At 75.6% G+C, this 56,500-nt stretch carries 62 protein-coding genes; 34 read left to right on the top strand and 28 right to left on the bottom strand.

The window, feature by feature from the left end; translation table 11 throughout:
- Positions 1–109 precede the first annotated feature (109 nt).
- The 5 genes from BM414_RS25065 to BM414_RS25045 all read right to left on the bottom strand — a co-directional run bounded on the left by BM414_RS25065 (position 110) and on the right by BM414_RS25045 (position 6,473).
- Positions 110–385, bottom strand: a complete 276-nt coding sequence (locus BM414_RS25065) for a hypothetical protein (RefSeq protein WP_217644923.1) — start codon at positions 383–385, stop codon at positions 110–112.
- A 394-nt stretch (positions 386–779) separates the two neighbouring features.
- The gene (locus BM414_RS25060; RefSeq protein ID WP_093584068.1) at positions 780–3,500 is read right to left on the bottom strand and encodes a putative bifunctional diguanylate cyclase/phosphodiesterase; all 2,721 of its coding nucleotides are present in this window, start codon (positions 3,498–3,500) and stop codon (positions 780–782) included.
- Between the two features lie 86 nt (positions 3,501–3,586).
- A complete protein-coding gene (locus tag BM414_RS25055) occupies positions 3,587–5,137 on the bottom strand; it encodes an acetolactate synthase large subunit (RefSeq protein ID WP_093584066.1) in 1,551 nt (516 codons plus the stop codon).
- Complete coding sequence (locus tag BM414_RS25050) at positions 5,134–5,454, bottom strand: EthD family reductase (protein WP_093584064.1); 321 nt, start codon at positions 5,452–5,454, stop codon at positions 5,134–5,136. The genes BM414_RS25055 and BM414_RS25050 overlap by 4 nt, the downstream gene beginning before the upstream one ends.
- Before the next feature lie 83 nt (positions 5,455–5,537).
- Complete coding sequence (locus tag BM414_RS25045) at positions 5,538–6,473, bottom strand: NADP-dependent oxidoreductase (protein ID WP_093584062.1); 936 nt, start codon at positions 6,471–6,473, stop codon at positions 5,538–5,540.
- A 348-nt stretch (positions 6,474–6,821) separates the two neighbouring features.
- Between BM414_RS25045 and BM414_RS25040 the strand changes: the two genes are divergently transcribed.
- The 4 genes from BM414_RS25040 to BM414_RS25025 all read left to right on the top strand — a co-directional run bounded on the left by BM414_RS25040 (position 6,822) and on the right by BM414_RS25025 (position 9,955).
- Entirely contained in the window at positions 6,822–7,334 is a 513-nt protein-coding gene (locus tag BM414_RS25040; RefSeq protein ID WP_093584060.1) for a hypothetical protein, read from the top strand.
- A gap of 88 nt (positions 7,335–7,422) precedes the next feature.
- Positions 7,423–8,214 (top strand): DUF4097 family beta strand repeat-containing protein, encoded by a 792-nt coding sequence (locus BM414_RS25035; RefSeq protein ID WP_093584058.1) that lies wholly within the window; start codon positions 7,423–7,425, stop codon positions 8,212–8,214.
- A 2-nt stretch (positions 8,215–8,216) separates the two neighbouring features.
- Positions 8,217–9,170 (top strand): ATP-binding cassette domain-containing protein, encoded by a 954-nt coding sequence (locus BM414_RS25030; RefSeq protein WP_093584056.1) that lies wholly within the window; start codon positions 8,217–8,219, stop codon positions 9,168–9,170.
- Positions 9,167–9,955, top strand: a complete 789-nt coding sequence (locus BM414_RS25025; protein WP_217644922.1) for an ABC transporter permease — start codon at positions 9,167–9,169, stop codon at positions 9,953–9,955. Before BM414_RS25030 ends, BM414_RS25025 begins: the two co-directional genes overlap by 4 nt.
- Before the next feature lie 103 nt (positions 9,956–10,058).
- On the opposite strand, the gene BM414_RS25020 is transcribed toward BM414_RS25025, so the two are convergent.
- The 4 genes from BM414_RS25020 to BM414_RS25005 form a co-directional block, all read right to left on the bottom strand.
- Entirely contained in the window at positions 10,059–11,255 is a 1,197-nt protein-coding gene (locus BM414_RS25020; RefSeq protein ID WP_093584054.1) for an acyl-CoA dehydrogenase family protein, read from the bottom strand.
- A gap of 169 nt (positions 11,256–11,424) precedes the next feature.
- Positions 11,425–12,378 carry an HpcH/HpaI aldolase/citrate lyase family protein gene (locus BM414_RS25015; protein WP_093584052.1) on the bottom strand — a complete coding sequence of 318 codons (954 nt, stop codon included), beginning with the start codon at positions 12,376–12,378 and terminating at the stop codon, positions 11,425–11,427.
- 64 nt (positions 12,379–12,442) lie between these two features.
- Positions 12,443–13,372 carry a DMT family transporter gene (locus BM414_RS25010; RefSeq protein WP_245784976.1) on the bottom strand — a complete coding sequence of 310 codons (930 nt, stop codon included), beginning with the start codon at positions 13,370–13,372 and terminating at the stop codon, positions 12,443–12,445.
- Entirely contained in the window at positions 13,369–14,232 is an 864-nt protein-coding gene (locus BM414_RS25005; protein ID WP_093584050.1) for a PhzF family phenazine biosynthesis protein, read from the bottom strand. The genes BM414_RS25010 and BM414_RS25005 overlap by 4 nt, the downstream gene beginning before the upstream one ends.
- Positions 14,233–14,256: 24 nt before the next feature.
- On the opposite strand from BM414_RS25005, the gene BM414_RS25000 reads away from it, so the two are divergent.
- Both BM414_RS25000 and BM414_RS24995 read left to right on the top strand, forming a co-directional pair.
- Positions 14,257–15,495 carry a magnesium transporter MgtE N-terminal domain-containing protein gene (locus tag BM414_RS25000; RefSeq protein ID WP_093584048.1) on the top strand — a complete coding sequence of 413 codons (1,239 nt, stop codon included), beginning with the start codon at positions 14,257–14,259 and terminating at the stop codon, positions 15,493–15,495.
- The gene (locus BM414_RS24995) at positions 15,488–16,051 is read left to right on the top strand and encodes a DUF1003 domain-containing protein (protein ID WP_093584046.1); all 564 of its coding nucleotides are present in this window, start codon (positions 15,488–15,490) and stop codon (positions 16,049–16,051) included. The genes BM414_RS25000 and BM414_RS24995 overlap by 8 nt, the downstream gene beginning before the upstream one ends.
- A 3-nt stretch (positions 16,052–16,054) precedes the next feature.
- Here the strand turns inward: BM414_RS24995 and BM414_RS24990 are convergent, their stop codons facing one another.
- Genes BM414_RS24990 through BM414_RS24975 form a run of 4 tightly spaced genes read right to left on the bottom strand, consistent with a single transcriptional unit; the run spans position 16,055 to position 18,377 of the window.
- Entirely contained in the window at positions 16,055–16,690 is a 636-nt protein-coding gene (locus BM414_RS24990; protein ID WP_093584044.1) for a hypothetical protein, read from the bottom strand.
- Positions 16,632–17,375: a GNAT family N-acetyltransferase gene (locus BM414_RS30410; protein WP_217644921.1), complete on the bottom strand. Its 744-nt coding sequence runs from the start codon at positions 17,373–17,375 to the stop codon at positions 16,632–16,634. Before BM414_RS30410 ends, BM414_RS24990 begins: the two co-directional genes overlap by 59 nt.
- Before the next feature lies 1 nt (position 17,376).
- Positions 17,377–17,694: an AzlD domain-containing protein gene (locus BM414_RS24980; RefSeq protein ID WP_093584040.1), complete on the bottom strand. Its 318-nt coding sequence runs from the start codon at positions 17,692–17,694 to the stop codon at positions 17,377–17,379.
- Complete coding sequence (locus tag BM414_RS24975) at positions 17,691–18,377, bottom strand: AzlC family ABC transporter permease (RefSeq protein ID WP_093584039.1); 687 nt, start codon at positions 18,375–18,377, stop codon at positions 17,691–17,693. The genes BM414_RS24980 and BM414_RS24975 overlap by 4 nt, the downstream gene beginning before the upstream one ends.
- A gap of 410 nt (positions 18,378–18,787) precedes the next feature.
- Between BM414_RS24975 and BM414_RS24970 the strand changes: the two genes are divergently transcribed.
- Complete coding sequence (locus BM414_RS24970) at positions 18,788–19,948, top strand: Mrp/NBP35 family ATP-binding protein (RefSeq protein ID WP_093584037.1); 1,161 nt, start codon at positions 18,788–18,790, stop codon at positions 19,946–19,948.
- A 51-nt stretch (positions 19,949–19,999) separates the two neighbouring features.
- On the opposite strand, the gene BM414_RS24965 is transcribed toward BM414_RS24970, so the two are convergent.
- The 5 genes from BM414_RS24965 to sigE all read right to left on the bottom strand — a co-directional run bounded on the left by BM414_RS24965 (position 20,000) and on the right by sigE (position 23,943).
- Positions 20,000–20,599, bottom strand: a complete 600-nt coding sequence (locus BM414_RS24965; RefSeq protein ID WP_093584035.1) for a mycothiol-dependent nitroreductase Rv2466c family protein — start codon at positions 20,597–20,599, stop codon at positions 20,000–20,002.
- A gap of 50 nt (positions 20,600–20,649) precedes the next feature.
- The gene (locus BM414_RS24960; RefSeq protein ID WP_093584033.1) at positions 20,650–21,039 is read right to left on the bottom strand and encodes a twin-arginine translocase TatA/TatE family subunit; all 390 of its coding nucleotides are present in this window, start codon (positions 21,037–21,039) and stop codon (positions 20,650–20,652) included.
- A gap of 13 nt (positions 21,040–21,052) precedes the next feature.
- On the bottom strand, positions 21,053–22,672 hold the full coding sequence (locus BM414_RS24955) for a S1C family serine protease (RefSeq protein ID WP_245784975.1): 1,620 nt from the start codon (positions 22,670–22,672) through the stop codon (positions 21,053–21,055).
- A 102-nt stretch (positions 22,673–22,774) separates the two neighbouring features.
- Entirely contained in the window at positions 22,775–23,347 is a 573-nt protein-coding gene (locus tag BM414_RS24950; RefSeq protein ID WP_093584031.1) for a zf-HC2 domain-containing protein, read from the bottom strand.
- Positions 23,344–23,943 carry an RNA polymerase sigma factor SigE gene (gene sigE / locus BM414_RS24945; protein WP_245784974.1) on the bottom strand — a complete coding sequence of 200 codons (600 nt, stop codon included), beginning with the start codon at positions 23,941–23,943 and terminating at the stop codon, positions 23,344–23,346. Before sigE ends, BM414_RS24950 begins: the two co-directional genes overlap by 4 nt.
- A 192-nt stretch (positions 23,944–24,135) precedes the next feature.
- Here sigE and BM414_RS24940 point away from each other — a divergent pair, with 192 nt between their 5' ends.
- A complete protein-coding gene (locus BM414_RS24940) occupies positions 24,136–24,789 on the top strand; it encodes an O-methyltransferase (protein ID WP_093584029.1) in 654 nt (217 codons plus the stop codon).
- Here the strand turns inward: BM414_RS24940 and BM414_RS24935 are convergent.
- Positions 24,786–25,298, bottom strand: coding sequence for a 2'-5' RNA ligase family protein (locus BM414_RS24935; RefSeq protein ID WP_093584027.1), 513 nt, complete (start codon positions 25,296–25,298; stop codon positions 24,786–24,788). The genes BM414_RS24940 and BM414_RS24935 overlap by 4 nt on opposite strands.
- Entirely contained in the window at positions 25,295–26,515 is a 1,221-nt protein-coding gene (gene glgC / locus BM414_RS24930) for a glucose-1-phosphate adenylyltransferase (protein WP_093584025.1), read from the bottom strand. The genes BM414_RS24935 and glgC overlap by 4 nt, the downstream gene beginning before the upstream one ends.
- Before the next feature lie 73 nt (positions 26,516–26,588).
- Here glgC and glgA point away from each other — a divergent pair, with 73 nt between their 5' ends.
- From glgA to BM414_RS24835, 21 genes are all read left to right on the top strand, one after another.
- Positions 26,589–27,761: a glycogen synthase gene (gene glgA, locus BM414_RS24925; protein WP_093584078.1), complete on the top strand. Its 1,173-nt coding sequence runs from the start codon at positions 26,589–26,591 to the stop codon at positions 27,759–27,761.
- Between the two features lie 46 nt (positions 27,762–27,807).
- A complete protein-coding gene (locus tag BM414_RS24920; protein ID WP_245784973.1) occupies positions 27,808–29,016 on the top strand; it encodes a PP2C family protein-serine/threonine phosphatase in 1,209 nt (402 codons plus the stop codon).
- The gene (locus BM414_RS24915) at positions 29,013–30,104 is read left to right on the top strand and encodes a hypothetical protein (RefSeq protein WP_093584021.1); all 1,092 of its coding nucleotides are present in this window, start codon (positions 29,013–29,015) and stop codon (positions 30,102–30,104) included. Before BM414_RS24920 ends, BM414_RS24915 begins: the two co-directional genes overlap by 4 nt.
- Positions 30,105–30,144: 40 nt before the next feature.
- A complete protein-coding gene (locus BM414_RS24910) occupies positions 30,145–30,879 on the top strand; it encodes a GAF domain-containing protein (RefSeq protein ID WP_139246043.1) in 735 nt (244 codons plus the stop codon).
- Positions 30,880–30,958: 79 nt separating this feature from the next.
- A complete protein-coding gene (locus tag BM414_RS24905) occupies positions 30,959–31,333 on the top strand; it encodes a spore photoproduct lyase family protein (protein ID WP_245784972.1) in 375 nt (124 codons plus the stop codon).
- 45 nt (positions 31,334–31,378) lie between these two features.
- Complete coding sequence (locus tag BM414_RS24900) at positions 31,379–32,812, top strand: recombinase family protein (RefSeq protein WP_093584019.1); 1,434 nt, start codon at positions 31,379–31,381, stop codon at positions 32,810–32,812.
- A 158-nt stretch (positions 32,813–32,970) separates the two neighbouring features.
- Positions 32,971–33,147 (top strand): hypothetical protein, encoded by a 177-nt coding sequence (locus tag BM414_RS29725; protein ID WP_175551794.1) that lies wholly within the window; start codon positions 32,971–32,973, stop codon positions 33,145–33,147.
- Positions 33,144–33,302: a hypothetical protein gene (locus tag BM414_RS29720; protein WP_175551793.1), complete on the top strand. Its 159-nt coding sequence runs from the start codon at positions 33,144–33,146 to the stop codon at positions 33,300–33,302. Before BM414_RS29725 ends, BM414_RS29720 begins: the two co-directional genes overlap by 4 nt.
- A complete protein-coding gene (locus BM414_RS24895) occupies positions 33,299–33,505 on the top strand; it encodes a hypothetical protein (protein ID WP_093584017.1) in 207 nt (68 codons plus the stop codon). The genes BM414_RS29720 and BM414_RS24895 overlap by 4 nt, the downstream gene beginning before the upstream one ends.
- Positions 33,506–33,548: 43 nt before the next feature.
- Positions 33,549–34,217, top strand: coding sequence for a helix-turn-helix domain-containing protein (locus BM414_RS31950; RefSeq protein ID WP_093584015.1), 669 nt, complete (start codon positions 33,549–33,551; stop codon positions 34,215–34,217).
- Positions 34,214–34,375, top strand: coding sequence for a hypothetical protein (locus BM414_RS29715; protein WP_175551792.1), 162 nt, complete (start codon positions 34,214–34,216; stop codon positions 34,373–34,375). Before BM414_RS31950 ends, BM414_RS29715 begins: the two co-directional genes overlap by 4 nt.
- Positions 34,368–34,616 (top strand): hypothetical protein, encoded by a 249-nt coding sequence (locus BM414_RS24885; RefSeq protein ID WP_093584013.1) that lies wholly within the window; start codon positions 34,368–34,370, stop codon positions 34,614–34,616. The genes BM414_RS29715 and BM414_RS24885 overlap by 8 nt, the downstream gene beginning before the upstream one ends.
- Positions 34,613–34,960, top strand: coding sequence for a hypothetical protein (locus BM414_RS24880; RefSeq protein ID WP_093584011.1), 348 nt, complete (start codon positions 34,613–34,615; stop codon positions 34,958–34,960). Before BM414_RS24885 ends, BM414_RS24880 begins: the two co-directional genes overlap by 4 nt.
- 1,410 nt (positions 34,961–36,370) lie before the next feature.
- A complete protein-coding gene (locus BM414_RS24870; protein WP_093584007.1) occupies positions 36,371–36,724 on the top strand; it encodes a hypothetical protein in 354 nt (117 codons plus the stop codon).
- Between the two features lie 38 nt (positions 36,725–36,762).
- On the top strand, positions 36,763–37,011 hold the full coding sequence (locus BM414_RS24865; RefSeq protein WP_093584005.1) for a hypothetical protein: 249 nt from the start codon (positions 36,763–36,765) through the stop codon (positions 37,009–37,011).
- Positions 37,008–37,304, top strand: coding sequence for a hypothetical protein (locus BM414_RS24860; protein WP_093584003.1), 297 nt, complete (start codon positions 37,008–37,010; stop codon positions 37,302–37,304). The genes BM414_RS24865 and BM414_RS24860 overlap by 4 nt, the downstream gene beginning before the upstream one ends.
- Positions 37,297–37,521, top strand: a complete 225-nt coding sequence (locus tag BM414_RS24855; protein ID WP_093584001.1) for a hypothetical protein — start codon at positions 37,297–37,299, stop codon at positions 37,519–37,521. The genes BM414_RS24860 and BM414_RS24855 overlap by 8 nt, the downstream gene beginning before the upstream one ends.
- A gap of 203 nt (positions 37,522–37,724) precedes the next feature.
- The gene (locus BM414_RS24850) at positions 37,725–39,107 is read left to right on the top strand and encodes a phage major capsid protein (protein WP_093583999.1); all 1,383 of its coding nucleotides are present in this window, start codon (positions 37,725–37,727) and stop codon (positions 39,105–39,107) included.
- A 10-nt stretch (positions 39,108–39,117) separates the two neighbouring features.
- Positions 39,118–39,387 carry a hypothetical protein gene (locus tag BM414_RS24845; protein WP_093583997.1) on the top strand — a complete coding sequence of 90 codons (270 nt, stop codon included), beginning with the start codon at positions 39,118–39,120 and terminating at the stop codon, positions 39,385–39,387.
- 369 nt (positions 39,388–39,756) lie between these two features.
- Complete coding sequence (locus tag BM414_RS24840; RefSeq protein ID WP_093583995.1) at positions 39,757–40,281, top strand: hypothetical protein; 525 nt, start codon at positions 39,757–39,759, stop codon at positions 40,279–40,281.
- A 64-nt stretch (positions 40,282–40,345) separates the two neighbouring features.
- Positions 40,346–40,849, top strand: coding sequence for a hypothetical protein (locus BM414_RS24835; RefSeq protein WP_139246042.1), 504 nt, complete (start codon positions 40,346–40,348; stop codon positions 40,847–40,849).
- 110 nt (positions 40,850–40,959) lie between these two features.
- On the opposite strand, the gene BM414_RS24830 is transcribed toward BM414_RS24835, so the two are convergent.
- Positions 40,960–42,024 (bottom strand): hypothetical protein, encoded by a 1,065-nt coding sequence (locus tag BM414_RS24830; RefSeq protein ID WP_093583992.1) that lies wholly within the window; start codon positions 42,022–42,024, stop codon positions 40,960–40,962.
- Positions 42,025–42,218: 194 nt separating this feature from the next.
- Between BM414_RS24830 and BM414_RS24825 the strand changes: the two genes are divergently transcribed.
- The 4 genes from BM414_RS24825 (at position 42,219) to BM414_RS24810 (ending at position 49,590) form a co-directional block, all read left to right on the top strand.
- Positions 42,219–42,995: a spore photoproduct lyase family protein gene (locus tag BM414_RS24825; RefSeq protein WP_245784971.1), complete on the top strand. Its 777-nt coding sequence runs from the start codon at positions 42,219–42,221 to the stop codon at positions 42,993–42,995.
- Positions 42,996–43,147: 152 nt separating this feature from the next.
- Positions 43,148–44,815, top strand: a complete 1,668-nt coding sequence (locus BM414_RS24820) for a SpoIIE family protein phosphatase (RefSeq protein ID WP_093583990.1) — start codon at positions 43,148–43,150, stop codon at positions 44,813–44,815.
- A gap of 33 nt (positions 44,816–44,848) precedes the next feature.
- Positions 44,849–46,351, top strand: coding sequence for a phytoene desaturase family protein (locus BM414_RS24815; RefSeq protein WP_093583989.1), 1,503 nt, complete (start codon positions 44,849–44,851; stop codon positions 46,349–46,351).
- Between the two features lie 41 nt (positions 46,352–46,392).
- Positions 46,393–49,590, top strand: a complete 3,198-nt coding sequence (locus tag BM414_RS24810; RefSeq protein ID WP_175551791.1) for an ATP-binding protein — start codon at positions 46,393–46,395, stop codon at positions 49,588–49,590.
- Between the two features lie 45 nt (positions 49,591–49,635).
- Here BM414_RS24810 and BM414_RS24805 read toward each other — a convergent pair whose 3' ends face one another.
- Both BM414_RS24805 and BM414_RS24800 read right to left on the bottom strand, forming a co-directional pair.
- A complete protein-coding gene (locus BM414_RS24805; RefSeq protein WP_093583985.1) occupies positions 49,636–50,457 on the bottom strand; it encodes an ABC transporter permease in 822 nt (273 codons plus the stop codon).
- Entirely contained in the window at positions 50,454–51,419 is a 966-nt protein-coding gene (locus BM414_RS24800) for an ATP-binding cassette domain-containing protein (protein WP_093583983.1), read from the bottom strand. The genes BM414_RS24805 and BM414_RS24800 overlap by 4 nt, the downstream gene beginning before the upstream one ends.
- Before the next feature lie 114 nt (positions 51,420–51,533).
- On the opposite strand from BM414_RS24800, the gene BM414_RS24795 reads away from it, so the two are divergent.
- Positions 51,534–52,043 (top strand): DinB family protein, encoded by a 510-nt coding sequence (locus BM414_RS24795; RefSeq protein WP_217644919.1) that lies wholly within the window; start codon positions 51,534–51,536, stop codon positions 52,041–52,043.
- A 10-nt stretch (positions 52,044–52,053) separates the two neighbouring features.
- On the opposite strand, the gene BM414_RS24790 is transcribed toward BM414_RS24795, so the two are convergent.
- The 5 genes from BM414_RS24790 to BM414_RS24770 all read right to left on the bottom strand — a co-directional run.
- Positions 52,054–53,517, bottom strand: coding sequence for a hypothetical protein (locus BM414_RS24790; RefSeq protein ID WP_093583979.1), 1,464 nt, complete (start codon positions 53,515–53,517; stop codon positions 52,054–52,056).
- Between the two features lie 10 nt (positions 53,518–53,527).
- Entirely contained in the window at positions 53,528–55,054 is a 1,527-nt protein-coding gene (locus BM414_RS24785) for a leucyl aminopeptidase family protein (RefSeq protein ID WP_093583977.1), read from the bottom strand.
- Between the two features lie 89 nt (positions 55,055–55,143).
- Entirely contained in the window at positions 55,144–55,311 is a 168-nt protein-coding gene (locus BM414_RS24780; protein WP_012947303.1) for a DUF3117 domain-containing protein, read from the bottom strand.
- A 74-nt stretch (positions 55,312–55,385) separates the two neighbouring features.
- The gene (locus BM414_RS24775; RefSeq protein ID WP_245784970.1) at positions 55,386–55,997 is read right to left on the bottom strand and encodes a DNA-3-methyladenine glycosylase I; all 612 of its coding nucleotides are present in this window, start codon (positions 55,995–55,997) and stop codon (positions 55,386–55,388) included.
- 44 nt (positions 55,998–56,041) lie between these two features.
- On the bottom strand, positions 56,042–56,500 hold a 459-nt coding region (locus tag BM414_RS24770), incomplete at its 5' end, for an HNH endonuclease signature motif containing protein (protein ID WP_139246041.1).

Raw genomic sequence — 56,500 nt, 5'->3', positions numbered from 1 at the left:
CACGCCGAGTGGCGAGCGGGGCGTGGGAACGGCGGGATCGAACCGCCGGGAGAGCCGTGACCCTCCGTCTCCAGACTCCCCTGAGGTGACCGGATCGCCCCGGCCGTACTCAGCGCTTGCGGAAGATGAGGTAGCCGATCCCGAGGATCACGTCAACGGCGACCCAGAGGAAGATCACGACCATGACGCCGATGCCGGCGCCGATCGCCGTGCCCGCCTGACAGGCGTCGAGGGCCTGACCGACCTGACCGTCGCAGTTGTCCGCCGCACTCGAGGTGCCGCTGATGATCCAGATCAGGAAGATGGCCTGGATCGCCAGGAACACCCAGCGGAACACGTGACGCTTCTTGCGCGTCGTGGTGGGGGCGGTTGCGGTCTGGGACATGGACTTCTCCGTTCAGGGCGTCTCGGTCGAGACAGGAACACCGGCCCGGGGTGGGCACGAGGGCTGGTCACCCGCCGTCTCGGCGAGCGCACGAACGGTATGGCGAATGGCCTGCTGCACACGGGAAATCCGGAACGACGTCGTCTCGCCCTCCCCAGCGGTGACCTCGAGTAGCACGAACCCCGCGCGTGACAGGCCAGATCCGGGCACGCACCCGCTCGCGATCCCGGCGGCCCCCGGACGATGTGCGCTGACGCGGCGTTCCGCGGACCAGGAGGCGGCTTCAGCGCACACGCTGGCCGGACAGCAGATGCCCCTGCGCACGGTCGTGCTCTGCCCACAGGTGTGGGCAGAGCACGAGCGCGCGCGGAACACCGAAGGGCGGCCAGCGCCCTCACGCGGGGCGGGTCAGCGCCCGGGGCGCGGAGCGCAGCGGCACGATGGCCGGCACCCCGGCGCGGGCCGCGGCCTCCTCGAGCAGCAGCGCCTCGGCGTCGCAGGCCTCCAGCGGCCGGGCGAAGAGGTAGCCCTGCGCGGTGTCGCACCGGCCCTCGGCCAGCAGCCGCGCCTGGTGCTCGTGCTCGACGCCCTCGGCGAGGACCTCCAGGCCCAGCGTGCGGCCCAGGTCGATGGTGCCGCGCACGATCGCCGGCAGCGGCTCGCCCTCGGCCATCGAGCTGACGAACGACCGGTCGATCTTGAGCACGTCCACGGTGAACTGCCGCAGGTGCGCCAGCGAGGAGTAGCCGGTGCCGAAGTCGTCCAGCGCCAGCCGCACGCCCAGCGCCCGCAGCGCCGACAGGCACGCGGCCGCCCGCCCGGGGTCGCCCACCAGCGCCGTCTCGGTCACCTCGAGCACCAGCGCACCGGCCGGCAGCCCGCTCTCGGCCAGCGCGTGGGCGATCGAGCCGACCAGGTCCGGCGAGGTCAGCTGGGTGGCCGACACGTTCACCGCCATCGTGAACGGCCCGGCACCCGGGTGCCGGTGCCGCCAGACCGCCGCGGTGGTGCACGCCTCGCGCAGCACCCACGCGCCGATCTCGTCCATCAGGCCCGCGGCCTCGGCCACCGGCACGAACCGGTCGGGGGTCACCGGGCCCAGCCGCGGGTTGTCCCAGCGCAGCAGCGCCTCGAAGCCGGTCACCCGGCGGTCGGCCAGGCCGATCACCGGCTGGTACGCCAGCCGGAACTCCCCACGGTCCACCGCGCCGCGCAGCTCCTGCTCCAGCTCGCGGGCGGCCAGCGCCGCCGCGCGCATGCCCGGCTCGAAGCGCTGCACGCGGTTGCGGCCGTCGAGCTTGGCCGCGTACAGCGCCAGGTCGGCGTCGCCGATGAGCGATTCCCCCGCCACGCCCCCGCGGCCGACGGCCACGCCGACGCTGGCGGACACGGTCACCGGGCCGCCGGGCAGCGGCACCGGCCGCGCCAGCACCTCGAGCGCGCGGGCAGCGGCCAGCAGGGCCTCGTCGTCGCCCTCGCCGGTCTGCTCGACCAGCACGGCGAACTCGTCGCCGCCGAGGCGGGCCACGGTGTCGTCGGCGCGGACCGCGGCGCGCAGCCGCGTCGCCACCTCGCGCAGCAGCGCGTCGCCGGCGGCGTGGCCGAGGGAGTCGTTGACGGCCTTGAAGCCGTCGAGGTCGAGGGACAGCACCGCCACCGAGCCGCCGCCGCGCACCGTCCGGCGCAGCGCCTGGCCCACGCGGTCGGTGAACAGCGCGCGGTTGGCCAGGCCGGTCAGCCCGTCGTGCAGCACGGAGTGGGCGAGCGCCTCCTCGGCACGGCGGCGGCCGGTCACGTCGGTGACGTGGACGACGACGCCGCCGACGTCGGGGTCCCTGCTGAGGTCGACCAGCCGCACGCCGACCCAGCGGTCCTCGCCGCGGTGCCGGGTGGGCAGCTCGGCGTCGACGACCCTGCCCCGAGCGGCCACGGCGCGGGCGAACAGCGCATCGGCGAGGTCAGTGTCCACGCCGGCCAGGCGGAGGGCGTCCGCGGTGGTGCTCAGGCCCGACGGCGTGGCGCCGAGCAGCGTGGCCAGGGGCGTGGGGTCGCTGAGCAGCCGGCCGTCGCGGGAGAGGACCAGGACGGCGTCGGAGGAGTGCGCGGTGAGCTTGGCGGCGAACCGCTCCCGCGAGCGCACGAGCGCCCGGGCAGCCGCCTCGCCGCGCACGAGCAGCGCCGCACGGACGAACACGAGGACGGTCAGCGTGACCATGGCGGTGAACACCGCACCGGCGGCGTCCTCGCCGCCGGTCCAGTCGATGACCAGCTCCGTCGTCGGGGGCACCAGCAGCGCGCCCAGGCAGACGGCCAGGCGGGCCAGGCCCGACACCGCGTGCCCGGCGTCGTCCCCGGCCGCGGGACGGGAGGCGGCGGGCCAGGCGGCGACGGCGAGCAGCACGCTGCCGAGCAGCCAGCCGGCGTCGAGCAGCGAGCCGAGGTCGTCGGCGTCGACGTCGAGCAGGTAGACGACGTCGGAGAAGAGCCAGCAGGCACAGGCGACGGCCACGGCCAGCGAGGCCCGCTCCCCGTGCCGGCGGGTGGCCAGCAGCCGCACGACCAGGCCGATCAGGGCCGCGTCGAGGGCCGGGTAGAGCGAGAGGACGACGCGGTCGAGGCCCCCGAGCGTCGGGTCCTGGACCGTGGTGGCGATCGACAGCTCCCAGACCACCAGCAGCGCGGCGACGAACACGACGAGGGCGTCGATCCAGCCGGACACCTGCTGGTCGCGGTCGGCGTGGCAGGTCCGGGCCATGAGCGCCAGCGCGGCGCCCAGGGCGACGTAGCTGCCCAGGTACAGGACGTCGGCGACACCGAGGTCCGCGCCGGAGCCGGTCAGCGACGTCTGGACCTGCCAGACCACGTCACCGGCGCCGGTCAGGGTGACGCCGAGGGCGACGAGGACGGCGGGGAGCTGCCGCCCCCCGCGGGAGACGCCTGCCCAGGCGGCGACGACCGCCAGCCCCAGCACCGTGAAGTACAGCGCCGTGCCGGTCGCCGTCCCGTACGCCGCGCCCTCGGCAGCGAGCAGGACGACGACGAGGGCGACCACCAGCGCGGGCGCACGCCGCTGGGCCGGCCGGCTCCTGGCGGCCGTCCAGCTGGGTCCATCCATGGTCCACGACACGGAACGGGGATCGGCGTGGAACGGATCGGTCTGGAACGGATCCGGCCGTGTTCCCCCCAGGGGGTGAGACGCGGTCAGCCGGCCGGCCGCAGTACCGCCTGCACCAGGTGCGGACCGGGCTCGCGCAGCGCGGTGCCCAGCTGCTCGGCCAGCTCCTCGGCGGTCTCGGCGCGGGTGGCCGGCACGCCCATCCCGGTGGCCAGCGCGACGAAGTCCAGCGTCGGCCCGCCCAGGTCGAGCAGCTGCCCGGCCTTCTCGCCCGCGCCGGTGGCGCCCACTCGGGAGAGCTCGCCCTGGAGGATCGCGTACGACGCGTTGTCGTAGAGGACGACGGTGACGTCGAGCTGCTCGCGCGCCATCGTCCACAGCGCCTGGACGGTGTACATCGCGCTGCCGTCGGCCTGCAGGACGAGCACCGGCCGGTCGGGACAGGCGACCGCCGCGCCGACCGCCATCGGCAGGCCGTCACCGATCGCCCCACCCGTCAGCGCCAGCCAGTCGTGCCGCGGCGCCCCCGAGGTCAGCTCGGCGATCCCGACGCCGGAGGTGATCGCCTCGTCCACCACCACCGCCCGCTCGGGCAGCAGCGCGCCGACCACCGCCGACACCGCGCGTGGCGTCAGGCGCCCGGTCGGCAGCTCCGGGCGGGAGGCCTCCAGCAGCTCCGGCTCGGCGTCCGCGGCCACCTGCGCGGCGAGCGCCTCGAGCGCCGCGACGCCGTCCTCCCCCGGGGCCGAGAGCACGTGCACCGTGCAGTCCTCCGGCACCGGCGTGCCCGGCACGCCGGGATAGGCGAAGAAGTGCACCGGCGACGTCGCCCCGGCCAGCACCAGGTGCCGCGTGCCGGCCAGCGCCTTGATCGCGACCTCGGGCGGATAGGGCAGCTTGCCGACGTCGGGCAGTCCCGCGCCGCGCACCATCCGCGCCGGGAACGTCTCGGCGAGCAGCCGGGCACCGGTGCCGGCGGCCACCCGCGCCGCGGCCACCAGGCCCGCCTCGGAGGCGACGACGTCCCCGCCGAGCAGCAGCACGGTGGCCTCGCCGCCCTGCACCGCCGCGGCGACGTCCTCGAGGGCCGACGGCGCCACCTGCGGCCGCGGCCGCGGCGGCACCGGGTCGGCCACGACGCCCCCGTCGGACCACGAGACGTCGGCCGGCAGCACCAGCGTGGCGATCTGGCCGCGCGCGGCGGCGGCGACGGCGTCCGCGGCGTCGGCGGCGACGTCCTCCGGTGCCAGCGACCGGCGCACCCAGCCCGACACGGTGCCGGCGACGGCGTCGATGTCGGACTCCAGCGGCGCGTCCAGCCGCTTGTGCGAGCGGCCGTGGTCGCCGACGACGTTGACCATCGGCGTCCGGCCGCGGCGGGCGTTGTGCAGGTTGGCCAGGCCGTTGCCCATGCCCGGCCCGAGGTGCAGCAGCGTGGCGGCGGGCCGGCCGGTCATGCGCGCCCAGCCGTCGGCGGCGCCGGTGGCCACCCCCTCGAACAGGGTGAGGACGCCGCGCATCTCGGGGACGTCGTCCAGCGCCGCGACGAAGTGCATCTCCGACGTGCCGGGGTTGGCGAAGCAGACGTCGACGCCGGCGTCGACGAGCGTGCGGATGAGGGCCTGTGCGCCGTTCACCGGGAGACGTGCACCTCGTTCACCTCGTAGTGGGTCATGACCGCGCCGCCGCTGGCGAACTTCGGCACGTCCTTCGCCGTCGCCTTGCCCTCGTCGGAGGCGAAGGCCGCGCCCATCGCCTGCTCGGAGTCGAAGTCGAGCTGGGCGACGAGGTAGGGGGCGGGGTGCGAGGGGTCCATGGACTGCGGCCGCCCGGTGGTGAGCCGGACCAGCCCGGGCATCTGCACCGCGAGCGGGGTGTGCGTGTCGCGGTAGTAGGCGTCGAACGCCGCCGGGTCGTCGGGCTGTCCGTAGCTGACCACCAGCCTGTGCACCATCTACCGCACCTCCGCGCTCGCGCCCGGGCACCGGTGCCCGGGGGTCCCCCCACCCTGGCAGGGACCGGACGGTCCCCGCGACCTCAGAAGGTGATCACCAGGCGGCCGCGGACCCCGCCGGCGGCCAGCACGCGGTGCGCCTCGGGCGCCTCCTCCGGCGCGAACGTGCGGGCCACCCGCAGCGTCGCCGCGCCGGACTCGACCTGCTCGCGCAGCCGGTCGAGCGCGGCGGCGTTCTCGGCGTAGCGGCGCACCAGCGTCGGGAGCACCTCGACGCGGTCGGACCCGTCGCCGCGGTAGCCGCGGACGGTGGCCACCTTCCCGCCGTCGCGGACCGCGGGCAGCACCAGCGCGTCCTGCACCGCCCCGTCGGCCAGCCCGTCGACGCCGTCGGGGAACTCCGCGCGGATCCGCTCGGCCACGTCGTCGCCGCGCCGCACCACGACGTCGGCGCCGAGGTCGCGGACGAGCTGCTCGTCGGCCTGGGAGGCGTCGGCGACGACGGTGTGCCCGTCGGCCTTCGCCAGCTGGACGACGTAGCCGCCGAAGGCACCCGCCGCGCCGGTCACCGCGACCACCGACCCGGCCGGCAGCGCCATCTGGTCGAGCGCGAGCCGGGCGGTGAGCGCGTTCATCGGCAGCGTGCAGGCGGCGACGGCGTCGGCCCCGGCGGGCACGCGGGCCACCGAGCCGGCCGGCAGCACGAGGTCCTCGCGGTAGCCGCCGTGCGCGCCGGAGGGGACGACGATCGCCATGACCGCGTCGCCCACGGCCACGCGGTCGACCCCCTCGGCCACCTCGACGACCTCGCCGGCGGCGTCCATGCCGGGCACCCAGGGCGGCGTCTTCACCGGGTCGCGCCCGGCGTAGGCGCCGCTGCGCAGGTGGGTGTCGGTCGGGCTCACCGCTGCGGCCCGCACCCGCAGCCGCACCTGGCCGGGCCCCAGGGGCTCGTCGGGCACGTCGACGACGGTGAGGGCCTCGGGCCCGCCGAACTCGGTCACTCCCACGGCTCGCACGGGCCCGACCCTAGGGCGGCACCGGGTGGCGCACCCGGCGGGCAGGTCAGCGGAGCCGGCGGGTGGTCGTCCGCTCCACGACGCGCCACTCGTCCCCGTCCCGGCACGTCGGCGGGGCGGCCGAGGGCGACGAGGGCGCAGGCGGCTCCCTGCCGGCGCAGCGACTGGGCCGCGGTGGCGAGTCGGGCCGGTGCCGCGGCGTCGCTCGCCCCCGCTGGAGCCCGCCCTGCTCCTGGCCGCCCTGCTCCTGCTGCATGCCGGCACCCGCACGCACCGCTCGGACGCTCCGACACCACGTTGACGTCACGACAGCTGCGGATGACGTCATGATGGTGTCATCCTGACACCATGGACCTCGCGCCCTTCGTCGAGCAGCTCCGCCGGGACCTCCTCCTCGCCGCCGCACCCGGCGGTGAGGAGGCCCGCGAGCTGGCCGAGCGCCTCACCGCGCCGCTGGAGGCGTCGGTCCGGCTGGCCCTGCTCAGCGCGCTGTCGGCCGCGGCCGAGGAGCTGACCAGCCAGCTCGCGCCGGGCGCCGTCGACGTGCGGCTGCGCGGCAGCGACATCGGCTTCGTCGTCACCCCGCCCCCGGCGCCCGCCGAGGCGGCGCACGAGCCCCCGGCGCCCGAGCCGGGGATCCCCGACGCCGACGACGGCACCACCATCCGCATCACCCTCCGGCTGCCCGAGCAGCTCAAGGTCCGCGTCGAGGAGGCCGCCGCCCGCCTGGGCTCGTCGGTCAACACGTGGCTGGTCCGGGCCGTCACCGACGCGGTCGCCCGCGCCGACCGGCCGCCGGCCACGGACGGACGCCGCTCCCGGTGGTCGGGCGGCTCCCAGTACACGGGCTGGGCGCGCTAGCGGCGTCCCGCCCGCCACAGGAACACGCACCGCGACCCCGGCCGACCGGTCCGGGGGCGATCTCCCCTGCCCCGAGGAGGGCGCAGCCATGCCCACGTTCGACACACCGGACCCCGTCTCCGCACGCATCGAGGTCGCCGCGGGCAGCGTCCGCGTCCGCGCCTCCGACCGGCGCGACACCGTGGTCACCGTCCGGCCGCGCAACGAGCGCAACCCCGCCGACGTCACCGCCGCGGAGCGCTGCGTGGTCGAGCACACCGCCGGCGAGCTCCTGGTCCGCTCGGCCGGCCGCCCCCGGCTGCTGTTCCTCGGCTCCGGCGGCGAGGTCGACGTCGAGGTCGCCCTCCCCGAGGGGTCCTCGGTCGAGGTGCACACGTCGGCCGGGGACGTCTCCTGCTCCGGCCGGCTGGGCACCGCCGTGCTCGACAGCCGCTACGGCGACATCCGGCTGGACTCGGCCGAGCGGCTCCGGGCGAGCACCAGCAGCGGCGGCATCACCGCCGGCGCCGTCGACGGGAACACCGTCATGCGGACCTCCTACGGCGACGTGCGGCTGGGCCGCACCGACGGCGACGCGCGCCTGGAGACCGCCTGCGGCGACGTCACCGTCGACCGCACCCACGGCTCGCTGCGGGGCAGCACGAAGTACGGGAAGGTGCGGGTCGGTGAGGCGGTGCGCGGGTCGCTGGTGCTCGAGACCGCCTACGGCGAGGTCGAGGCCGGCATCGCGGCCGGCACCGCGGCCTGGCTGGACCTGCAGTCGGGATCGGGCAGCATCCGCAGCGAGCTGACCACCGCCGAGGGACCCGACGACGCGACCGACACCGTCGAGGTCCAGGCACGCACCGGCTACGGCGACATCCTCGTCAGGCGGGCCTGAGCATGGCTCCGCAGAGGGACACCGCCGTCTCCGTCACCGGCCTGCGCAAGGCCTTCGGGTCGACCGTCGTCCTCGACGGCCTGGACCTCGCCGTCGCCGAGGGCTCGGTCTACGCCCTGCTCGGCCCCAACGGCGCCGGGAAGACGACCACCGTCGACATCCTGTCCACGCTCACCCCGGCCGCCGCCGGGCAGGTGACCGTGGCCGGGCACGACCTCGCCCGCGATCCCGGCGGGGTCCGCTCCGCCATCGCGGTGACCGGGCAGTTCTCCGCCGTCGACAGCCTGCTCACCGGGCGGGAGAACCTCCGGCTGATGGCCGACCTGAACCACCTCGGCCGCCGGGAGGGCCGCCGCCGCGCCACGGACCTGCTCGAGCGCTTCGACCTCGTCGACGCCGCCGACCGGCTGCCGTCCACCTACTCCGGCGGCATGCGCCGCCGGCTGGACCTGGCGATGGGGCTGCTGGGCGACCCGCGCGTCGTCTTCCTCGACGAGCCCACCACCGGCCTGGACCCGCGCAGCCGCCGGGCCATGTGGGACGTCGTCCGCGGGCTGGTCGCCGAGGGCGTGACGATCCTGCTCACCACGCAGTACCTCGAGGAGGCCGACCAGCTCGCCGACCGCATCGGCCTGCTCGACGGCGGCCGGCTGGTCGCCGAGGGGACCTCCGACGAGCTCAAGCGGCTGGTCCCCGGCGGCGCGGTGCGGCTGTCCTTCGACGACGCCACCGCCCTCGAGGCGGCCGCGGGGGCGCTCGGTGTCCCGCCCGGCGACCCCGCCGCGCTCGTGCTCGAGGTGCCCTCCGACGGCAGCGTCCCCGCGCTGCGGGCCCTGCTCGCCCGCCTCGACGACGCCCGCGTCGACGTCGCCGGGCTCACCGTCACCACACCCGGCCTCGACGACGTCTTCCTGGCGCTGACCGGCCGCCCGACCTCCGAGGAGGTGCCCGCGTGAGCGTTCCCGCCACCCTGGCCGACAGCCGGACGATGCTGCGGCGGAACCTGCAGCACGCCGTCCGCTACCCGTCGCTGACCCTGATCGTCGCCGCGGTGCCGATCGTCTTCCTGCTGCTGTTCGTCTACGTCCTCGGCGGCACGCTCGGCGCGGGCCTGGGCGGACCTGGGGGCGGGCGCACCGAGTACGTCACCTACGTGGTGCCCGGCGTGCTGCTCCTGGCCGTCGCCGGCGCCCCGCAGGGCACCGCCATCGCGGTGGCCATGGACATGACCGAGGGCATCATCTCCCGCTTCCGGACCATGTCGATCGCCCGGGCGTCGGTGCTGACCGGGCACGTCGTCGGCTCGGTCGTCCAGACGCTGGTGGGCCTGGCCGTGGTCCTCGCCGTCGCGCTGCTGGTGGGCTTCCGGCCCGACGCGGGTCCGGTGGAGTGGCTGGCCGCGACCGGCCTGCTGGCCCTGGCGTCCTTCGCGCTGGCCTGGCCGGCGGTCGCGATGGGCCTGGCCTCCCCCACCGTGGAGGCGGCGAGCAACCTGCCGATGCCGCTGTCGCTGCTGCCGTTCCTCGGCAGCGGGTTCGTGCCGGTGGACTCGATGCCCGCGGGCCTGCGCTGGTTCGCCGAGTACCAGCCGTTCACGCCGATGATCGAGACACTGCGCGGGCTGCTCACCGGCACCGCCATCGGGTCCAGCGCGTGGGTGGCGGGCGCCTGGTGCGCCGGCATCGCGCTCGTCGGCTACCTCTGGGCGCGGCGGGGCTACGAGCGCCGCCCGGCCCGCTGAACGCGAGCGGCCCAGGACCGGCGTGGTCCTGGGCCGCCGGCCGTCGGCCCCCTGCAGGGTCCCGCCGCGAGCTTGCGAGTGGCGGGGAGCAGGGGGTCCTCACTCAGCGCTCGAGGCCGTACTCCTTGAGCAGGCCGCGGCTGATGATCGTCTTCTGGATCTCGCTGGTGCCCTCGCCGATGAGCAGGAACGGCGCCTCGCGCATCAGCCGCTCGATCTCGTACTCCTTGGAGTAGCCATAGCCGCCGTGGATGCGGAAGGACTGCGTGGTCACCTCGGCGCAGTATTCGCTGGCGATGAGCTTGGCCATCCCTGCCTCGACGTCGTTGCGCTGACCGGCGTCCTTGAGGCGGGCGGCGTTGACCATCATGAGGTGGGCGGCCTCGACCTTGGTGGCCATCTCGGCGAGCTGGAAGGCGATCGCCTGGTGCTGGACGATCGGCTTGCCGAAGGTCTCCCGCTGCTGGGCGTACTCGACGGCGAGCTCGAACGCGCGGATGGAGATGCCGCAGGCGCGGGCGGCGACGTTCACGCGGCCGACCTCGACGCCGTCCATCATCTGCGCGAAGCCGCGGCCGGGGGTCCCGCCGAGGATCATGTCGGCGCCGATGCGGTAGCCGTCGAACACCAGCTCGGTGGTGTCGACGCCCTTGTAGCCCATCTTGTCGATCTTGCCGGGGATGGTCAGGCCCGGGGCGACGGTGCCGAAGCCGGCCGGCTTCTCCACCAGGAACGTCGTCAGGTTCTGGTACGCCTTGTCCGCGCCGAGGTCGGTGCGCACCAGCGTGGCCACCAGCGTCGAGGAGCCGCCGTTGGTCAGCCACATCTTCTGGCCGTCGATGACGTAGGAGTCCCCGTCGGGGACGGCCTTGGTGCGGATGCCCGCGACGTCGGAGCCGAGACCCGGCTCGGACATGGAGAACGCGCCGCGGACCTCGCCGGTGGCCATGCGCGGGAGGAAGTGCTCCTTCTGCTCCGGCGTGCCGTGCTGACGGAGCATGTACGCGACGATGAAGTGGGTGTTGATGACGCCCGAGACGCTCATCCAGCCGCGGGCGATCTCCTCGACCACCAGCGCGTAGGTCAGCAGCGACTCGCCGAGGCCGCCGTACTCCTCGGGGATCATCAGCCCGAAGATGCCGAGCTCCTTGAGCCCGTCGACGATCTCGGTCGGGTACTCGTCGGCGTGCTCGAGCGCCTGCGCGTGCGGGATGATCTCCTTGTCCACGAAGCTGCGGACCGTCGACAGGATCTCCTGCTGGATGTCGGTCAGGTCGGCGGTCTGCGCCAGTCGGGCCACGTCTGCTCCTCCGGGACTCCGGTGTCCGTTTGCTACCGGCGAGTATGGGCGAGACGCCCGGACCCGTCGCCGTGTCCCCGGTCACCTGCGGGACCCCGAGGCATAGGAAGCTCTCCCCACGTCCGACGGCCCGGGACGTGGGGAGAGCTTCCACTGCCTCGCGCGGGGCTCAGCTCTCCGGCGGGGTGAAGCTCGACGAGCGGCTCATGCCGGCGGCGCGGCCCTTGCCGGCGATGACCAGCGCCATCTTCCGGCTGGCCTCGTCGATCATCTCGTCGCCGAGCATCGCCGAGCCCTTCTTGCCGCCGGCCTCCGACGTCGCCCAGTCGTAGGCGTCGAGGATCAGCTCGGCGTGGTCGTAGTCCTCCTGCGACGGCGCGTAGATCTCGTTGGCGGCGTCGATCTGGCCCGGGTGCAGCACCCACTTGCCGTCGAAGCCGAGCATCGCCGAGCGCCTGGCGACCTCCTCGAACGCGGGCACGTCGCGCACCTGCAGGAACGGACCGTCGATCGCCTGCACGCCGCGGGCGCGGGCGGCCATGAGGATCTGCATGAGGATGTAGTGGAACGGGTCGCCCGGGTAGTCGGGGTGCAGGGCGCCCACCACCAGCGACTTCATGTTGATGCTGGCCATGAAGTCGGCCGGGCCGAAGATGATCGTCTCGATCCGGTCGCTGGCGAAGGCGATGTCGTTGACGTTGATCAGGCCCTGCGCGGTCTCGATCTGCGCCTCGATGCCGATCCGCCCGACCTCCAGGCCGTTGGCCTTCTCGATCTGGGTGAGCAGCAGGTCCAGCGCCTTCACCTGGGCGGCGTCCTGGACCTTGGGCAGCATGATGCAGTCGAGCTCGGCGCCGGCCCCGCCGACGACCTCGAGCACGTCCTGGAAGGTCCACTCCGTCGTCCAGTCGTTGACCCGGACCGTGCGGATCTTGTCGCCCCAGCCGCCCTCGTTGAGCGCCGCGACGATGTTCTTCCGGGCACCCGGCTTGGCCAGCGGCGCGCAGGCGTCCTCGAGGTCGAGGAACACCTGGTCGGCGGGCAGGCCCTTGGCCTTCTCCAGGAAGCGCGGGTTGCTCCCCGGCACGGCGAGGTTGGAACGGCGGGATCGGAGCTCGGCCACGGTGCCTCCGCTGGTGGGTCGATGATCGGCTACCGGAGGGTAACGACGGCGCCCGCGTGCCCCGTCAGGTGACCGGCTCGACCGGCGTCGGCGGCCGGCTCGCCCGGATCACCAGCGCCACCCCGGCGACGACGGCGACCATCCCCGGCAGCGCCAGCAGCGGCGGGGTCTGCCCGAGCAGCACGAGCGCCACCAGCAGCGCGCCGGGCACCTCCAGCAGCACCGCGAGCCCGACCACGGTCGGCCCGACGGTGGACAGCACCAGGTTGAGCAGCGTGTGCCCGAGGATCTGCGCGCACACGGTGATCGCCGCGATCAGCCACCAGTCGCGGGCGCTGAACCCGGCGAGCGGCGTGGTGGTGACCAGCGCCGCGACGGCGAGCACGGCCGCGCAGGTGGAGTAGCAGACGACGGAGTACGCCGACGTCGCCAGCCGGGTGCGGGCGCGCGCCCCCGCGAGCATGTAGCCGCCCGCGCAGATCGCGCCGAGCAGCGCCAGCCCGTCACCGGCGAGTGCCTCCAGGCTCACCGCGACGTCGACCCCGGCGATCAGCGCGGCGCCGACGACGGCCAGCCCGAGGCCGACCCACACCTGCCCGGGCAGCCGCACGCCGGAGACCCGCGCGGCCAGCGCCGTCCAGATCGGGGTGGTGGTGACCAGCGCCGTCGACGCGGCGACCGTGGTCATCGACAGGCTGGGCAGCCAGGCGGCGAAGTGCGCGGCGAGGAACAGCCCGGCGACCACCGAGCTGCCCAGGTCCCGCGGCCGCAGCCCGGTCAGCGTCGCGCGCTCCCGGCCGAGGAGCACCGGGACCAGCAGCGCGGCGCCGGCCGCGTTGCGCCAGAAGGCGATGGCGAGGAAGGAGGTGGTGACCAGCGCGGTCAGCGGACCGGAGAACGACACCCCGACGACGGCGACCGCCATCAGCCCGACGTCGCGGGCGCCCGGGCGGTGGACCGCCCACGGGGACGGTGCGGTCGTCGCCTGGCTCACGGGACGCGGATGCGGCCGGCGGCCACCGGCACCACCGCGCCGGCCACCGTGGCCGCCGTCGCCCGGCCGGCCTCGGCGGTGACGGTGCAGGACAGCACCGACGGCCGCCCCATCGCCTCGCCCTGCCGCACGGTGTAGGACGACGTCCCCTCCGGCGCCGCCAGCCCGGAGGCGACCAGCCAGACGCCGGTGCCCAGCGCCGCGGAGCCGGTGGCCGGGTCCTCGCCCCAGCGCAGGTCGTTCGCGAACACGCGGGCGGAGGCGGTCGAGCCGTCCCAGGACAGCACCGAGACGCCCTCCCCCACGCCGAAGGCGCCGAGCGCGGCGGGGTCCGGGACGGCGCGGTCGACGACGCCCGGGTGGACGGCGAGGAAGGCGAACGGCAGGCCGCAGCCGGCGACGGACGCGGGCAGCCCCACGGCGTCGGCCGCCGACAGCCCCAGCGCCTGCGCCAGCGCCGCCGGCTCGGGACCGTCCTCGAGCGTCGGCCGACCGCCGGACAGGGTGGCGCCGGCCTCGTCGACGACGACGTCGAGCACCCCGGCACCGCACTCCTGGCGCAGCGTCCCGGCGGGCAGCCGGCCGGTGCGCACCAGCGTGTGCGCGGCGCCGACGCTCGGGTGACCGGCGAAGGGCAGTTCGGCGTAGGGCGTGAAGATGCGCACCCGGTAGTCGGCTCCGGGCTCGGTGGGCGCGCAGAGGAACGACGTCTCCGACAGCGCGAACTCGTTCGCCAGGGCCTGGCACTGCCCGGTGGTCAGGTCGTCGGCGTCGAACACGACGGCCAGGGGGTTTCCCGCGAACGCCCGCGGCGCGAACACGTCGACGACCTCGTACTCGACGGACCCGGGGGCTGCCACGCGCCGACGGTAACCTCACGAACCGTGAGCACGGTGACCAGGGCATACGTCTCCCGGCTCGCCGGACTCCCCGTCTTCGACCCCAACGGGGACCGGGTCGGGCGCCTGCGCGACGTCGTCGTGGCGCTGCGCGTGGGCAGCGCCTCCCCGCGGGCGCTGGGGCTGGTCGTGGAGGTCGTGGCGCGCCGGCGCATCTTCGTGCCGATGGGCAAGGTGACAAGCATCGACCCCGGCGCGGTGGTGCTCGGCTCGGGCACGCTGAACCTCAAGCGCTTCGAGCAGCGGGCCGGCGAGACGCTGGTGCTGGGCGAACTGCTCGACCGCACGGTCACCATCCGCGAGTCCGCCCGGCGGGCGACCGTGGTCGACGCCGCCATGGAGCAGACCCGCACCGGCGACTGGCTGATCACCCGCCTGGCCGTCCAGGAGCCCGGCCGCATCGGCCGCCGCGGGCAGCTGCACCAGCTCGCCTGGGACGAGGTGGACGGGCTCGCGCTGCCGGAGACCGGCCAGGGCGCGGAGACGCTGATCGCCACGTACCGCGAGCTCAACGCCGCCGACCTCGCGCACGCGCTGCAGGACCTGCCGATCAAGCGGCGGCACGAGGTCGCCGAGGCCCTCGACGACGAGCGGCTGGCCGACGTGCTCGGGGAGCTGCCCGAGGCCGAGCAGGCCCTCATCCTCGGCACGCTGGAGGAGCGCCGGGCCGCCGACGTCCTCGAGGAGATGGACCCCGACGACGCCGCCGACCTGCTCGCCGAGCTGTCCAACGTCGACCGCGACCGGCTGCTGGAGCTCATGGAGCCCGACGAGGCCGAGCCGGTGCGCCAGCTGCTCAAGTACTCCGAGGACACCGCCGGCGGGATGATGACCAGCGAGCCGGTGATCCTCTCTCCCGACGCGACGATCGCCGAGGCGCTGGCCCGGGTCCGCGAGCCCGAGCTCACGCCGTCGCTGGCCAGCCAGGTCTACGTCTGCCGCCCGCCGTCGGCCACCCCCACCGGGCGCTACCTGGGCCTGGCGCACATCCAGCGGCTGCTGCGCGAGCCACCCTCGACGCTGGTCAGCGGCGCCCTCGACGACCTCGAGCCGCTGCGCCCCGAGGCGCCGCTGGCCGAGGTCACCCGCTACTTCGCCACCTACAACCTGGTCGCCGCGCCGGTCGTCGACGAGCAGGGCCGGCTGGTGGGCGCGGTGAGCGTCGACGACGTCCTCGACCACCTGCTGCCCGAGGACTGGCGCGAGCGGGCCCGTCGTGGCTGAGTCCGGGCGCCGCCTCGACGTCCCCCGCGGCTCGCCGCGCAGCCTCTCCAGCTTCCTGCGGCTGGACCCCGACGCCGTCGGCCGGTTCGCCGAGGGCATCGCCCGCTTCCTCGGCACCGGCCGGTTCCTCGCCGTCCAGACGCTGATCGTGATCGTCTGGATCACCCTCAACGTGGTCGCCGTGGGGCTGCGGTGGGACCCCTATCCCTTCATCCTGCTGAACCTGGCCTTCTCCACCCAGGCCGCCTACGCCGCGCCGCTGATCCTGCTGGCGCAGAACCGGCAGGCCGACCGCGACCGCGTGCAGGCCGAGGAGGACCGTGCCCGCGCCGCCTCGACCCGCGCCGACACCGAGTACCTCGCCCGCGAGCTGGCCGCGCTGCGCGTGGCCGTCGGCGAGCTGGCCACCCGCGACTTCATCCGCGGCGAGCTCAACCGCATGGCCGGAGACGAGGGCGACGACGCGGAGAAGCGGGAGAAGAAGCGCCGCAAGCACGCCGAGCGGGGCGAGCGCGAGAAGCGGGCCGAGCGGGAGCGCCGCGAGTCGGTCGGCTGAGGCTCAGCCCAGCAGCGCCTGCAGACGTCGAGGCCGCGGGCGGCGAGCCAGGTGGCCGACGCGAGCAGCACGACTCGCCCACAGCCGGGTGCGCGCCCGCCGGGGCAGGACGGCGACCAGCGCCCCGGCGACGAGCACGTCGGCCGCCGCCTGCACCGGGTGCGCGGCCGCGTCGCCGAGCACCGCTCCCCCGCCCGGCACGATGCCCGCGGCGCCCGCGAGCAGCGCACCGGGCACCGGCCCGTCCTGCCGGGTCGCCCGGTGCACCGCGACGGCGACGGCCGGGACGGCGGTGGCCGAGAGCGCCAGCCAGGCGCCGAGCAGCCGGTTCCAGCCGAAGCCGAGGACCAGCGCCGCCCACGCGTAGTAGGCGAGGCTCATCAGGGCGAAGGAGACGCACGCACGCACCGCCGCCGCGCGGGCCGACGGCGCCCAGCGGCCCAGCGCGGCCACGGCGAGGACCCACGCGGCCGGGTAGCTGCCCAGGTCCGCCGCCCACGCCTGGCCCGACTCGTCGGCCGCCTTGGCCGCGATCCCCGCCAGGACCCCGGCCGGCGCGGCGGCGAGCAGCCCGCGCGGCTCAGCCGGGGAGGTCCTTGGCGAGGTGGACGAGCTCGAGGCCGGCGCTGACCCGTTCACGGCGTTCCTCCCGGTAGCCCGCCCGCCGGTACAGGCGGAGGTTGCCGGCGCTGCGGGCGCCGGTGAACAGGACCGCCCGGCGGGCTCCCGGCGTCCGTTCCACGGCGGCGAGCAGGGCCGTGCCGACGCCCCGGCCCCGGCGGTCGGGCGCCACGACCAGGCGGCCCACCGACAGCACCCCGCCGGCGAGCTCGCCGCGCACCGCACCCACCACCCGCGGACCCACCGTGGCGGTGAGGACGGTGCCGGCGGCGACGGCCGCGGCGACCTCCTCGAGGGTCTCGGTGAGCGGCGGGATGCCCGGGTCGCCGTACAGCTGGGCCTCGGTCACGTAGGCGGCGCGCTGGAGGGTGAGCACCTCCCCCGCGCTGCCCGGGGCGGCCGGCCCGACGACGACGCCGTCGGCCACCGCCGCCGTCGCGAGCTCCAGGTCGACGAAGGCGGCGATCATGGCGCGGTACACCCGCTCGACCGCCTCCGGGCTCGCGCCGTGCGCCGTCGCGCGCTCCCGCGCCCGGGCGACGACCTGCTCGACCCGGCCGGGCGCCCGCACGGCGGCGCCGTCGGCCTTCAGCCGGCCGGCCGCCCGCACCAGCTCCTCGCGGCGGGCGAGCAGCGCGACGACGTCGTCGTCGAGGCGGTCGATCGCGGCGCGGACGGAGGCGAGGTCCGCGGGGCCGGTCACCTCAGCCCACCAGGACGTGCACGAGCGCCCCGGTGGCACCGGCCAGCACGAGGACGACGATGAACGGCGCGCGCAGCGCCAGCGCCACCGCGGCGACCGCCAGCCCGGCCAGCCGGCCGTCGACGACGAGGTCCTGCCCGGAGCTCAGCGCCTGCACGGCCACGAGCGCGGCCAGCAGCGCCGCCGGCACGAAGGTGACCAGCCGGGTCACCCACGGCCGCTCGACCCACGCGGCGGGCACCGACAGCCCGGCCAGCTTGAGCAGGTAGCAGCCCAGCGACCCGACGAGCACCGCCGTCCACAGCGCGCCGCTGCTCACGCCGCCTCCCGCGGCCGGCCGGCGAGCACCACCGCGACGACGGCGGCCACCACCTGCACGCCCGGCGGCACGAACGGCGTCAGCGCCAGCGCGACGACCGCGCCGCCGAGCGCCACCCGCCGGGCGACGGCCGGCTCGTCGGCGCCGGCGCGCAGCCGCGGCCACAGCAGGGCGAGGAACGCGGCCGGGACGACGGCGTCCAGCGCCGCCTGCGCCGTCTCCCCCAGTGCCCCGGCGCCGAGCGCACCGACCAGCGTGGTGGCGTTCCAGACGGCGTAGATGGTGGCGCCGCCGGCGAGGAAGCCCAGCCGGGCCAGGCCGCGGTCGGGAGCGGCCACGGCCAGCGCCGTCGTCTCGTCGATCACCCAGTGCGCCAGGCCCAGCCGGCGCAGCAGCCCGCGCGGCGCGAGCAGCGGCGCCAGGCGGACGCCGTAGACGGTGTTACGGGTGCCCAGCAGCAGCGCGCTGCCGACAGCAGCCGCCGCGCCTCCCCCGGCGCCGAGGACACCGACCAGCGCGAACTGCGAGGCGCCGGTGAACATCAGCAGCGACATGGCCAGCGCCTGCCAGGGGTCCAGGCCCGCGGCGTCGGCGGCCGCGCCGAAGGCGACGCCGTAGAGGCCGACGGCGACGCCCAGCCCGATCGCGTCGCGCAGGACGGCGGTACGGGCGGGACCGGGCACGCCGTCGGACTCTAGAGCCCGCCCGCCCCTCCTCCACCCGAGTCCCGAGGACGCGCCCGCCGTGCGTGCTGCGCGACCGGGGCCCGCGGACCGCCGGATGCAGCACCTGCGGGGAAGTCGCTGCTCATCCGTCTCCGTGGACGGCCACTGCCCGGCAGTTGCCCGGGCGGATCGAGCGGGGTCGTGGCGCCGGCGCGGCGACCGGCGGCCGGGGAGCGGGCCGCCCCGGGGGCGTTGACCTGCACGTGCCCGGCGGGACGCCCGGCACCGAGTGCGCAGCAGATCACCACCGCGCCGGGCGGCACCCGGTGCCCGCCGCCGTACAGTGAGAGGTGGCCCGCAGTGCAGGTCGCCGCCTCCGCGCGGCGCGTCGCCGACCGGGTCCCCCCGTCGAAGGAGACACATCCCCCATGTCCGACACGCTGACCGGCTCGCCGGCGCTCGACGCCGTCAACGCCGCTCTGGCCACCGTCCAGGACCCGGAGATCAACCGTCCGCTGACCGACCTCGGGATGGTCAAGGACGTGCAGATCGGCGTCGGCGGCGACCCGGGCGCCGTGCGCGTCGAGGTCTACCTGACCGTGGCCGGCTGCCCGATGCGCGAGACCATCACCAACCGGGTGACCACGGCGGTCTCCGCCGTCCCCGGCGTGACGTCGGTGCAGGTCGGCCTGGACGTCATGAGCGACGAGCAGCGCTCGGAGCTGCGCAAGACCGTGCGCGGCAGCGACACCGCCGAGCCGGTGATCCCCTTCGCCCAGCCCGGCTCGCTGACCCGCGTCTACGCGGTCGCCTCCGGCAAGGGCGGCGTCGGCAAGTCCAGCGTCACGGTCAACCTGGCCGCCGCGCTGGCCAAGAAGGGCCTGTCGGTCGGGGTCGTGGACGCCGACATCTACGGCCACTCGGTGCCGCGCATGCTCGGCGTCGAGGACAAGCCGACCCAGGTCGACAACATGATCATGCCGCCGCAGTCGATGGGCGTGAAGGTCATCTCGATCGGCATGTTCACCCCGGGCAACACCCCGGTCGTCTGGCGCGGCCCGATGCTGCACCGCGCGCTGCAGCAGTTCCTCGCCGACGTGTGGTGGGGCGACCTGGACGTCCTGCTGCTGGACCTCCCGCCCGGCACCGGCGACGTCGCGATCTCCATCGCCCAGCTGCTGCCCAACGCCGAGATCCTCGTGGTGACCACGCCGCAGCTGGCCGCCGCCGAGGTGGCCGAGCGGGCCGGCGCGATCGCCACGCAGACCCACCAGCAGGTGGTCGGCGTCATCGAGAACATGTCGTGGCTCGAGCTGCCCGACGGCTCGCGGATGGAGGTCTTCGGCTCCGGTGGCGGCCAGGCGGTCTCCGACGCGCTGACCCGCACCCTCGGTGCCCGGGTCCCGCTGCTCGGCCAGATCCCGCTCGACACGCGGCTGCGGGAGTCCGGCGACGCCGGTGCGCCGATCGTGCTGGCCGATCCGGAGACGCCCGCCGCGCAGGCGCTCGGCAAGATCGCCGAGTCGCTCGCCGTCCGCCAGCGCGGGCTGTCCGGCATGTCGCTGGGGCTCACGCCCGTCCGTCGCTGACACCACCGAGGCCCGGTCCAGGGGGCCGGGCCTCGGTCGTGCGCGGGGCGGTCAGCCCCGTGGCGCCTCGTGCGGGCGTCCCTTGAGCTCGTGGAAGCCGCTCGTCCCGGCGACGAGCGTGACGCCGTCCCACAACCGGCCCGCCTCCTCCCCGACGGGGACGCGGGAGAGGACCGGGCCGAACCAGGCCGAGCGCGTCCCGGTCCCGGAGACCACCGCCACAACCGGGGTGCCGACGTGCGTGCCCACCAGCTCGATCCCCGACCGGTGCGAGGCCCGCACCAGCCCGTCGTGGGCGGAGGTGTGCGCGGCCTCCGCCAGCTGCTCGGGCAGGCCGGCCGCGCGCAGCAGGTCGTGGGTGTCGGGCCACTCGCCCCGGCCGTGCACGGCTTCCCCGTAGGCGCGGTACAGCGCGGCCAGGGCGGCCTGCCCGTGCTCCTCCTGCACCAGCGCGAAGACCCGCACGGGCTGCCACAGCCAGCCCTCGGGATCGCCCTCCGGGTCGTCCTCGCGCCCCTCGTCGAGCACCGCCAGGCTCATCACGTGCCAGCGGACAGCGACGTCACGCACCCGCTCGACCTCCCACAGCCAGCGGGCGGTCACCCACGTGTACGGGCAGCTGGGGTCGACCCAGCAGTCGACGGCGGTCACCCGCGGAGTCTGCCGCGGTCCGGGCGTCCGGCGGGACCCCCGTTCCCGGACTAGGTCGCGTCGACGTCGAACGGCGGCGGGGTGCTCCGGTCGTGGTCGGCGACGGCCGGCCGGGTGGCGGGCTTGACCAGGCTCGCCGCCGTCGCGCCGGCCGGCGTCCCGGCGTCGCCGCGGCGCACCGGAGGGGCGTCGTCGTCGAACAGCTGCGAGCGGATGAACGTCTTCGGGTGGTACTTGCGCAGGTCCAGGTCGCGCAGGCCGGCGAGGTCGTCGCCGAGGGACTCGTCCACCTGGGCGCGCACCCCCGTGATCGCCTCGCGCACCTTCTTCAGCCCGGCCGCGGCGTCCCGGGCCAGGTGCGGGAGCCGCTCGGGCCCGAAGATGAACAGCGCGGCCAGTGCCAGGACGACGATCTCGCCCCAGCCGATCGAGTCGAACACGAGGCTCCCTCCCCTAGGCCTGTGCGAGGGTGGCCTGGACCGTCGTCGACGAGCCGCCGCGCACCAGCTCGATCGTCACCACGTCCCCGGGGGCGTGCGCGTCGATGGCGACGGCGAGCTCCTCGGAGCTGCCCACGGCCTGGTCGTCGACGCCGATGACGACGTCCTGCTCCTGGATGCCGGCGTCGGCCGCGGGGCTGCCCGGCTCGACGTTGAGGACCAGCGCGCCGTCGCGGGTGCCGTCGGTGACCGACCGGGTGTTCACCCCGAGGGTGGCGTGCACCGCACTGCCGGTGGCGATCAGCTGCTCGGCGACGGTGCGGGCGGTGTCGATCGGGATGGCGAAGCCGAGGCCCACGCTGCCGCCGCCGAGCGAGGCGATCGCGGTGTTGATGCCGATGACCGCGCCCGTGGCGTCGACCAGCGCGCCGCCGGAGTTGCCCGGGTTGATCGGGGCGTCGGTCTGCACGGCGCTGATGACCGCGTTGGTGTCGCTGCCCTCCCCGGCCAGCCGCACCGGCCGGTCGAGGGCGCTGACGATGCCGCTGGTCACCGTGCCGGCCAGGCCCAGCGGCGAGCCGATGGCGACGACCGGGTCACCGACGACGACGTCGTCGGAGTCGCCGAGCGAGGCGGTGACCAGGCCGGGCTTCTCGACCTTGACGACGGCGATGTCGCTGGCCGGGTCGCGGCCGACGATGCGCGCCGACGAGCCGCTGCCGTCGCTGAACACCGCGCGGATCTCCGCGCCCTCCACACCGTCGGCGCCGGAGATGACGTGGTTGTTGGTGACGATGTAGCCGTCGGCGCCGTCGACGACCACACCCGAGCCGGTGGCGCCCGCGTCGCCGATGCGCACCTCGATGGACACGACGGCCGGGATCACGGTCTCGGCGATGTCGGACACCGAGCCCGGCTCCCGGGTGATCCCCTCGTCGGTCTCGGTCAGGGTGGTGCCCGGTGCCAGCAGCGGCGTCTCGCTGGCCTCGCGGGTCAGCAGGTAGCCCACCCCGCCGCCGAGCGCGCCGGCGAGCAGGACGGCCAGCGCGACGAGCACGGCCACCCGCACCGACAGGTCGCGCAGCCGCAGCTTCCGGCGGCCCTCCCGGTCGACGACGACCGGCCCCTCCTGCTCGGACTCCTCCTCGAACACCGCGGGACCGGTGAGGCCGGCCGGGGCGTGCGGATCGCGCCACGGGTCGCTCTTCGCGTCCGGCTTCCACCACGGGCCGGCCGACGTGCGCCGGCGCCCGGGACGGCCACCGGGCGGCTCCTGCAGCCCGGCCTGGCCGGCCGGTGCGCGGAAGGCGCGCAACACGGCCTCCGGCGGCGGCGGGGGCACCGGCCGGGGCGGCATCGCGGGGCGGTCGCCGGCGAAGCTGCCGGGGACGGCGGCCGGCCGGCCGAAGGCGGCGGCCTGTGCGGGGCTGGGCTGCGGCCGGGGCGCCGAGGCCGGCCGGGCCTGCTCCGGCGGGTCGAAGGAACCGGTGGCCCCGGCGGGCCGGGCGAAGACCGCGTCGCCGTCGCGGCCGCTGCCGACCGGCGGGCGGACGACGGCCTCCACGGTGCGGTCGGCGTCGCGGGTCGCGGCCTCGGGCGTGCCGGTCTCGCGAGCGTCGTCGGGTGGGGTCACGGGTACAGGGTCCTCCCCGGACCTGTCAGCGGACGGGAGCTGGCGGTGCAGCGCGACGGTACCCGCCGGCGGACCCGGGACCCCGGGACCAGGGGCTCGGGATCAGGGAGTGCCACCGGCCGCGGGCGGCTGCCCGGCCAGGGTGCGCACCACCGGCGGCACGACCTCGGTGCGCTCGTCGGGCGCCGAGGGCCCGGCCACCGACGCCGGGACCCCGCGCGGGGTCTCACCGGGCTCGGGGAGGTTGACCGCCAGGACGGCGACGCCGAGGCCCAGCCCGGCCAGCGTGCCGGCGACGCTGCGGCGCAGCCAGCGGGCCTGGTGCGGCGAGGAGGAGCGCGCCGGTGGGTCGTCGAGGGCGACGGTCCAGCGCCCCGAGGAGCCGGAGACGGTGAGCTGCCCGGGACCGGCGGTCACCGTGCCGAGCCCGCCGCCGCCGGGGACGTCGGCGGTGAAGGGGATGGCGCACAGCCGCGACAGCAGGTCACCGGGGACGGCGACGTCGGAGGCGGCGTGCAGCGCGTCCTTGGCCTCCCGCTGCGCCTGGACGAGCATCCGGCACTCGAGGCAGCCGGCCAGGTGGCGGGCGGCGCGGGCGGCCGGGCCGCTGGCCAGCTCGCCGTCGACGAGCGCCGCGATGGCCTCCTGGGCCAGGTGGCTCTCCGGCAGGCTCATGCGCGAGCCCCCGGTGCCGCCACCCCGCGCGGGGCGAGGTGGGCCAGGGCGGCGCGCAGCTGCACGCGGCCGCGGTGGATGCGGCTGCGGACGGTACCCAGCTTGATGCCGAGGGTCGCCGCGATCTCCTCGTAGGTCAGGCCCTCGATGTCGCAGAGGACCACGGCCACGCGGAACTCCGGCGGCAGCGCGTCCAGCGCCGCCTGCACCTGCGGGTCGAGGTGGGTGTCGGCGTAGACCTGCTCGGGGCTCGGCGCGGTGCCCGGCAGCCGCTCGGTGTCCTCGGGCAGCGCGTCGAACCGGATCCGCTGCCGGCGGCGGACCATGTCGAGGAACAGGTTCGTGGTGATGCGGTGCAGCCAGCCCTCGAAGGTGCCGGGCGAGAAGTCGGCGAGCGAGCGGAACACCCGGACGAACGTCTCCTGGGTGAGGTCCTCGGCGTCCTGCGCGTTGCCCGAGAGGCGGTAGGCTAGCCGGTATACCCGCGCGGAGTGGTCCCGCACGACCTGCTCCCAGGTCGGGGCCACCCACACCTCGCCGGCGCCGGACGCGGCCGGCTGCTCGGCGGCGGGCTGGGGGACGGCGGCCTCGGACACGTCGCCAGGATCGCAGACGCGCACGTTGCCGGCCTCCCCCGGATGATGGACGGGGACGGCGGCACGCTCGGGTGTCACGTCGGGACCAACGGGCGGCGACGTGTCCCCTGTTCCCGTCGGCAGGTGTTGCCAGGTTCCTCACAGGTTCGCCTCCCGGGTCACGTCACGCGGTCGCACTACCCTCGCCCGGTGATGAGCGCCCAGGGACCGTCGCGCGCCGGCGGGACCGGAGGCGCCGCCTGGGCCGACCGCTACGCCGCGGAGGACCCCGTCCTCGCCTCGGCCCGCACGCGGTCCGCGGCGCTCGGCGGCCCGCCCCCGCCCGAGCCGGCCGCGGGGGCCACCCTCGCCGTCCTCGCGGCGGGCGCCGGGGCCCGGGCGGTCGTGTCCGTCGGCAGTGGTGGTGGCGTCGTCGGCCTGTGGCTGCTGCGCGGCATGCGTCCCGACGGCGTCCTCACCGCCCTCGACGGTGACCCCGAGCAGCTGCGCGGTGCACGGCGGGCCTTCACCGAGGCCGGCGTCCCCGCGGGCCGGACCCGGCTGATCTTCGGCACCCCCGGCGAGGTGCTCCCCCGCCTCCTGCCCGGCGCCTACGACCTGGTGGTCTGCGCCGGGCCGCCGACCGAGTACGCCGCGCACCTCGCGGCGCTGCTCGCGCTGCTGCGCACCGGCGGGACGCTCGCCTGCCACGGCCTGCTCGCCGGGGAGCGCATCGGCGACCGCGCGGCCCGCGACCCGGAGACCGTCACCTGGCGCGACCTGGCGCGCAGCGTCCGCGAGGACGAGCAGCTCACCTCCGCCGTCCTGCCCATCGGGGCCGGCCTGCTGGTGGCCACCCGCCGCTAAGCCGCGAAGGGGTGCTCGGCCAGCGGCTCCCACGGCCCGCCGAGGTAGCGCCACAGCCCCAGCCCGCGGGCGGGGACCTCGGAGGGGACGAACTCCGCGGCCAGCCGGTCGCGCAGTGCCCGCGCCACCGCCGGCTCCACCTTGTTCTGCACGGTGACGTGCGCCGACAGCCGCTGGCGGTCCTGCGGGGTCAGCCACGGGCCGAACTCCGCGGACAGCCGCGTGTGCAGTGCGGAGAGCTCCGGCGCGGCCAGCCGGTAGGCCACCCCGCGGCCGAGCAGCTGCACACCGGTCACCGCGACGGCGAACGGCGGCCGGGCGGCGACCCCGGCCAGCGCGGCGTCCACGGCGTCGCGCTGCTCGCCCGGCAGGGCGTGGAACAGCGTGACGTGCGCGGCGAGGTGGTTGCGGCCGGCCGGGAAGTGCTCGGCCCGCAGCCGGTCGAACCGCGCCTGCGCCTCCGCCTCGAGCAGCAGCGTGACGACGAGCGGACGAGGGTCGCCGCTCACACGATCGCGCGGGCGCCCTTGCCGAGCACGGTCACGCCTCCCGCGCTGACGTGGTAGTGCGCACGGTCGGCCTCGGAGTCGACACCGATGCGCGCCCACGGCGGGACGACGACGTTCTTGTCCAGGATCGCCCGCCGGACGTAGGCGCCCTCGCCGATCCGGACGCCGTCCATGAGGACGCTGTCCTCGACCCGGGCGCCGCGGTCGACGCGCACGCCCGGCGAGACCACCGAGTTGTGCACCGACCCGCCCCCGATGATCGCGCCGGCGCTGACCATCGACTCCTCGGCCCGCCCGCCCAGCACGAACTTCGCCGGCGGCTGCTGCGGCGGCAGGGTGAGGATCGGCCAGCGGTCGTTGTAGAGGTTGAACACCGGGGTCACCGACACCAGGTCCATGTGCGCGTCGAAGTAGGAGTCGATCGTCCCGACGTCGCGCCAGTAGCCGTGGTCGCGCTCGCTGGCACCGGGGACGATGTTGGTCGAGAAGTCGTAGACGTAGGCCGTCCCCGCGTCGGCCAGCATCGGCATGATCGAGCCGCCCATGTCGTGCGCCGAGTCGGCGTCCTCGGCGTCGGCGCGCAGGGCCTCCAGCAGCGCGTCGGTGCTGAACACGTAGTTGCCCATCGAGGCGAAGGACTCCTCCGGGCTGTCGGGCAGTCCCGGCGGGTCGGCGGGCTTCTCGAGGAAGCCGCGCACCTTCCCGTCGGCGGCGGCGTCGATGACACCGAACTCGGTCGCCTCGGCCCGTGGCACCCGCAGACCGGCGATGGTCACGCCCGCCCCGGTCTGCAGGTGCTGGTCGACCATCTGGCCCGGGTCCATCCGGTAGACGTGGTCGGCACCGAAGACGACGACGATGTCGGGTCGCGCGTCGTAGATGAGGTTGAGGCTCTGCAGGATCGCGTCGGCGCTGCCGGTGTACCAGCGCGGGCCGAGCCGCTGCTGGGCCGGTACCGGGGTGATGAAGTTCCCCAGCAGGTTCGACATCCGCCACGTCGTGGTGATGTGCCGGTCGAGGCTGTGGCTCTTGTACTGGGTGAGGACGGCGATCTGCCGGATCTCCGCGTTGACCAGGTTGGACAGCACGAAGTCGATGAGCCGGTAGTTGCCGCCGAAGGGGACCGCGGGCTTGGCGCGGTCCTGTGTCAGGGGCGCCAGGCGCTTGCCCTCCCCACCGGCCAGGACGATGCCGAGCACCCGAGGACCGCCACGCATGCAGGGAACGTAGTCGCTGGTCGCCGTCGCCGTCGCCCCACCTCCGCCCGCCCCGCCCCCTAGGGTGACCGCCGTGCGCATCGGCATCGTCACCCGCGAGTGGCCACCGGACGTCTACGGCGGCGCCGGCGTGCACGTCGAGCACCTCGTGGCCGCCCTCCGCTCGCTGCCCGCGGGGCCGGACCTGGAGGTGCACGCCTTCGGCGGCCCCCGGCCCGACGCCCGCGGCTGGGCGGTCCCGCCGGGCCTCGCCGGCGCCAACGGCGCGCTGCAGGCACTGGGCACCGACGTCGAGATCGCCGCGGCGCTCGGCGGGGTCGACCTCGTGCACAGCCACACCTGGTACGCCAACGGCGCCGGCCTGCTCGCCGCTCTCGTGCACGGGGCGCCGCACGTGGTCACCGCGCACTCGCTGGAGCCCCGGCGGCCGTGGAAGGCCGACCAGCTCGGCGGGGGCTACCGGCTCTCGTCCTGGGTGGAGCGCACCGCCTACCTCGCCGCCGACGCGGTGGTCGCGGTCAGCCACGGCATGCGCACCGACGTGCTCGACGCCTATCCCGACCTCGACCCGGCCCGCGTGCACGTCGTCGGCAACGGGGTGGACGCCGAGGCCTACCGGCCCACGCCGGCGCCCGACGTCGTCCGCTCGCTCGGGGTGGACCCCGACCGGCCGTACGCGCTGTTCGTCGGCCGGATCACCCGGCAGAAGGGCGTCGTCCACCTGCTCCGGGCGGCCGAGCAGCTGCCGCCCGACGCCGGGCTGGTGCTGTGCGCCGGCGCCGCGGACACCCCGGGCGAGCGCCAGCAGGTGGCCGACGCCGTCGCCGAGCTGCAGGCCCGCCGGCCGGGCGTCGTCTGGATCGAGGCGATGCTGCCGCGCGAGCAGCTGGTGCCGCTGATCACCGGCGCGACGGTGTTCGTCGTCCCCTCGGTCTACGAGCCGCTGGGCATCGTGAACCTCGAGGCCGCCGCCTGCGGCACCGCCGTGGTCGCCAGCGCCGTCGGCGGGATCCCCGAGGTCGTCGCCGACGGCGAGACCGGCCTGCTGGTCCCCTACGACCCCGACGACGTCGCCGCCTTCGAGGCCGGCCTCGCCGCCCGCGTCACCGAGTTGCTGCACGACCCCGCGCGGGCGGTGCGCATGGGCGCCGCCGGCCGCGAGCGGGTGCTCTCTGAGTTCGGCTGGCCGGCGATCGCCCAGCAGACCGTGCAGGTGTACTCGGCGGTGCTCGAGGCCCGCGGCTAGAGCCCGCGCGGTCCCGCCCACGCGCCGGATGGGAGGCTGTCCCGTCGTGACCATCGACCGGCAACCCTCCGCCGAGGACCCGATCCGGGCGCTCGCCCGCGCGTCGCACCACCTCCCCGCCGACCGCGTCGGGACGGCCGTCACGCGCGAGGCACGGCGGCTCGGCGCGCGTGAGGCGGTCGTCTACCTGGCCGACTACGCCCAGCACGAGCTGGTGCCCGTGCCCGGCGACGGGGTGCCGGCCCGTCAGGCGCTGACCATCGACGGCTCGCTGGCCGGCCGGGCGTTCCGCCGCGTGCACCCGGTGCAGGCGCCCGCCCACGACGGCCCGGTCACCCTCTGGCTGCCCCTCCTCGACGGCGCCGAGCGCATCGGGGTCCTGGAGATGGTGCTCCTGGCGGAGCCGACGCCCCGGCTGGAGGACGACTGCCGGTCCCTCGCCTCGCTGGTGGCCGAGCTGGTGGTCACCCGTGACGCCTACAGCGACGTGTTCGCCCGTCTGCGCCGGCGCCGGACCCTGTCGCTCGCCGCGGAGATCCAGTGGGACCTGCTCCCTCCGCTCACCTACGCCAGTGACCGCGTCGTCATCACCGGCGCCCTGGAGCCGGCCTACGACATCGGCGGGGACACCTTCGACTACGCGGTCAACGGCTCCCTCGTCGAGCTCATGGTGCTCGACGCCGTGGGTCACGGGCTGCCGGCGGCCCTGCTCGCCTCCGCGGCCGTCGGCGCCTACCGGCACGCGCGGCGGGACCGACTGGACCTCCCCGACGTCGCGGCCGCCGTCGACGCCGTCGTCGCGGGCCATTTCCCTGGCAGCCGGTTCGCCACCGCGGCCCTCGCTCGCCTCGACCTCGACACCGGGGTGCTGCGCTGGGTGAACTGCGGGCACCCGGACCCGCTGCTGGTCCGCGACGGCGTGCTGATCCGCCCACCGGCCTGCCGGCCCGCGCGGCCCCTGGGTCTGCAGGCGGCCAAGCCCGACCTCTGCCAGGTGCAGCTGCGGCCGGGTGACCGAGTGCTGCTCTACACCGACGGCATCGTCGAGGCCCGCTCCCCCGAGGGCGACTTCTTCGGCGAGGAGCGGCTGGCCGACCTCGTCGTCCGCGCCGAGCTCGCCGGCAACCCGCCGCCGGAGACGATGCGCCGGCTCATGGGCAGCGTCATGGAGCACCAGGCCGGGCAGCTGCAGGACGACGCCAGCATCGTCATGGTCGAGTGGCGGACCGGCGCCGAGGAGCAGTTGAGGCTGTGAGCGCGGCACCGACCGGAGATCCCCACCCCGAGGCGGACGCGGCACCGGCCGACGTCGTCGTCGGGCTCGTCGCCGCGCCCGGGGCCCCGGCCGAGCTGGCCGACGAGCTGGCCGCCGACCTGACCGGCGCGCTGCGCGAGCGCCACCCCGACGTCACCTGGGACCTGCGGGTGGTGGAGGACGGCCTGGTCCGGCCACCGGCCGACGACGCCGAGATCGTGACCGCCGCCCGCGACCGGCTGCTGGCCGAGGAGTGGGACCTCGCCGTCGTCGTCACCGACCTGCCGCTGTCGGTGGACCGGCGGACGGTGGTGGCCCACGCCAGCCCGGTGCACGGCGTCGCGGTGCTCTCGCTGCCGGCCCTGGGCGCGGTGGCCCGGCGCCGGCGCGCCCTGCAGACGACGGTCGGGCTGGTCCGCACCCTGCTCGGCGACGACACCGACGGAGAGGGTGACCCGGCGGCACTGCGCCGCCGGGTGCGCGAACTGGCCACCGACCCGGCCGACACCGCCGAGGGCGTGCGGTTCACCGCCCGCGTGCTCACCGGCAACCTGCGGCTGCTGGTCGGCATGGTGCGCGCCAACCGGCCGTGGCGGCTGACCATCCAGCTGTCCCGCGCGCTGACGGCGGCGGTCGCGGCCGGGGTCTTCGCCCTGGTGACCGCCGACATCTGGCGGCTGGCCGACCGGTTCGGCTGGCTGCGGCTGGCGGTGGTCGGGCTGGGCTCGGTGGTGGCGATCTGCGCGACGCTCGTCGTCGGTGCGGAGCTGTGGGAGCGCGCCCGGTCGCGCCGGGTGCGCAAGCAGGTGGCGCTGTTCAACCTGGCCACCACCGCGACCGTGGTGATCGGGGTGCTGACCCTCTACGCCGCGCTGTTCCTCCTCGCCCTGGGCGGGTCGCTGCTCCTGGTGCCCGCGGGGCTGTTCGCCGAGGGCCTCGGGCACCCGGCCCGGATCGGGGACTACCTGGAGCTGGCCTGGCTGACCAGCTCGCTGGCGACCGTCGGCGGGGCGCTGGGCGCGGGACTGGAGTCCGACGAGGCGGTCCGCGAGGCCGCCTACACGCACCGGCCCGACGCAGCGGGGTGATCGACGTGGTCCGGGGGGACGGCGGGGGCGAGGATGACGTGTGACCATCGCCACACGGTTCGCCGCCGCGCTCGGCGCGGAGACGTCCCGTGGCCCCGGACCTCCCGAGCTGCTCCCGGTCCGCCTCGCCCGGGCGTGCGCCGCCACGCTGGGGGTCGACGGCGTGGGGCTGTCCGTGGTCGACGCCACCGGCACCCGCATCCCCCTCGGGTCGAGCACCGCCTCCGCCGCGTGCGCCGAACGGCTGCAGTTCACCGTCGGCGCGGGGCCGTGCTGGGAGGCGCAGGAGACCCGGCAGCCGGTCTTCGCCCTGCTCGAGGACCTGCGGCGCCGCTGGCCGCCCTTCGCCGACCTGCTCATCGCGCAGACGCCGTTCCGCGCCGTGGTCGCCCTGCCGCTGCGCGAGGACCTCGCCGGGGCCGGGGCGCTGGACCTCTACTCCACCGACGACGCGCGGGTGCCCGACCTCGACGTCTTCGCGGCCCTGGCGGTCGGCGAGCTGGTCACCGCCGCGCTCAGCGAGGCCGCCGTCTGGTCGGACTGGCCGGCCGACCGCGGCCCCGACTGGCTGCACGGCCCCGACGCCCGCCGCCGGGCCGCCGTGCTGCGGGCCGCGGGGCGGGCGGCGATGGCGCTGGAGACCGACCCGGCCACCGCGCTGGACCTCCTGCGCGCGGCCGCCTACGCGGACGGGCGCAGCCTGGAGGACGTCGCCGAGGACCTCGAGCAGGGCCGGCTCGACGTCGCCCGGCTCGCGCCCGGCCGCGGTCCCTGAGCACCGCGGTGTGACCGTTCCCGCAGGTCAGCGGCGGAATCCGGGCCTGCGCGCGGGTGCTGCACCTCCCGTGACCGCCGTGCCCTCGCCGTCCGCCGTCTCCGCTCCGCCGGCGCCCGCCCCGGCCCCCGTCCCCTCCCCCACGCGCCTGCTCGACGTCCGCACGGTCTACGCCGAGCCGGCCGCCCTCGAGTCCGCCCGCGGCCGCGAGGTGCCCGCCCGCTTCCCCGGGGCCGAGGTCGTCGAGGTGCCCTCGCACTGGCAGATCCCCGAGCTCAACGGCAACGAGGGCAACGTCGAGCGCTGGGTGCGGGTCAAGACCGAGACGCTGGTGCTCGGCGTCAAGAAGTCGCTCTCGGCCCGGCCGAACAGCCGCTCGTCGAACTGGATCGCGCCTTCGACGGCCAATGGGTGCGCTATGGCGTGCGATGACTTCCCGCTGATGTACCTTTGACCCCGGGGGACCCATCCCGCCGGCATTGGACCCGAGGACGCGACCATGACCAGCGCATACGTCTACCTCCGGCAGTCGAAGGACGTCGAGAACACCCGCGCCGCCGTGGACCGGCAGCGCGCCGACTGCCTCGACCTCTGCGAGCGCAACCGCTGGCCGGTCGCCGAGGTCTACGAGGACAACGATGCGAGCGCGAGCAACCCCCGCAAGGCCCGCAAGGACTACGCGCGGCTGCTCGCCGACCTCGAACACGGCCGGATCGTCAGCGGCGACGTCATCGTCGCGTGGGCGCAGGACCGGCTACTCCGCAAGGTCGCCGACATGCTCGTCCTGATCGACCTCTGCGCGAAGCGCGGCATCGCGGTCGTCACCGTGCAGGCCGGACGGCTCGACCTGGCGACCACCGACGGACAGACCCTCGCCCTCATGGCCGCCGTCATCGCGCAGGGCGAGATGACGAAGAAGGCCGCCCGGCAGCGCGCCGAGGCCGAGCAGGCCGCGAGCGACGGGCAGGCCCCGAGCCGCCGCGCGTTCGGCTACCGGCTAGAGGGCAAGGGCCGGAAGCGCCGGATGGTCCTCGACCCGGCCGAGGCCCCGGTCGTCCGCGATGCGTTCGACCGGCTGCTCGTCAAGGGTCAGTCCCTCGTCCGGATCACCGACGCCGTCAACGCCGCCGGGCTGCCCTCGGTGCGCGGCACGACCCTCTGCCGGAAGGGCGTCCGCTACCTGCTCACGAACCCGGTCTACGCCGGGCTGCGCACGCACCACGGCGAGGTCGTCCGGGACGACGACGGGGAGCCGGTGCGCGGCGACTGGCCCGCGATCATCACCGAGGACGAGCACGACCGGGCCGTCCGGCTGCTGACCGACGCCGCCCGCCGACCGGCCGGGTTCCGCGGCACCGCCCGCCGGTGGCTCGGCTCCGGGCTGTTCCGCTGCGGCATGGACGGCTGCGGGTCCGACGTCCGCTGCGGCTACCGCTCCCCCAACGGCGGGAACGGCGCCCGGACCTACGTCTGCCGCGAGCACGCCCACCTGTCCCGCCGGGCCGACGTCATCGACGACCTCGTGCTGCGGGCCGTGGCCGCCCGGCTCGCCCGCGACGACGCCCGCGACCTGCTGGCCGGGGGGGACGACGAGGTGACCGCGCTGCGGGCCGAGGCCGACGCCCTGGCCGCTGCGCTCGACGTGGCGCGCGACCGGCTGCGCCGCGGCGTGTACGACGAGGACGATTTCGTCACCGAGAAACGGCGCGTCAAGGTCGCGCAGGAGGCCGTGGGCCGCAGGCTGACCGCCGCCGCCCGGTCCTCGGTGCTCGGCACCCTCGGCGCCGCCCCCGACCCGGCCGCCGCGTTCACCGCCGCCGACCTCGGCACGCAGCGCGAGGTCGTGGACGCCCTCGCCGTCGTGACCCTGCTCCCGGCCCGCCGGGGCGAGTCGTCATTCGACCCCGCGACCGTCCGGATCGACTGGCGCTGACCGCCCTCAACCCCCCAGGGACCCCCGGCCGAAACGGTCCGGGGGTCCCTTTGTGTCCGGGCATCTGTATTGACAGGAATGGTCCCGAGTGCCGTTCCAATAGGCTTACGTATGTGCCGCAGGCACTAAGGGAGTGACCTTCGGTAATAGGAGCCGACGTGACCGCACCTGACCCCACTCTGGACCCCGTTCCGCCCCGCCTGCGGAAAGCGCACCGCGAACACCGGATGCGCTCCGCCGAGCGGAAGATCGACTACTGGCTCGGCACGTATCCGCAACTCAACGAGACCGAGCGCCGCGCCCTGGCAGAACGGCTGCTCGCCGGTCCGCAGTGAGCGACCGCCCACCGGCCGACCGCGACCTCGACGCCCGGCTCGACGCCGCGGCCGAGGCCGCCGCCGCCGCTGCCCCGCCGCTGAGCGACGCCGTCCGCGCCCGGATCGCCGCCGTACTGCGCCCGGTCCCGGTCGCCACCCGGGAGGCGTCGTGACGTTCGAGTCCGTCGTCCCGTGCCCGCGGTGCGGGCTGCCGCCCGGGGACACCCCGCCCGGGGTCTCCCGCATGACGAACGAGCCGCTACCGCCGCTGTGGATATGCACCGACTGCTGCGCCGACGAGGCCGACACGGACACCTACGGCGACCCGCCGTGGCCGCCGACGGAGTGGGCGCACCCGCCGTTGGGGTGGACGTGACCGGCCACGACGCGCCCGACGTCGGGCCGCCGCGGGGGCTCCAGTGCTGACCGCCGTGGACTGGTGGCACGCGCACGCCGCCGACTACGGGGTCACCCCCGGGGGCGACGGGACGTTGTGGGCGCTCGGCGCGATCCTCGCCCGGCACACCCGGACGGACCCCGCAGAGGGTGCCTACCCGTCGCAGGCCCTACTGGCGGCAGCCCTCGGCGTCGAACGGAAGGCCGTAGGTCGCCACCTCGCGCGCCTGGCCGAGACGGGCGCGATCACCGTCCACGACCGGGGAGGACCCCGGCAGCCCGGCCGGCCCGGCCGCGCGCCCACCCTGTACCGCTTCCCCGACCTGATTACGTCCCACGACCCCGCTGGGAATGGGACCAAACCCTCCGGGGAGGTTACGTCCCACGACCCCTCTCGGAAGGGGACCAAACCCGCCCGGGGTTATGTCCCATCCGAGGGCAGGTTATGTCCCATCCGAGGGCAGGTTATGTCCCATCCGCACGCTCACGATGGGACAGGAAGGGAAACGAAGAAAGAAAAGAAGAAGGACGCGCGCGCGCCCGAGGGCCGCGCCCCCGCGCTGCGCGCGGTGCCGGACCTCGCCACTGACGACGAACCCCGCTGCGCTCGCTGCCGCGACCTCGCCGACCCCCCGCCGTGCGAGGACTGCGCCGACCTGGCGGCAGCCCACCGACGGGAGGCCACCCGATGACCCGGCGTCGCTCGCTCGACCCGGACGAGCCGGTGACCGGCTCCGTGCCGCTGCCCTTCCCCGAGCCCGACGTGTTCGACCTGGACGCCGTGGTCGCGGAACTCGCCGCGCTCGGTATCGACCTGATCCAACTCGACCCGGAGGACCCCGATGCCTGACCCCGTCACCGATTTCGCCGCCTACCGCCCCCGGACCCGCGCCCTCATCGCCCACCTGATCGCCGATCAGATCGCCGAGGACCGGGGGGTGACCGACCGCGACGTCCTCGACCACCTGCGCGACGCACACGACCTCGCCGACCCTCTGGGCGACGACGCCCTGCGGGTGCTGCGCGCCGAGTGCGCGGCCGGGCGATGCGACCTCGCGCCGCCGCCCCGTTCCCTGGACGACCCCCGATGACCGACCGACCGACCGGCCCCGACGACCCGACGACCGACCGGAGCGAAGCGGGCCGCCGCCTCGTCCGGTCCAGGTGGGACAACCTCACCGCCGAACAGCGCCGCGAGCAGACCGCGGCCGGGCGCGCCGCCGCCCTCGCCAGGCGCCACGGGGCGCGCCGGGACGACGACGCCCGACCGCCGACCGGCCCGGACACGGTGCCGCTGCGGCTGATGACCTCCGACCGGGACCGGCGGCTCGCCGACCTGTCGGGACAACTCGACGCCGCCGTGCTCGACCTCTCGTTGCTGCTCGCCCGGGTGTCCGCGCTCGCCGACGAGGTCCGGCAGGAGGTGACCCGGTGACGCGAACCCCCCGGGCGGCCCGCCGACCCGCCGACCCGGTCGCGCTCCCCGAGACCGCCCCGGCTCCCCCGCCGGATGCCCCGACGGAGACGCCGACGGAGGCCCCCCGGCCGCGCACCCGGTATCACTGCCCGGACTGCCATGTGCCGGTGTCGTGGCGACCCCCCCGGGCCGACTCCCGGTGCGTGTCCTGCCGGGGAAGCCTCGGCAAGCGCCGCCACCGTCCCGGGTCGGAGGTCGACGTCCCGGTGTGGGCGTACACGTGACGCACCCCCGGGGGCTGTTCCGCGCGAGCCGGCCGGTTGCCCAGGCAACCGACCCGACGAACGGCGCCCTGCCTATCCCGGGGTCCCGACATACCACCCCGCACCCCCCACCCGCCCAGCGAGGCGCACGCCGGGCTGGCGGCCCTTCCCCGCTCGCCCGTTCCCCCCACCGATCGCGCACCCGTCCCGAGTCAGCGCCGGGACCCGACGATGACCGGCCCGCGCCAGGCCCGCGTGCGCGTCCGGTTCGGCACCGCGACAGCGAGGCGCGTCACCGTCGGCGCCGTCACGCCGCACCGCATCGGCACCGACGCGACGTCACGCACGCTCACCGTCGGCACCGCGACGACGCGGCCCGCAGCGTCCGGCGCCGACGCGAGGTCGCCGAACTGCGGCCGTCTGCGCCTCGACGCCCGACCCCTGGTCTCGCCGCCCTGTCCGCCTCACCCGGCACCCGTGCCGACACCGACCACGACCACGACCACGACACCGACGAGCGCGACACCGACCACGGTCCGACGCCGTGACCGAGCCCGAGGTCCCGACCGACCTCGCGCCCGAGGTCCCGACCGACCGCTCGATCGCGACCGCGTCCGTGGTCGTGGCCGACCTCGCGCTCGACCTCGTCCGCGTGGTCGTGGTCTCGACCTCGCGCCCGATGTCCGACCTCGCGTCCGTCGTGCCGCGTCCGACGCCGACGTCCGCGTCCGAGGTCGTGCCCGACGTCCGACCGACACCGACGCATCCGACCGACACCGACCGACGTCCGACACCGGGACCGGCGTCCGGGCCGACCCCGGCATCCGGGCCGACCCGCAGGCAGGTGTCCGAAATCGGACACCTGCTCCGGAGCCCGAGCCCGATGCCCGCCGCACGACCCGCCCGCCGCCGGGCCGTCGCCCTCGCCGAGCGCAAGGCCCGCCAGGCAGGTGCCACAGATGTGGCACCTGAGACCGCGACGCTGTCCTGCGAGGACCGCCTGGTCGCCGTCGTCGCCGACCACCGGGCCGCGTCATCCGGGGACCCGGGGGGGCACCCCGCCGACGTAACCGGTACCCGGGAGTCCGCCCCGCCGGTCACCGGAGCCCCCCGTCCCGCCTCGAACCGCATGAGAGTGGCCCGCTGAGGGCCGAAAGGACCCGAAATGACCCCCAATCGCACCCCGGCCGGGCTGCGCGCGCCCGGTCGGCGCCTCTGGCGCTCCGTGGTCGACCGGTTCGACCTGGAACCGCACGAACTGACCCTGCTGGAACAGGCCGCACGCACCGCCGACGTCATCGCCGCCCTGGACGACGTGGTCGCCGCCGACGGGCTGCTGTCGGCGACCGGCCGCAAGCCGCACCCGGCCGTCGTGGAGGCCCGGCAACAGAGGCTCGTGCTGGGGCGGCTGCTGGCCGCGCTGCGGCTGCCCGCCGACGACACCGCCGCGCCGGACGTCCGGCCCGCCGGGAAGGTCGCCACGCTGCGCGGGTTCTACCGGACCCGGGGCGCGTCGTGAGCCGCCGACGGGAGCCGCAGGGACCGGGGTCGGACCGGATGCCCGCGCACCTGTGCTCGTTCGACTGGCGCGATCCCCGGTGGGGGGCCGAGCCGATCGTCGGGGACTACGTCGGGTCCGGGACGTGGACGCCGGAGGGTGAGCGCGCCTATAACGCCGCGTGGAACCGCTGGCACGAGGCCCGGCAGGTGTGGTTACACGCGCACCCCGGGTTCGACACGTGGAGCCGGTGGGACCGGCTGCGGGACCAGCTGCGGCCCGACGACGGGCCGGACGGTGCGGCGTGACCGCCGGGATCGACTGGGCCGACGAGGACGAGGTCGTCCCGCCGTGGTGGATGCCCGACTGGCCGCCGCTCGACCTGGCCGAGGTCGCCGCGCTCGCCGCGCTGGTCCGGGCCGCGCTCGACGCCATGCCGGCGGCCGACCGGCTGGTCCTCGACCTGGCATGGCGCGCGGGCCGGTCCTCGGTCCGGTTCGACTACGGCGACCGGTTCGGCGAGTACGTCGTGATCGCTTCCGTCGCCGACCGCGACGTCGTCCGCGTCCCGCGCGCCGGCCTGGGCGGCCCCGGTGAGTGAGGGGCCTGGCCCGGAGTGGCTGCCCGGTCCGCTGCCCGAGGACGGCGACGAGTGGGACAGGCGAGTCCGGGCCGCCATCGCTAGCGGCGACCTGGGGCGGCTGGAACACGCGCTGGAGGCGTACCGGCGGCACCTCGACCAACTGACCGTCGATGCCCTCCCGGTGACCCTGCAACGGGTCGAGTCCGTCGTCGCCGAGTGGGCCGAGGACGGCTGACCCGGTCCTGTCGGTACCCGCGGGTACCCTCGCGCGGTCCGTCCCCAGGGGGGCGGACGCACGACCCGCACGACCAGGCCGCCAGGGCGGCCGAACCGCCGGGCACCGGGACCAGGGTCCCCCGCCCACGGAGTCGAGACGGCAGACCTCGAGGCGTAGCGATCACGCGCGCCCTCCCCCCGTCCCCCCCGTGGAGGCATCCCATGCCCATGAGCCGTGCCGAGCGCGACAAGCGCCTCGGCGAGATCTGGCACGACCTGGACCGGCTGGGCCGGTTCGACACCCTGACCGCCGAGCAGGAGCGCCGCAGCAAGGCCCTCTACGCCGAGCGCGAGACGCTGACCCGTGAGGCGATCATGGACACCGCGACGTCCGGCCGCGGCACCGTCCTGTCCGGCAGCGACGACTACGGGCTCGGCGACGGCGACCACGCCGCCGCCCGCACCGCGCCGTCGGTGCGCAGCGAGGTCCGCGGCCGGGCGCTCGACGCGATCGAACGGGCCGACCTGCTGCCCGACCACGTCCGCGAGCACGTCACCCGCAGCGTCGAGGGCGACGACGACCCCACCGCCGGGCTCGCCCGCGCGACCGTCGTCCTCGCCGATCCCGCCTACCGGTCGGCGTTTCTGGCATGGCTGCGGGACCCGGTCACCGGCCCCGCTGAGTGGTCCCCGGAGGAACGGGAGGCCGCCCGCCGGGTGTCCACCGTGTCCCGCACGATGAGCCTCGGCGTGCCGGGTGCTGGCGGGTACCTCGTGCCGTTCGAGCTCGACCCGCAGCTCCGGCTGGTCGGGCCGGGCTCGGTCGATCCCATGCGCCGGGTCGCCCGCGTGGTGCAGACCGCCGCGAACGAGAAGCGCTTCGTGACCACGGCCGGGGTCACCGCGTCGTGGGATGCGGAACTGGCCGAGGTCAGCGACGACACCCCGGCGCTGCTGAACCCCGCGATTACCACCCACAAGGGCGCGTCGTTCGTGCCGGTGTCCATCGAACTGTTCGAGGACGCCGACCTCGCGCCGCAGGTCGCCGCCCTGTTCGCCGACGCGAAGGCGCAACTGGAGTCGGTCGCGTTCACTACCGGCAGCGGCGCCGGTCAGCCGAAGGGCGTGATCACCGCCGTGTCCGCCGTCGGTGGGTCGGTGATCGCCACGGCGACCAACGCGCTCGCCGTGGCCGACGTCTACGCCGCGCAGAACGCGCTCCCGGCCCGCTGGCGGCAGGGTGCCCGGTTCATGGCGAACCTGTCGGTGATCAACGGCTACCGGGCGCTGATCAAGGGTCCCGGCATGACCGAGTCGTTCGTGGACGACTCCGGGTCGCAGCCGCGCATGGCCGGGTGGGTCGTGGAGGAGAACTCCGCGATGGACGGGTCGCTGACCGCGTCAACGGCCGACTACGCGCTGCTGGCCGGGTCGTTCGACCAGTACGTGATCGTGGACCGGATCGGCACGACCCTCGAACTGGTGCCGCACCTGTTCGGGGCGGCCGGTCGTCCGACCGGGAGCCGCGGGTTCTACATGCACTGGCGCACCGGCGGGGACGTCCTGACGGCCGATGCGTTCCGTCTCGTCAACTACTCAGGCTGAGGGGTCCGTCATGGCGAACAGCAGCAGCAAGCGCACGGCCGACCGCGAGGACGCGGCCGACGTCGATCCGCAGGTGGAGACCTCCGGCGAGGCCGCCGGCGACCTCTACGAAGTGCTCGCCGAGCAGCCCAACGGGCACCGCACGGTGCACCGGCTCCGGGCCGCCGACCGGGGCGCCGCCGAGCGGGCCGTGGTCGGCGACCTGGCCGACGGGACGCGGGTGCTCGGCGTGGCCGTGGCCGGGGTGGGGCTCGGCTCCGGCGACCGCCCGCGGTCCTGACCCGATTCTGACGCCCGGCGCGGGTACCGTCCGCGTCGGGCGTCAAGGTCACCCGCGCTGTCTGGCCTCAGCGGGCGCGGGAGCTATGGGTGCGGCGTCGCCCGCCCGGGTGCTACTGGTTCCCGGTAACGGGCGGCCGGAGGCAGTCAGTCATCCCTCCGCGATCCGTCCCAGCGTCCGCCCTCGGTGCCCGCCGGGGGCCGCAGACCCAGACGAGGGGTCCGCGAGCCGTCGGGCACCACCCGGCACCCGCTGGGCCGCGCGTGTCTCGTGCGCGCCCGGCGGGCCGCCCTCAGGCCCCCAGGAGACCGCCAGACGCGCTCCGCGGGCCAGTCGGTCTCACGCCCCCCTACGGCATAGGTTGAGCCCGTGGCACCGGCGACGCGCGAGACGGTCTTCAGCCAGCTGAACACTCGGATTACCGAGGTCTCGGATAGGGAGCTGCCGCACCACATCGCCGTGCGATTGGCCTTCCTAATCGGAGACGCCCCGGTGAAGTACCTCGACGTACCAGTGTTGGAGACCCCGCAGGGCCTCACGGGCGCGGTCATCGCCTATACCGACCGGGTCCTAATCGTGGCTCCGTTCACAGGTGTGCCGCCCCACTTCATGGAGGACCCGTACGGAGGCGAGGTCACGCCGGCCATGGTGTCCCGGACAGCCCTGACCCGCGTGGACGTGCTGCCCACCCAAGAGCCCGACAGGACCCGGTACCGGGTGTGGACAGACGAGCAGGGGGGACTGCTGCGCTGGCCCTCCCAGGCCACAGTCCGCCTTACCTACGCCAGCCTGGACTTTCCCGTCGAGCTGCCGCGAGGTCGCAACCGCGAGGACTTCGACAACTTCCTGCCCACCCTGCTCGCCGATCTTCACCCGCCCTCCCCATCGCACTGACGCACTGGCGCCCGACGGGCCGCTGGCGGCCCTCGTCTGAGGGGCGCCACCTACGCTGCCGTGCGTGCTCGACCCTCTCGTAGTGGCCGCAGAAGGCGAATCCCTGGCGACTCCGATCCTCGGTCTTGTGGGTGTGGCGCTGACCGCCGCCATCACGTTCGCCACGACCTGGCGCTGGCCGACGCTGCGGCGCCGCGTTCAGGAGCACGCCGCGCTCCTGAAAGAGCTGCCGCCGGAAACGGGAGAGCCGCTGCGGAAGCTGCTCGACGACGAGACGCGCAGGTTGGCCGCTCGCGACCGGCGACGGTTGGAGGACCCCGCGGTTGTAGCCGTTCTGTATCTCAACCGCTTCCTTGTGTCCCTCACCAGCGCAGTAGTGGCGTCCCTCATCGTCATCTCGATCGTGGTGCCGGAGGAGAACCGCCGCCCCTGGTTGACAGGATTTCTCGTGATAGCGGTGCTTGTCGGGCTGTCGAACCTGGTGCTGATGGGATGGACCATCCGACTCTACCGACGTAGGAAAAAGCTCACTCAAGGCTCGGGCCGCAACAGCCCCAAGGCGCGGTGACCCTGCCCGCTTCCGTGAAGAGGACGCGATTGCCGGGATGTTCGGGCCGGGCGATCATGAACTTTTGGTGGTGCTGCACTGCATCCCGCGCACCACCGGCGTGTGGCTAATCAAGGTTCTGAAGAGTCGGGTTCCTGTCGCTCAACTGTAGTGGGCGATGGCTGAACAGGTACAGATGGAACAACAGGCTTCACAGGTGTGTCTGCAGTGTAGGGATCGCTGGTTAGCAGGCGGAAAACCCGAATGAACCCGTTCGTCCTTCGGACACTGATCACCCCGCCGCCGATCATCGCCACCCCGGCGCCGATCGCCGCCACCCCGCCCAGCAGGTGGCCTCGAACCAGGATCAGCACCCCGAGGCCGATGCCCGCCACCCCGACGCCGATGAACCCCACTTCGGCCAGCTGGTCCCCTCGGACCATGAAGCCCACCCCGAGGCCGATGGTCGCCACCCCGGCGCCGATGAACCCCACCCCAGCCAGCTGGTCGCCTCGGACCATGAAGCCCACCCCGACGCTGATGGTCGCCACCCCGGCGCCGATGATCGCCACCCCAGCCAACAGGTCGCCTCGGACCATGAGGCTCACCTGGTAGCCGATGGTCGCGACCCCGAGGCCGATGATTGCCACCCCAGCCGCCTGGTCGCCTCGGACCATGAAGCCCACCCCGCCGCCGATGGTCGCCACCCCGGCGCCGATCATCGCCACCTCAACCAACTGGTCGCTTCGAACCATGAGGCCCACGTGGTAGCCGATCATCGCCACCCCGAGGCCGATCATCGCCACCCCAACCAGCTGGTCGCCTCGGACCATGAAGCCCACCCCGCCGCCGATGGACGCCACCCCGATGCCAATGACCCCAACTGCGGCCAGCAACTCAAGCGCGTCCTCAGCCTGACCTAGAATCAACACCGCCGTGATTGTGAGGACGGCGGCGAAAAGCACGGGATAGGCCGCCGATTGGGCCGGGACGATGACGGCCGCCACCGCCAAGAAGGCCGCTCCGGTAAGGGCCGACCAAGAGGAGATGCGGACGAGCGGCGCGCGTGGTGGCAGCCGCTGCAACCACTGCGTGGCGTAGAAGACGGCGGCGAGTACCGCCGCGCCGGCTACGCCGGGGTAACGGAAGTCGGTGCTTATCGTGCTCGCGGCGATGCCGAGGGCCAGACCGACCAAGCTAGTCGCCAGGCTCAGCCGCCACGGTTGGCGTTGAGCAGTTCCAGCGGGTCCTTCCGACTGCATGGCCGGCATGTTCCCCGAATGGCTGATTCAGGGGAAGGGCGCGGCCGGACAGACACGACAGCGCCCCGCGGGGCCGCTCCTGAAGCCGCCTTCCGGGACACGCGCATAGGTGCACTAGCGGAAAGTTGTTGTGCGCCTACTGCTACGTACCGCGGCGCAAGGGCTTCGCCAACCCGATCACCGTCTTCACCCACATCGAGCAGATCTCCGGCTACCTGCGCCGGCACGTCGCCCGGCAGGGGTCCAAGACCGAGCCCGACCAGTGCGACCCGGTGAGCTGGGTCTACGACATCGGCGAGAACAGCGACTGCTCGGTCGACGCGCTGGTCAGCGACAACGTCGCCGACCTGGTGGCCACCTTCCGCGGGCTGCCCACCGCCAAGGCGTCCTTCGCGACCAAGTACGTCAACCGCGAGCTGCTCGACCTCGACCCGCAGGGCCGCACCCGCATCCGGTTCTCGCTCATGCCCGACGCCGACTCGCGGGTCATCGACGTACGGACCAGCCGCATCGCCGAGCGCGTCGCGGCCGTCGACGACTTCGTCGAGGCCGGCTACGAGGTGCACCTCAACCTCTCGCCGGTGGTGCTGCGCGACGGGTGGGAGGCCGACTGGGCGCAGCTGCTGCGGCAGCTCGACGACACCCTCTCCCCCGCGGCGAAGGCGCAGGCGGCGGCCGAGGTGATCATGCTGACCCACAACCGGGACCTGCACGAGGTCAACCTCGGCTGGCACCCCAAGGCCGAGGACCTGCTCTGGCGGCCGGACCTGCAGCAGCCCAAGCGCAGCCAGAACGGCCAGTGGAACGTGCGCTACCGCAACGACGTCAAGCGGGCCGGCGTCGAGCGGCTGCAGGAGCTCGTCGCCCACCACGCCCCGTGGCTCCGCATCCGCTACGCCTTCTGAGCCCCGTGCGACTCGAGCCCCGTCCACCTCAGCCCCGTCCGACCGGCGTCCGGGTCCGGGCGCGGACGCCGTCTGTGGGATCGTTGCCGAGGACGACCGCCGGCGCGCCCGGCAGCCACCGCAGCACAGGTCGGGGGGAGACCATGGCACCCATGTCGGGTGCGGGAACGCCGGCCCTCCCTGCACCGGCCCTCCTCGAGGCCCTGCCCGACACCGTGGTGGTCGCCGACGGAGCCGGGCGGATCGCCTACGTCAACCCCTCGGTCCGCACGCTGCTCGGACACGACCCCGTGGACCTGGTGGGCCGGTCGCTCACGGTCCTCATGCCCGAACGCTTCCGCAGCAGCCACGGGGCGGGGTTCGACCGCTTCCGGAGGACCGGTGTCGGCGAGCTGGTCGGCTCCACCACACAGGTGCCGGCCCTGCACGTGCGGGGGCACGAGATCCCGATCGACCTGACCCTGTCCCGGCTGGACCCGGTGCCCGGTGCGGACCCGGAGGGCGCCGTGGTGGTGGCCGTGCTGCGGGACGCCAGCACGACCGTCCTGCTCGAGCGGCAGCTGCAGGTCAGCCGGTACCTGGCGGCCACGCTGCGGGTCACCGCGGCGCTCACCGAGGCGCCCGACGCCGATGCCGCCTTCGCGCGGCTGCTGGCGACGCTGTGCGCCGAGCTCGACTGGGACGCCGCCAGCCTGTGGGAAGCCGACGAGAGCACCGGCCAGCTGCGGTACACCAGCACCTGGACCGCACCGGGACGGGACGTCGGTGCCCTGCACGCCGGGACGGTCGGGCGGTCCCTCGCCCGGGGCCAGGGGCTGCCGGGGCTGGCCTGGTCCTCCCGGGCGCCGGTCGTCATGGAGGACCTGTGGACCGACCCTCGGTTCCTCCGGGCCACCGAGGCGCGGGCCGACGGCCTCCGGACGGGTGTGGCCTTCCCCGTGCTGCGCGGGGGCGCCGTGGTGGCGGTCTGCGAGCTGTTCTCGCGGCAGTCGCGACCGGTGCCCGCCGAGCTGCTCGACGTCCTGGCCCACGCCGGGCGGCAGATCGGCCAGTTCCTCGGCCGGCTGCGCGCCGAGTCCGACGTCCGGCACCTGGCCGACACCCTGCAGCGCAGCCTGCTGCCCTCGCACCTGCCGACGGTCCCCGGGCTCGACGTCGCTGCCCGGTACCGGCCCGGCGGCGGGTCGGCCCTGGTCGGCGGCGACACCTACGACGTCACGCCCCTGCCCGACGGGCGCTGGATGGTCCTCATCGCCGACGTGTGCGGCACCGGGGCCGAAGCGGCCGCGGTGACCGCCCTCGCCCGCCACACGGCTCGTGCGGCCGCGGCGGCCGGGGACCCGGACGCGGTGCTCCGGGCGGTCAACGCCGCGCTCCTGCGCGAGCAGGCCTCCGGTCCGCTCCGGTTCGTGACCGCCTGCTGCCTGGTGCTCGAACCACGGGACGACGGCGGCGCCCGCGCCGACCTGAGCGTCGCGGGCCACCCGCTGCCGCTGCTGCGCACACCCGCGGGCTGGTCGGAGGTCGGCGACCGGGACCTCCCGCTCGGTGTCGACGCCGACGCCCGGTTCCGGCGTCAGACCGTCCCCCTCCCGCCGGGTGCAGCCCTGGTCCTCTACACCGACGGGGTCACCGAGGCCCGCGACGACTCCGGCGTGCAGCTGGGCGAGGACGGGTTGATGGCCCTGCTCGACCGCCCCGGGGCCGACGGCGCCGAGCACCTCGTCGAGCTGATCTCGACCGGTGTGGCCGAACGGCTGCAGCACTCCCGCTTCGAGGCCGACGACCTCGCCGTCCTGGCCCTGACCATCCCGTCCTGATCCCCGGCGCGACCAGCGCACTACGGTGGCGGGATGGCGCGCGTGCTGGTCGTCGGCGCCGGGCTCGGCGGCCTCGCGGCGGCCGCCCGGCTCGCCGCGCTCGGTCACCGCGTCACGGTGCTGGAGCAGTCGGACGGCGTCGGCGGCAAGCTCGGCTGGTACGCCCGCGACGGCCACGCCTTCGACACCGGCCCGAGCCTGGTGACGCTGCCCCAGGTGCTGCGCGACCTGTTCGACGCCACCGGCGGCCCGCTGGAGGAGGCCGTCGACCTCGTCCGGCTCGACCCCGCCGTCGACTACCGGTTCGCCGACGGCACCCGGCTGTCGATGCCCGGGCACCGGGAGGCGGTGCCGGCCGCCCTGGACGACGCACTCGGGGAGGGCAGCGGCGCGCAGTGGCAGGCGCTGCTGGAACGGGCCGAGGCGATGTGGGCGGTCACCGAGCAGCCGTTCCTGCGCTCCCCCCTGCGGGGGGCGGCCACCCTCGCCCGGCTGGCCCGCGACCCCGCCGACGTCGCCGCCGTGGCGCCCTGGCAGACACTGCGCGGCCTCGGCACCCGCCACCTGCGCGACCCGCGGCTGCGCGTCCTGCTCGACCGCTACGCCACCTACTCCGGCTCCGACCCGCGGCGAGCACCCGCGGTGCTCGCCACGGTCCCCCACGTGGAGCAGGCGTTCGGCTCCTGGTACGTCCGCGGCGGGCTGCACCGGCTGGCCGAGGCGGTCGCCGACCGGGCCCGCGAGCGCGGCGCCGACGTCCGCACCGGCACGCCCGTCCGGCGGGTCCTGCGCGAGGGCGGCCGGGTGGCCGGGGTGGAGCTCGCCGAGGGCGGCGAGATGACCGCCGACGTCGTCGTCTCCGGTGCCGACGCCACCGCCCTCTACGCCGGGCTGCTGCCGCCCGACCGGCGCACCCGCGCGGTGCGCCGCGGGCTGACCCGGGCGACGCCGTCGCTGTCGGGGTTCGTGCTGCTGCTCGCGCTGCGTGGCCGCACGCCGGGCCTGGCGCACCACACCGTCGCCTTCCCCGGCGACTACGACGCCGAGTTCGACGCCGTCTTCGGCACCGGCCGGCACCGCGGGCTGCCCTGCCCGGTGCCCGACCCGACCGTCTACGTCAGCGCCCCCGACGACCCCGCGACCCGGCCCGACGACGACAGCGAGTCGTGGTTCGTGCTGGTCAACGCGCCGCGGCACGACCCCGACGGCGGCGTCGACTGGGACACCCCCGGCCTGGCCGACCGCTACGCCACCCGGGTGCTCGACGTGATGGCCGCGCGCGGGCTCGACGTGCGCTCCCGCGTGCGCTGGTGCGTGGCGCGCACGCCGGCCGACCTCGCGCGGGAGACCGGCAGCGTGGGCGGTTCGATCTACGGCACCTCGAGCAACGGCGCCCGCGCCGCCTTCCTGCGCCCGGGCAACGCCGCCCCGGTGCGGGGGCTCTACCTGGTCGGCGGCTCGTCGCACCCCGGCGGCGGGCTGCCGCTGGTGACGCTGTCGGCGGAGATCGTCGCCGGGCTGGTCGGACCCGCCTGACGCCGGCGGCGCGCGCCGCCGCCGGTGGCACGATGCGGGGCGTGCGGATCGGCTGGCTCGGGCCCCTGGAGGTCACCGACGACGGCCGCACCGTCCCGGTGCCCGGCACCCGGCTGCGCCGGCTGCTGCTCCGCCTCGCCGCCGATCCCGGCGCCTGGGTGTCCGGGGGCGCGCTGACCGCGGCCGTCTGGCCCGACGAGGTCCCGGCCGACCCGGCGAACGCGCTGCAGTCGCTGGTCTCGCGGCTGCGGCGCACGCTCGGCGACCCCGCGCTGGTCGTCCAGTCGCTCGCGGGCTACCGGTTGACCGTGGCGCCCGACGACGTCGACGCCGTCCGCTTCACCCGGCTGGTCACCGCCGCGCAGGGCACGGCCGACGCGCTGCCCCTGCTGGACGAGGCGCTGTCGCTGTGGCGCGGCCGGCCGCTGGAAGAGGACGACTCTCCCGACGCCGCCGGGCCGCGCGCCGCGCTGGAGGAGCTGCGCGTGGCCGCGCGGAGGGAGCGGGCCGCGCGCCTGGTGGCCGCGGGCCGGGCCGCCGAGGCGCTGGCCGACCTCGAGGAGCTCACCGCGGCTCAGCCGCTGCGCGAGGACCTGGCCGCCGTGCTGCTCGACGCGCTGGCCTCGGCCGGCCGCCCGGCCGAGGGGCTGGCCGCCTACGAGCGGCTGCGCACCGCGCTCGCCGACGGTGTCGGTACCGACCCCTCGCCGGCGCTGCGCGAGCGGCACCTGGCGCTGCTGCGGCTGGGCGAGCGGCCGGTCCGGCCGGCGGGCAACCTGCGGGCGGCGGTCACCAGCTTCGTCGGCCGGGACGACGACGTCGCCCGGCTGCGCGCACGGCTCGCGGCTGGCCGGCTGGTGACCGTGGTCGGCGCCGGCGGAGCGGGCAAGACCCGGCTGGCCGGCGAGGTCGCCGCCGGGCTGCTCGCCGACGCCGGCCGTCCCGGCGCCGTCCCCGACGTCACCGACGGCGTCTGGCTGGTCGAGCTCGCGCCGGTGACCGACCCCGCCGCCGTGGCACAGGCCGTGCTCGACGCCCTCGGCCTGCGCGAGGTGGCCCTGCCCGACCAGTCCCCCGACCGGCGTCGCGGTGACGCCCGGGCGCGGCTGCTGCAGCGCCTGCGCGAGGCCCGGTGCCTGCTCGTCGTCGACAACTGCGAGCACCTCGTCGACGCCGCCGCCGACCTGGTCGCCGACCTCCTCGGCCGCTGCCCCGGCGTGCGGGTGCTGGCCACCAGCCGCGAGCCGCTCGGCGTCGACGGGGAGACGCTGCACCCGCTGGGTCCGCTCGCCGTCCCGTCCGACGGCGCCTCCCCGGCCGAGGCCGCCGCGAGCCCCGCCGTCCGGCTGCTGCTCGACCGGGCGCGAGCGGTCTCGGCCGACGTGTCCGCCGACGCCGCGGTGGTCGAGGTGGTCCGCCGCCTCGACGGGCTCCCGCTGGCCATCGAGCTCGCCGCGGCGCGGATGCGGGTGCTGACGCCGGCCGAGGTCGCCGCGCGGCTGGCCGACCGGTTCCGGCTCCTGACCGGCGGGCGGCGCACCGCGGCCCCGCGGCACCGCACGCTGCGCGCGGTCGTCGAGTGGAGCTGGGACCTCCTCGACGCCCGCGAGCGCGAGGTGGCCGAGCACTTCTCGGTGTTCGCGTCGGGGGCGACCGAGGACGCCGTCGCCGCCGTCTGCCCCTCCTGGCGGTCCGGGGCCGACGCGGGCGACCTGGCCGACGTGCTGTCCGCGCTGGTGGACAAGTCGCTGCTCGTCGCCCTGCACACCGCCGACGGCACGCGGTTCCGGATGCTGGAGACGCTGCGCGAGTACGGCGCCGAGCGGCTGGCCGAGGACGGCCGCGGTGTCACCGCGTGCGCCGCGCACGCCCGCTGGTTCGCCGCGCTCGTGGCCGCGGCCGACCCGCGGTTGCGCGGGCCGGAGCAGCTGGCGGCCCTCCGGCTCCTCGACACCGAGCACGACGACGTGCTCCTGGCGCTGCGGCGCCTGGTGGACGGCGGGGACGCCGCGGCCGCGCTCGGCCTCGTCGTCGACCTGACCTGGTACTGGACGCTGCGCGAGAGCGAGCGCGAGTCCGCCCGGTGGACCGGCGCCGTCCTCGCCCTGCCCGGCGCCAGGGAGCACCCGCTGGCGCCCTTCGCCGAGGCGATGCAGGCGATGGCGACCATCTCCGCGGCCCCCGACCCCGGCCGCCCGGCCGCCCTGCGCGCCATCAGCCGGCGGGTCGGCCCCGTGGCGTCGCTGCGACCGGCCCTGGCGCTGTTCGGGCCGATGCTGCTGCTCCTGGCCGGCGCACCCGACGAGGCCGCGCCGCTGCTGGATGCGGTCCGGACGGCTCCCGACCCCTGGGTGCGCGCCGCCGGGCGGCTGGTGCGCATGGCCTTCGCGGAGAACGACGGCGACCTCGCGGCGCTGCGGACCGAGACCTCCGCGGGCCTGGCGGACTGGGAGCACCTGGGCGACCGCTGGGGCATCGGCTCGCTGCTCTCGGTGCGCGGCCTGGTGCGCACCCTCGACGGCGACCTGGCCGGCGCGGCGGCCGACCTCGAGCGGGCCCAGGTGCTGGTGCGCGAGCTCGGCGGCACCAGCGACCACCTGCTGGTGACCATGCGCCTGGCCGACCTGCGGCTGCGGGCCGGGGACCTCGACGGCGCCCGGCGGCACCTGGCGACCATGCGCGGCGACCGCTCGCTCGGCTCGGTCGTGGTGCTGCGGTCGGTGCTGGTCAACGCGACCGCCGGGTCGATCGCCCTGGCCGCCAGGGACACCGACGGCGTCCGCGCCGCCTACGACGAGCTGGGCACCGTGCTGGCCGGGATGAGCGAGCCGGCGCCGCACGCGGGACAGGTCCACGCCGTCGGTCACGCCGCGGCCGGCGGCCTGGCCCTGCACCTGGGCGACGTCGCGGCGGCCGGCGCGCACGTGCGCGCCGCCCACCGGTTCGGTGTCCACACCACCGACCGGCCCGTCCTCGCCGCCGTGGGGCTCGTCGCGGCCGGCTGGGCACACGCCGTCGGCGCCTCGCGGGAGGCGGCCGTGGTGCTCGGTGCCGCCGCCCGGCTGCGCGGGAGCGGGGACGTCACCAACCCGGTGCTGGCCGCGCTCACCGCGACGCTGCGCGACGCGCTCGGGCCGGAGTTCGACGTCGCGCACGCCGAGGGTCTCGCCCTCGACGCCGCGGCGGCCACGGCACGCCTGGACCCCGACCGCATCACCACCGCCCTGGCACAGGCATAGGAGGCTCTCCGCACGGACCCCGTGCGGAGAGCCTCCTCTGCCTCGTCAGGCGCGGCGGCGGTAGGCCCGCACCGCCAGCGGCATGAACACGACGACGAACGCGGCCATCCACACCAGCGTCCACCCGACGTGGCCGGCCACCGGCCCGCCGGTCATCAGCCCCCGCACCGCGCCGACGACGTGGCTGATCGGGTTCACGTTCACGAACGCCTGCAGCCAGCCCGGCATGGACTCGGTGGCCACGAAGGTGTTCGAGCCGAAGCTCAGCGGCAGCACCAGCAGGAACATGATCCCCTGCACCGCGCCGGGCGCCCGGGCGATCATCCCGACGTAGACCGAGATCCAGCCGAAGCACAGCGCGAAGCCCATCGACAGCGCCAGCGCGGCGAGCACCCCGCCCACCCCGGTGGTGACCTGGAAGCCCATGAGCGTCCCGACGACCATCGTGACGGCGAAGAGGACCAGGTAGCGGACGAGGTCGGCGAGCACCGCCCCGACCAGCGGCGCCGACCGGGAGATGGGCAGCGAGCGGAACCGGTCGAACACGCCCTTCTGGATGTCGGTGTTGAGGTTCTGCCCGAGGGAGACGCTGGCCATGGCGATCGTCTGGCCGAGCAGGCCCGGCAGCAGGAACTGCAGGTACTGCTGCTGCGACCCGCCGGCGATCGCGCCGCCGAACACGTAGGTGAACAGCGCCAGGAAGATGACCGGCTGCAGGGTCACGTCGACCAGCGCCTCGGGCGTGCGCCAGGTCTTGATCAGGCTCCGGCGGGCCAGCACGACCGCCTGCCGGGCGGGACTGCTGCCGGCGGGAGTGGTCTGCGGCACGGGCACGGCCCGGCCGGGGGCTGTGGTGACGGTGGTCATGCGGCCTCCTCGGCAGCGCGCTGTGCGCCGGCGCCGGGCCGGCCGGTCAGGGTCAGGAACACCTCGTCGAGCGTGGGCAGGTGCAGCGACAGCTCGCTGACGGCGATGCCGGCGGCCTGCAGCTGGGCGACCAGCCCCGGCAGGACCGCGTCGTCGGCCACCCGGCAGGTGAGCTCGCCGCGGCCGCTGCCGGCCGGCGTGCTGCCGGTGAGCGCGGTGAGCAGCCGGCGCACGTCCTCGAGCCGTCCGGGGTCGGCCGGGCGCACCCGCAGCCGCTGGCCGCCGACGTGGTGCTTGAGCCCGTCAGGGGTGTCGTGCGCGATCACCCGCCCGCGGTCGATGACGGTGATCTCGTCGGCCAGCGCGTCGGCCTCCTCGAGGTACTGCGTGGTCAGCAGCACGGTGGCGCCGTCGGCCACGACGTGGCGGACGACGTCCCACATCTCCTCGCGCTTGGCCGGGTCGAGGCCGGTCGTCGGCTCGTCGAGGAAGATCACCGACGGCCGCCCGACCAGGCTGGCAGCGAGGTCGAGCCGGCGGCGCATGCCCCCGCTGTAGGTCTTGGCGGTGCGGCCGGCGGCCTCGGACAGGTCGAACCAGGCGAGCAGCTCGGCCGCCCGCGCCTTCGCGTCGCGGGTGCGCAGGCCGAGCAACTGGCCGATGAGCAGCAGGTTCTGCGTGCCGGTCAAGTCCTCGTCGACCGAGGCGTACTGCCCGGTCAGCCCGATCACCGACCGCACCGCGGCCGGGTCGCCGAGGACGTCGTGGCCGGCGATCCGTGCCCGCCCGGCGTCGGGCCGGACCAGGGTGGCCAGGCAGCGGACGGCGGTGGTCTTGCCGGCGCCGTTGGGGCCGAGCACCCCCAGCACGGTGCCCTCGCGGGCGGCCAGGTCGACCCCGGCCAGTGCCTGCGTGGTGCCGAAGCGCTTGGTGAGGCCCTCGGCCTCGATGACGGTGGTCATGCAGCTCTCCTCTCGTCGTCGGCGCTCACGATGGAGGGGAGCGCTGGCACGGGCCGCACACGGCGCTGGCACGGCCGCGGGACCAGTGTCAGCGGGCCGTGCGAGGGTCCCCCGGTGCGCAGCGACCCCCCGGAGACCGGCGACGAGACGACCGTCCTGACCGCCTACCTGGCCTACCAGCGCGAGACGGTGCTGCTGAAGACCGACGGGCTGACCCGCGGGCAGCTGGCGCAGCCGCACCCGCCGTCGTCACTCACCCTGGCCGGCCTGCTCTCCCACCTCGCGCTGGTCGAGGAGTCCTGGGCCGTGGAGCGGTTCGCCGGACAGCCGATGCCGGAGCCGTGGGCGGCGGTCGACTGGGACGCGACCCCCGACTGGGAGTTCGAGACCGCCGTCGACCTCGAGCCGGAGGTGTTGCGCGAGCGCTACCGGGAGGCCGGCCGGCGCACCGACGCCGTGGTCGCCGCCGCCGGCGACCTCGACGCGCTGTCGGCGCAGCCGCTGCGCAACGGCAACCGGTTCAGCCTGCGCTGGATGCTGCTGCACCTCGTCGAGGAGACCGCGCGGCACGCCGGGCACGCCGACCTGCTGCGCGAGGCGGTCGACGGCACCACCGGGGAGTGAGCGCCGGGCGTCAGCCCCGCGCCGCGCCCAGCCCCAGCACCGCGGCCAGCCCGAGCGCGCTGCGCGGCGCGTAGGCCGTCCGCCACAGGCCCCCGTGGACGGCGGCGTACGCCTCGTCCTGCCACGGCTGCCCGTGCCGAGGGCCGCCGTCGGTGTGCAGGTCGTGCACCAGCAGCGCGGCCATGAGCACGTTCGACGTCGCCGGCTCGAACACCTCGACGCCGAAGCGGTGCGCCCCGGCGTAGGCCGCGGCCAGCGCCCGGTTCTTGACCACCGAGCGGGTGCGCGTGGGCGGCGCGACGTTCATCGACACCGTCGTGCCGGCGGCCCGCGCGACCGTGGCCCGCCACCGCTGCAGCCGCTTGGCCAGCGCGTAGTTCGGGCCCTGCTGGGCGACCAGGCTGTCGCTGATCCCCGGGTCGGTTCCGGGCACGTAGGCGCGCTGCAGCAGCCGGCCGGCCGAGAGCGTGCGCAGCGGGCGGCCGAGCAGCTTGCCGGCCCGCGAGCGGCCGGCGTACGCGCGGACCGAGTGCTCGACGGCGTCGCCGGGGACGGCGAAGACGTCGGTGGGCGTGGCGAGGAAGGCCAGAGCCAGGTCGGGGCGCTCCCGCTGCAGCCGCAGGGTGAGGGCGTCGACGGCCGCCGAGACCCGCACGTTCGTGGCGCCGTCGGCGTAGACGTAGTCGCCGAGCACCGGGTCGCCGGGGAGCCCGGCCACCCAGTCGCCCACGGCGGGGACCTCGCGCACCAGGTCGGCGCCCGCGGTGGTGGCGAGGTCGCCGTCGCCAGGACCGGCGGGCACCAGCAGCCGGCCGGCGCCGCGGCGGGCGGTGTCGAGGACCCGCCGCCACAGGTCCGGCCGCGGCAGGTCGACGCCGGCGACGGTGGCGCCCCAGCGCAGCAGCGCGGTCAGCGGCCCCATCTCCGCGCCGGCGCCGAGCACGACGACGGTGCGCCCGGGCAGAGCCAGCCACTCCGGGTGCGCGGTCACGGCGCGCACCGCCTCGGCCAGCGTCGGCTCGGCGATGCCGCGCTCGACCCAGGAGTCCACCTGGCGCAGCAGGTCGTCGCCGCGCAGCCGCCGGCCGTGAAAGGGCAGGGTGAACTCACGCTCGGGCTCGGCGGTGCCGGTCACCTCGCGGGTGGCCGGCGTCCGCCCCGCCGAGGCGGCCGGCAGCGCGCTCAGCGGCTGCTCGGCGCCGTCAGCGGCCACCTGCAGCCGGGCGTGGACGGCGTCCAGCCCGGCGCCGGCCACGGACAGCGCCGCCTCCGGCGAGGCCAGCCCGGCCTCGACCAGGCGGCGGAAGTGCACCAGGTAGCCGGCCCGCCAGTTGGTCTCCGTCTCGGCCGCGCGGGCGCCGGTCGGGTCGACCGGACGCAGCGCGTCGGCGACCACCGCGCGGCCGACCGCCGCGGTGCTGCGCCGCCCGTCGGGTCCTGCGGGGAAGACGACGCCGGTGTCGTCGGTGCTCACGCGGGGCTCCTCAGTCCGTGGTGGTCGGCGGCGGGTCGACCGGCGCCCCGGCCTCCAGCCAGCGCAGCAGGGTGCGTGCGCCGTACCCGGTGCCGCCCTTGACCACCTCGGCGTCGTCGGAGCCGGCCCGCGCGGGACCGGCGACGTCGAGGTGGGCCCAGGGCAGGTCGCCGGTGAACGAGCGCAGGAACAGCGCGGCGGTGGTCCCGCCCGGGTTGCCGGGCGCGTTGTTGGCGTCGGCGACGTCGCTGTGCAGCAGGTCGGCGTACTCCCCGTCCAGCGGCATGCGCCAGACCCGCTCGCCGGCGTGCAGCGCGGCGGTGGACAGCGCGGTGGCCAGCCCGTCGGTGGTGGCGTAGAGCCCCGCCGTCCGGGCGCCGAGCGCGACCTTCATCGCCCCGGTCAGCGTGGCGACGTCGACCAGCACCGTGGCGCCGAGGCGCAGGCGGGCGTGGGCCAGGCCGTCGGCGAGGACCATCCGGCCCTCCGCGTCGGTGTTCTGCACCTCGGTGGTGCGCCCGCCGACGTGCCGGACGACGTCGCCCGGCCGGTAGGACGCCCCGGACACCGCGTTCTCCGCGGCCGGGACGACCGCGGTCACCGCGACCGGGAGCTCCAGCCGGGCGGCGGCGTCGAGCGCGGCGAGCACCGCCGCTCCCCCGGCCATGTCGGTCTTCATCTCGCGCATGCCGGCGGTGGGCTTGATCGACAGGCCGCCGGTGTCGAACGTGATGCCCTTGCCCACCAGCACGGGCCGGGCGGGGCCGGCGCCGGGGGGCTGGTAGGTGGCGACGACGAGCCGCGGCGGGGACGCCGAGCCGCCGCCGACGGCCAGCAGGCCGCCGAAGCCGCCCGCGGCGAGCTCCTCGGGGCCGAGCACGGTGACGGTGACGTGCGGCAGGCCGGAGAGCCGCTCCCGCGCCTGCCCGGCCAGCCAGGCGGGGTCCTTGGTGTCGCTCGGGGTGTTGACCAGGTCGCGGGCCCAGGCGACGGCGGAGGCGGTGACCTCCCCGGCCCGGGCCGCGGCGACGACGGCGTCGTCCTCGGCGTCGGTGGCGACCACGGTGACCGTGGCCAGCCGCGGCGGGTGCGGCTTGGAGGTCTCGCGGAAGCGGTACCCGGCCAGGAGCGCGGCCTCGACCGCGGCGCGGACCTCGTCGGCCCCGGCGGGTGCGACGGCGCCGTCGAGCGGCAGGACGAGCCGGGTGGCGCCGTGCTCGGCGAGTGTCTGCGCGCGGCGCACCGCGGTGGCGACGTAGGCGCGCAGGTGCGGCAGCGTGCCGTCGCCCTGGCCGACGGCCACGACGCTGCGCGGGCGGCGTCCGGGCACCGGCAGGTTCGTGATGGCGCCGGCCTTGCCGGTGTTGCCGGTGTCGCGCAGCGCGCCGCTCAGCAGCCGTGCGGGCACGGGCGCGAGGGTGCCGAAGGCAGGCGAGGTCAGCCAGGCCGGCAGGGTGCCGCCGGACCCGACCGGGACCGCGAGCACGTCGTCCTCACCGAGGCGCGGCAGGCCGGTGAGCAGCTCGACCCGCGGCAAGGGGGCGGCCCCGGTCGCCGGCGTGCTGCCGGCGGCCGGGGCCGCGTCGTCCTGCGCGGGGCTGCCCGAGGGCAGGCTCGCGGCGACGTTCAGCTGGTCGCGCCCTTCAGTGCCTCGGAGAGAGCCGCAGCCTCGTCGGGCGACAGCTCGACGACGAGGCGACCGCCGCCCTCGAGCGGCACCCGCATGACCAGGCCGCGCCCCTCCTTGGTGACCTCCAGGGGACCTTCACCCGTGCGCGGCTTCATGGCCGCCATGCGTGCCTCCTTCGCCGACCACCCGCAACCCTGTGCAGCTGCGGTGTGGCTGTGTCTCGGTGCAGTGAGCTCCGCTACCCATGATCCCGTATCCCCGCTGCGGAACCAACCTGAGCCCCCGGGCGGGTGGCCCGGAAGCAGGTGGCGACGTGGTCGTCGACCATGCCCGTGGCCTGCATGAGCGCGTAGGCGGTGGTGGGTCCGACGAACACGAACCCCCGCCGCTTGAGCTCCTTCGCCATCGCCGCCGACTCCGGACTCGTGGCCGGGACGTCGGCCAGCGTGGCCGGGCGGGGCCGCGGCACAGTGGGCGCGAAGGACCACAGCAGCGCCGACAACCCCTCCGGGAGCTGCTGCGCGGCTCGGGCGTTGCGGACGGCGGCGGCGATCTTGGCGCGGTTGCGGACGGTGCCCGCGTCGGCCATCAGGCGGGCCTCGTCGTCGGCGGTGAACCCGGCGACGGCGTCGATGCGGAAGCCGGCGAAGGCCGCGCGGAAGGCGGGCCGCTTGCGCAGGATGGTGATCCAGGACAGGCCCGACTGGAACGCCTCGAGGCAGAGCCGCTCGAACAGCGCGTCGTCGCCGTGCAGCGGGGTGCCCCACTCCTCGTCGTGGTAGGTGACGTACTCGGGAGCGCTGTTCCCCCAGTCGCAGCGCACGCGGTCGTCGGTCGGCACGGGCTCCACGCCGCGCACGCTAGCGCCGTCCCCCGACACCACCGGGCGGCCGGTCACGCGACCGCCACCAGTGGCGCCGGGACGGTGATCTGCGACCCGTCGGGTCGCCAGGTGCACCAGGTGCCGTCCGGTTGTCGTTCGACGCGGAACCCGTGGTGGACCTTGGTGTGGTGGCGTTCGCACAGCAGGGCTGAGTTCTCCAGCGACGTCTCACCGCCGTCGATCCAGTGCACCAGGTGGTGGACGTCGCACCAGTGCGTGGGTGCTGCGCAGCCGGTGAACACGCAGCCGCCGTCGCGGAGTTCGGCCGCGCGGCGGAGGTGCCGGCCGGCCAGCCGCTGCTCGCGGCCCAGGTCGAGCGGGGCGCCGCCGGGGCCGAAGACCACGCGGGAGACGGCGCCGTCGCAGGCCAGCCAGCGGGCGCGGGCGGCGGAGATGACCGCACCGAAGCCCATCCGCCCGGCACCCGGGCCGGTGCCGGGGTCGGCCAGGTCCTGCAGCTTCACCACCAC

The organism is Geodermatophilus amargosae (assembly GCF_900116515.1).
In the GTDB taxonomy this organism is placed as follows: Bacteria; Actinomycetota; Actinomycetes; order Mycobacteriales; family Geodermatophilaceae; genus Geodermatophilus; species Geodermatophilus amargosae.
This window is presented reverse-complemented; position numbering and strand designations above follow the sequence as displayed.

Coding starts and splice junctions, on each gene's coding strand:
- BM414_RS25065 (WP_217644923.1), bottom strand. CDS start 385: ATGTCCCAGACCGCAACCGCCCCCACCACGACGCGCAAGAAGCGTCAC.
- BM414_RS25060 (WP_093584068.1), bottom strand. CDS start 3,500: ATGGATGGACCCAGCTGGACGGCCGCCAGGAGCCGGCCGGCCCAGCGG.
- BM414_RS25050 (WP_093584064.1), bottom strand. CDS start 5,454: ATGGTGCACAGGCTGGTGGTCAGCTACGGACAGCCCGACGACCCGGCG.
- BM414_RS25040 (WP_093584060.1), top strand. CDS start 6,822: ATGGACCTCGCGCCCTTCGTCGAGCAGCTCCGCCGGGACCTCCTCCTC.
- BM414_RS25035 (WP_093584058.1), top strand. CDS start 7,423: ATGCCCACGTTCGACACACCGGACCCCGTCTCCGCACGCATCGAGGTC.
- BM414_RS25030 (WP_093584056.1), top strand. CDS start 8,217: ATGGCTCCGCAGAGGGACACCGCCGTCTCCGTCACCGGCCTGCGCAAG.
- BM414_RS24970 (WP_093584037.1), top strand. CDS start 18,788: ATGTCCGACACGCTGACCGGCTCGCCGGCGCTCGACGCCGTCAACGCC.
- BM414_RS24950 (WP_093584031.1), bottom strand. CDS start 23,347: ATGAGCCTGCCGGAGAGCCACCTGGCCCAGGAGGCCATCGCGGCGCTC.
- BM414_RS24940 (WP_093584029.1), top strand. CDS start 24,136: ATGAGCGCCCAGGGACCGTCGCGCGCCGGCGGGACCGGAGGCGCCGCC.
- glgC (WP_093584025.1), bottom strand. CDS start 26,515: ATGCGTGGCGGTCCTCGGGTGCTCGGCATCGTCCTGGCCGGTGGGGAG.
- BM414_RS24900 (WP_093584019.1), top strand. CDS start 31,379: ATGACCAGCGCATACGTCTACCTCCGGCAGTCGAAGGACGTCGAGAAC.
- BM414_RS29715 (WP_175551792.1), top strand. CDS start 34,214: ATGACCCGGCGTCGCTCGCTCGACCCGGACGAGCCGGTGACCGGCTCC.
- BM414_RS24885 (WP_093584013.1), top strand. CDS start 34,368: ATGCCTGACCCCGTCACCGATTTCGCCGCCTACCGCCCCCGGACCCGC.
- BM414_RS24880 (WP_093584011.1), top strand. CDS start 34,613: ATGACCGACCGACCGACCGGCCCCGACGACCCGACGACCGACCGGAGC.
- BM414_RS24870 (WP_093584007.1), top strand. CDS start 36,371: ATGACCCCCAATCGCACCCCGGCCGGGCTGCGCGCGCCCGGTCGGCGC.
- BM414_RS24865 (WP_093584005.1), top strand. CDS start 36,763: ATGCCCGCGCACCTGTGCTCGTTCGACTGGCGCGATCCCCGGTGGGGG.
- BM414_RS24850 (WP_093583999.1), top strand. CDS start 37,725: ATGCCCATGAGCCGTGCCGAGCGCGACAAGCGCCTCGGCGAGATCTGG.
- BM414_RS24845 (WP_093583997.1), top strand. CDS start 39,118: ATGGCGAACAGCAGCAGCAAGCGCACGGCCGACCGCGAGGACGCGGCC.
- BM414_RS24820 (WP_093583990.1), top strand. CDS start 43,148: ATGTCGGGTGCGGGAACGCCGGCCCTCCCTGCACCGGCCCTCCTCGAG.
- BM414_RS24815 (WP_093583989.1), top strand. CDS start 44,849: ATGGCGCGCGTGCTGGTCGTCGGCGCCGGGCTCGGCGGCCTCGCGGCG.
- BM414_RS24805 (WP_093583985.1), bottom strand. CDS start 50,457: ATGACCACCGTCACCACAGCCCCCGGCCGGGCCGTGCCCGTGCCGCAG.
- BM414_RS24800 (WP_093583983.1), bottom strand. CDS start 51,419: ATGACCACCGTCATCGAGGCCGAGGGCCTCACCAAGCGCTTCGGCACC.
- BM414_RS24780 (WP_012947303.1), bottom strand. CDS start 55,311: ATGGCGGCCATGAAGCCGCGCACGGGTGAAGGTCCCCTGGAGGTCACC.